General features: G+C 30.5%; 53 protein-coding genes (2 of these 53 running past the window's edge). 9 read left to right on the top strand and 44 right to left on the bottom strand.

Features of this window, described 5'->3' with window-relative positions; translation table 11 throughout:
- Window positions 1-1,608, top strand: the 3' portion of a protein-coding gene (gene glmS / locus HNP65_RS05305) for a glutamine--fructose-6-phosphate transaminase (isomerizing) (RefSeq protein WP_184619269.1). 198 nt of this gene lie to the left of the window's left edge; only the last 1,608 of its 1,806 coding nucleotides appear in the window; its start codon lies off the left edge, out of view; its stop codon occupies window positions 1,606-1,608.
- Between the two features lie 110 nt (window positions 1,609-1,718).
- Here the strand turns inward: glmS and flgG are convergent, their stop codons facing one another.
- The 13 genes from flgG to HNP65_RS05240 all read right to left on the bottom strand — a co-directional run bounded on the left by flgG (window position 1,719) and on the right by HNP65_RS05240 (window position 16,709).
- On the bottom strand, window positions 1,719-2,504 hold the full coding sequence (gene flgG, locus HNP65_RS05300) for a flagellar basal-body rod protein FlgG (RefSeq protein WP_012579812.1): 786 nt from the start codon (window positions 2,502-2,504) through the stop codon (window positions 1,719-1,721).
- A 12-nt stretch (window positions 2,505-2,516) separates the two neighbouring features.
- Window positions 2,517-3,224, bottom strand: coding sequence for a flagellar hook-basal body protein (locus HNP65_RS05295; protein ID WP_184619268.1), 708 nt, complete (start codon window positions 3,222-3,224; stop codon window positions 2,517-2,519).
- Window positions 3,225-3,243: 19 nt separating this feature from the next.
- Window positions 3,244-4,251, bottom strand: coding sequence for a rod shape-determining protein (gene mreB / locus HNP65_RS05290; RefSeq protein WP_184619267.1), 1,008 nt, complete (start codon window positions 4,249-4,251; stop codon window positions 3,244-3,246).
- Complete coding sequence (locus tag HNP65_RS05285) at window positions 4,238-5,107, bottom strand: DMT family transporter (RefSeq protein WP_184619266.1); 870 nt, start codon at window positions 5,105-5,107, stop codon at window positions 4,238-4,240. The genes mreB and HNP65_RS05285 overlap by 14 nt, the downstream gene beginning before the upstream one ends.
- Entirely contained in the window at window positions 5,107-5,616 is a 510-nt protein-coding gene (locus HNP65_RS05280; RefSeq protein WP_184619265.1) for a TIGR00725 family protein, read from the bottom strand. Before HNP65_RS05280 ends, HNP65_RS05285 begins: the two co-directional genes overlap by 1 nt.
- A 175-nt stretch (window positions 5,617-5,791) precedes the next feature.
- Window positions 5,792-8,524, bottom strand: coding sequence for an isoleucine--tRNA ligase (gene ileS / locus HNP65_RS05275; RefSeq protein ID WP_184619264.1), 2,733 nt, complete (start codon window positions 8,522-8,524; stop codon window positions 5,792-5,794).
- 95 nt (window positions 8,525-8,619) lie between these two features.
- Window positions 8,620-8,979 (bottom strand): response regulator, encoded by a 360-nt coding sequence (locus tag HNP65_RS05270; RefSeq protein WP_114702990.1) that lies wholly within the window; start codon window positions 8,977-8,979, stop codon window positions 8,620-8,622.
- A 48-nt stretch (window positions 8,980-9,027) separates the two neighbouring features.
- A complete protein-coding gene (pulA, locus tag HNP65_RS05265) occupies window positions 9,028-11,562 on the bottom strand; it encodes a type I pullulanase (RefSeq protein ID WP_184619263.1) in 2,535 nt (844 codons plus the stop codon).
- Window positions 11,563-11,578: 16 nt separating this feature from the next.
- Window positions 11,579-13,579 (bottom strand): alpha-amylase family protein, encoded by a 2,001-nt coding sequence (locus HNP65_RS05260; protein WP_184619262.1) that lies wholly within the window; start codon window positions 13,577-13,579, stop codon window positions 11,579-11,581.
- A gap of 71 nt (window positions 13,580-13,650) precedes the next feature.
- On the bottom strand, window positions 13,651-14,229 hold the full coding sequence (locus HNP65_RS05255; protein ID WP_184619261.1) for a TetR/AcrR family transcriptional regulator: 579 nt from the start codon (window positions 14,227-14,229) through the stop codon (window positions 13,651-13,653).
- On the bottom strand, window positions 14,230-15,027 hold the full coding sequence (locus HNP65_RS05250; protein ID WP_184619260.1) for an ABC transporter permease subunit: 798 nt from the start codon (window positions 15,025-15,027) through the stop codon (window positions 14,230-14,232).
- A gap of 15 nt (window positions 15,028-15,042) precedes the next feature.
- The gene (locus HNP65_RS05245) at window positions 15,043-15,840 is read right to left on the bottom strand and encodes an ABC transporter permease subunit (RefSeq protein ID WP_184619259.1); all 798 of its coding nucleotides are present in this window, start codon (window positions 15,838-15,840) and stop codon (window positions 15,043-15,045) included.
- A gap of 11 nt (window positions 15,841-15,851) precedes the next feature.
- Window positions 15,852-16,709, bottom strand: a complete 858-nt coding sequence (locus HNP65_RS05240; protein ID WP_184619258.1) for an ABC transporter ATP-binding protein — start codon at window positions 16,707-16,709, stop codon at window positions 15,852-15,854.
- A 124-nt stretch (window positions 16,710-16,833) separates the two neighbouring features.
- On the opposite strand from HNP65_RS05240, the gene HNP65_RS05235 reads away from it, so the two are divergent.
- Entirely contained in the window at window positions 16,834-18,816 is a 1,983-nt protein-coding gene (locus HNP65_RS05235; protein WP_184619257.1) for a methyl-accepting chemotaxis protein, read from the top strand.
- Between the two features lie 22 nt (window positions 18,817-18,838).
- Here HNP65_RS05235 and HNP65_RS05230 read toward each other — a convergent pair whose 3' ends face one another.
- Entirely contained in the window at window positions 18,839-19,960 is a 1,122-nt protein-coding gene (locus HNP65_RS05230) for an ROK family transcriptional regulator (RefSeq protein ID WP_184619256.1), read from the bottom strand.
- Window positions 19,957-21,171, bottom strand: coding sequence for a glycosyltransferase (locus tag HNP65_RS05225; protein ID WP_184619255.1), 1,215 nt, complete (start codon window positions 21,169-21,171; stop codon window positions 19,957-19,959). The genes HNP65_RS05230 and HNP65_RS05225 overlap by 4 nt, the downstream gene beginning before the upstream one ends.
- Window positions 21,172-21,513: 342 nt before the next feature.
- Between HNP65_RS05225 and HNP65_RS05220 the strand changes: the two genes are divergently transcribed.
- From HNP65_RS05220 to HNP65_RS05205, 4 genes are read left to right on the top strand one after another with little or no spacing between them, the layout of a single operon-like run.
- Window positions 21,514-22,758: an ABC transporter substrate-binding protein gene (locus HNP65_RS05220; protein WP_184619254.1), complete on the top strand. Its 1,245-nt coding sequence runs from the start codon at window positions 21,514-21,516 to the stop codon at window positions 22,756-22,758.
- A gap of 45 nt (window positions 22,759-22,803) precedes the next feature.
- A complete protein-coding gene (locus HNP65_RS05215) occupies window positions 22,804-23,685 on the top strand; it encodes a carbohydrate ABC transporter permease (RefSeq protein WP_004100474.1) in 882 nt (293 codons plus the stop codon).
- Between the two features lie 14 nt (window positions 23,686-23,699).
- On the top strand, window positions 23,700-24,539 hold the full coding sequence (locus HNP65_RS05210; RefSeq protein ID WP_126992839.1) for a carbohydrate ABC transporter permease: 840 nt from the start codon (window positions 23,700-23,702) through the stop codon (window positions 24,537-24,539).
- Window positions 24,540-24,543: 4 nt separating this feature from the next.
- Window positions 24,544-25,926 (top strand): amidase family protein, encoded by a 1,383-nt coding sequence (locus HNP65_RS05205; RefSeq protein WP_184619253.1) that lies wholly within the window; start codon window positions 24,544-24,546, stop codon window positions 25,924-25,926.
- Between the two features lie 86 nt (window positions 25,927-26,012).
- On the opposite strand, the gene HNP65_RS05200 is transcribed toward HNP65_RS05205, so the two are convergent.
- The 6 genes from HNP65_RS05200 to HNP65_RS05175 all read right to left on the bottom strand — a co-directional run bounded on the left by HNP65_RS05200 (window position 26,013) and on the right by HNP65_RS05175 (window position 34,107).
- Window positions 26,013-27,065: a VWA domain-containing protein gene (locus HNP65_RS05200; RefSeq protein WP_184619252.1), complete on the bottom strand. Its 1,053-nt coding sequence runs from the start codon at window positions 27,063-27,065 to the stop codon at window positions 26,013-26,015.
- 23 nt (window positions 27,066-27,088) lie between these two features.
- A complete protein-coding gene (locus HNP65_RS05195; RefSeq protein WP_184619251.1) occupies window positions 27,089-27,577 on the bottom strand; it encodes a hypothetical protein in 489 nt (162 codons plus the stop codon).
- A 180-nt stretch (window positions 27,578-27,757) separates the two neighbouring features.
- The gene (locus HNP65_RS05190; protein ID WP_184619250.1) at window positions 27,758-29,806 is read right to left on the bottom strand and encodes an LPP20 family lipoprotein; all 2,049 of its coding nucleotides are present in this window, start codon (window positions 29,804-29,806) and stop codon (window positions 27,758-27,760) included.
- 14 nt (window positions 29,807-29,820) lie between these two features.
- Entirely contained in the window at window positions 29,821-31,011 is a 1,191-nt protein-coding gene (locus HNP65_RS05185; protein ID WP_184619249.1) for a CsgG/HfaB family protein, read from the bottom strand.
- Window positions 31,012-31,063: 52 nt separating this feature from the next.
- Window positions 31,064-32,863 (bottom strand): hypothetical protein, encoded by a 1,800-nt coding sequence (locus HNP65_RS05180; protein ID WP_184619248.1) that lies wholly within the window; start codon window positions 32,861-32,863, stop codon window positions 31,064-31,066.
- Complete coding sequence (locus HNP65_RS05175) at window positions 32,857-34,107, bottom strand: hypothetical protein (protein WP_184619247.1); 1,251 nt, start codon at window positions 34,105-34,107, stop codon at window positions 32,857-32,859. The genes HNP65_RS05180 and HNP65_RS05175 overlap by 7 nt, the downstream gene beginning before the upstream one ends.
- An 87-nt stretch (window positions 34,108-34,194) precedes the next feature.
- Here HNP65_RS05175 and HNP65_RS05170 point away from each other — a divergent pair, with 87 nt between their 5' ends.
- Complete coding sequence (locus HNP65_RS05170) at window positions 34,195-37,434, top strand: O-antigen ligase family protein (protein WP_184619246.1); 3,240 nt, start codon at window positions 34,195-34,197, stop codon at window positions 37,432-37,434.
- Between the two features lie 125 nt (window positions 37,435-37,559).
- Entirely contained in the window at window positions 37,560-38,372 is an 813-nt protein-coding gene (locus HNP65_RS05165; protein WP_184619245.1) for a DUF4382 domain-containing protein, read from the top strand.
- Window positions 38,373-38,439: 67 nt separating this feature from the next.
- Here HNP65_RS05165 and HNP65_RS05160 read toward each other — a convergent pair whose 3' ends face one another.
- The 9 genes from HNP65_RS05160 to HNP65_RS05120 form a co-directional block, all read right to left on the bottom strand.
- Window positions 38,440-39,780, bottom strand: a complete 1,341-nt coding sequence (locus HNP65_RS05160; RefSeq protein WP_184619244.1) for an NCS2 family permease — start codon at window positions 39,778-39,780, stop codon at window positions 38,440-38,442.
- A 41-nt stretch (window positions 39,781-39,821) separates the two neighbouring features.
- Window positions 39,822-40,016, bottom strand: a complete 195-nt coding sequence (locus HNP65_RS05155) for a hypothetical protein (RefSeq protein ID WP_184619243.1) — start codon at window positions 40,014-40,016, stop codon at window positions 39,822-39,824.
- Window position 40,017: 1 nt separating this feature from the next.
- Window positions 40,018-41,160 (bottom strand): DegT/DnrJ/EryC1/StrS family aminotransferase, encoded by a 1,143-nt coding sequence (locus HNP65_RS05150; RefSeq protein ID WP_184619242.1) that lies wholly within the window; start codon window positions 41,158-41,160, stop codon window positions 40,018-40,020.
- A complete protein-coding gene (gene nth, locus HNP65_RS05145) occupies window positions 41,157-41,768 on the bottom strand; it encodes an endonuclease III (RefSeq protein ID WP_184619241.1) in 612 nt (203 codons plus the stop codon). Before nth ends, HNP65_RS05150 begins: the two co-directional genes overlap by 4 nt.
- The gene (locus HNP65_RS05140) at window positions 41,758-42,627 is read right to left on the bottom strand and encodes a bifunctional riboflavin kinase/FAD synthetase (RefSeq protein WP_184619240.1); all 870 of its coding nucleotides are present in this window, start codon (window positions 42,625-42,627) and stop codon (window positions 41,758-41,760) included. Before HNP65_RS05140 ends, nth begins: the two co-directional genes overlap by 11 nt.
- A gap of 67 nt (window positions 42,628-42,694) precedes the next feature.
- Window positions 42,695-43,231, bottom strand: coding sequence for a VanZ family protein (locus HNP65_RS05135; RefSeq protein WP_184619239.1), 537 nt, complete (start codon window positions 43,229-43,231; stop codon window positions 42,695-42,697).
- Complete coding sequence (locus tag HNP65_RS05130) at window positions 43,228-44,130, bottom strand: hypothetical protein (RefSeq protein WP_184619238.1); 903 nt, start codon at window positions 44,128-44,130, stop codon at window positions 43,228-43,230. Before HNP65_RS05130 ends, HNP65_RS05135 begins: the two co-directional genes overlap by 4 nt.
- A 9-nt stretch (window positions 44,131-44,139) precedes the next feature.
- Window positions 44,140-44,730 (bottom strand): hypothetical protein, encoded by a 591-nt coding sequence (locus HNP65_RS05125; protein ID WP_246348192.1) that lies wholly within the window; start codon window positions 44,728-44,730, stop codon window positions 44,140-44,142.
- A gap of 18 nt (window positions 44,731-44,748) precedes the next feature.
- Window positions 44,749-45,681: a glycosyltransferase family 4 protein gene (locus HNP65_RS05120; protein ID WP_184619237.1), complete on the bottom strand. Its 933-nt coding sequence runs from the start codon at window positions 45,679-45,681 to the stop codon at window positions 44,749-44,751.
- Window positions 45,682-45,862: 181 nt separating this feature from the next.
- On the opposite strand from HNP65_RS05120, the gene HNP65_RS05115 reads away from it, so the two are divergent.
- Window positions 45,863-46,078, top strand: coding sequence for an FmdB family zinc ribbon protein (locus HNP65_RS05115; RefSeq protein ID WP_184619236.1), 216 nt, complete (start codon window positions 45,863-45,865; stop codon window positions 46,076-46,078).
- Window positions 46,079-46,133: 55 nt separating this feature from the next.
- Here the strand turns inward: HNP65_RS05115 and HNP65_RS05110 are convergent, their stop codons facing one another.
- The 14 genes from HNP65_RS05110 to atpA all read right to left on the bottom strand — a co-directional run.
- Window positions 46,134-46,331 (bottom strand): cold shock domain-containing protein, encoded by a 198-nt coding sequence (locus tag HNP65_RS05110; protein ID WP_004100538.1) that lies wholly within the window; start codon window positions 46,329-46,331, stop codon window positions 46,134-46,136.
- Window positions 46,332-46,386: 55 nt separating this feature from the next.
- Window positions 46,387-47,085 carry a 16S rRNA (cytidine(1402)-2'-O)-methyltransferase gene (gene rsmI, locus HNP65_RS05105; protein WP_184619235.1) on the bottom strand — a complete coding sequence of 233 codons (699 nt, stop codon included), beginning with the start codon at window positions 47,083-47,085 and terminating at the stop codon, window positions 46,387-46,389.
- Window positions 47,073-47,789 (bottom strand): lipoate--protein ligase family protein, encoded by a 717-nt coding sequence (locus HNP65_RS05100; protein ID WP_184619234.1) that lies wholly within the window; start codon window positions 47,787-47,789, stop codon window positions 47,073-47,075. The genes rsmI and HNP65_RS05100 overlap by 13 nt, the downstream gene beginning before the upstream one ends.
- The gene (locus HNP65_RS05095; RefSeq protein ID WP_184619233.1) at window positions 47,790-48,389 is read right to left on the bottom strand and encodes a hypothetical protein; all 600 of its coding nucleotides are present in this window, start codon (window positions 48,387-48,389) and stop codon (window positions 47,790-47,792) included.
- A 3-nt stretch (window positions 48,390-48,392) separates the two neighbouring features.
- Window positions 48,393-49,187, bottom strand: coding sequence for a DUF4895 domain-containing protein (locus HNP65_RS05090; RefSeq protein ID WP_184619232.1), 795 nt, complete (start codon window positions 49,185-49,187; stop codon window positions 48,393-48,395).
- A 7-nt stretch (window positions 49,188-49,194) separates the two neighbouring features.
- Window positions 49,195-49,557 carry an aspartate 1-decarboxylase gene (panD, locus tag HNP65_RS05085; protein ID WP_184619231.1) on the bottom strand — a complete coding sequence of 121 codons (363 nt, stop codon included), beginning with the start codon at window positions 49,555-49,557 and terminating at the stop codon, window positions 49,195-49,197.
- A 1-nt stretch (window position 49,558) separates the two neighbouring features.
- Window positions 49,559-52,186 (bottom strand): GAF domain-containing sensor histidine kinase, encoded by a 2,628-nt coding sequence (locus HNP65_RS05080; protein WP_184619230.1) that lies wholly within the window; start codon window positions 52,184-52,186, stop codon window positions 49,559-49,561.
- Between the two features lie 104 nt (window positions 52,187-52,290).
- Window positions 52,291-52,821: a ribosome hibernation promotion factor gene (locus HNP65_RS05075; protein ID WP_184619229.1), complete on the bottom strand. Its 531-nt coding sequence runs from the start codon at window positions 52,819-52,821 to the stop codon at window positions 52,291-52,293.
- Between the two features lie 11 nt (window positions 52,822-52,832).
- On the bottom strand, window positions 52,833-53,303 hold the full coding sequence (locus HNP65_RS05070) for a hypothetical protein (RefSeq protein WP_184619228.1): 471 nt from the start codon (window positions 53,301-53,303) through the stop codon (window positions 52,833-52,835).
- Between the two features lie 39 nt (window positions 53,304-53,342).
- Window positions 53,343-54,161 (bottom strand): DegV family protein, encoded by an 819-nt coding sequence (locus HNP65_RS05065; RefSeq protein WP_184619227.1) that lies wholly within the window; start codon window positions 54,159-54,161, stop codon window positions 53,343-53,345.
- A gap of 4 nt (window positions 54,162-54,165) precedes the next feature.
- Window positions 54,166-54,441: a F0F1 ATP synthase subunit epsilon gene (locus tag HNP65_RS05060; protein ID WP_004100557.1), complete on the bottom strand. Its 276-nt coding sequence runs from the start codon at window positions 54,439-54,441 to the stop codon at window positions 54,166-54,168.
- Window positions 54,442-54,485: 44 nt separating this feature from the next.
- Window positions 54,486-55,898 (bottom strand): F0F1 ATP synthase subunit beta, encoded by a 1,413-nt coding sequence (gene atpD / locus HNP65_RS05055; RefSeq protein ID WP_184619226.1) that lies wholly within the window; start codon window positions 55,896-55,898, stop codon window positions 54,486-54,488.
- Between the two features lie 22 nt (window positions 55,899-55,920).
- On the bottom strand, window positions 55,921-56,742 hold the full coding sequence (gene atpG, locus HNP65_RS05050; RefSeq protein WP_184619225.1) for an ATP synthase F1 subunit gamma: 822 nt from the start codon (window positions 56,740-56,742) through the stop codon (window positions 55,921-55,923).
- 6 nt (window positions 56,743-56,748) lie between these two features.
- On the bottom strand, window positions 56,749-57,671 hold the 3' portion of the coding sequence (atpA, locus tag HNP65_RS05045; protein WP_004100563.1) for a F0F1 ATP synthase subunit alpha. Its footprint extends 601 nt past the window's final position; only the last 923 of its 1,524 coding nucleotides appear in the window; the start codon falls outside the window, past its right edge — the gene reads right to left on this strand; it ends in the stop codon at window positions 56,749-56,751.

The following is a 57,671-nucleotide window of genomic DNA, read 5'->3' as shown; positions in this document are numbered from 1 at the left end:
ATTGCTCATACAAGATGGGCGACTCATGGTGCTCCAACTGACGAAAATGCTCATCCTCATACGGATTGTACTGGTAAAATTGCAATTGTTCATAATGGAATAATAGAAAATTATGCAGAGATAAAAGAAGAGTTAAAGAGAAAGGGACATAAATTCAAATCAGAGACTGATACGGAAGTTATTTCACATTTGATCGAAGAAAATTTTGAAGGGGATCTCTATAAAGCAGTCTTAAAATCTGTGAAAATGCTTAAAGGTGCATATGCTATAGTTGTTATGCATTCTGACATGAAGGATACTTTAGTTGCGGCAAGAAAAGGCAGTCCACTAGTTTTGGGCAGGGCAGAAAATAAGGTTATTTTAGCCTCAGATGTTACACCAATTATAAAATATACAAAAGACGTAGTTTTTTTAGAAGATGGAGATATTGCACTATTGAAAAATGGAGAATATAAAATTACAGATGTGAATGGAAATATTGTTTTAAGAAAAGTTTATCATGTTGATTGGGATGAGGCTTCTGCAGAAAAAGGCGGATACAAGCATTTCATGTTAAAAGAGATAAATGAAGAACCTGAAGCAATAGAAAGTGCGTTTGTGGGGAGAATTACTAATGAAGGGCCAATACTTACGGAATTAAAAGAGTTTAATTTAGAAAAGGTTGAAAAAATAAAACTTGTTGCTTGTGGAACAAGTTATCATGCTGGGCTTGTTTTTAAGTATTTTTTAGAGAAACATTCAAATATTGATGTAGAAGTCGATGTAGCATCAGAATTTAGATACAGAAACATACATATAGATGATAAAACGTTGGTAATTGCAATTTCTCAATCTGGTGAAACTGCAGATACTCTTGAATCTGTTAGACTTGTAAAATCAAAAGGAGCAAGAGTTGTTGCAATTTCTAATGTAGTAGGTTCAACTATTACTAGAGAAAGTGATGTTACAATTTTGATGAATGCTGGCCCAGAAATTGGAGTTGCAGCTACTAAAACTTATGTAAATCAACTTGTTGTTTTATACATTCTTGGAATGTATATTTTAAAAGAAAAAAATATGTGGAATGAAGAACTTGAAAAAGATTTCGAATTTTTGAAAAAAGCACCAGAAATTTTTAGAAAATTATTGAGTGATATAAACTTAGAAGAATATGCAGCATATTACAAAAATTACCATCATTTTATGTACATAGGCCGTGGAATTAATTATCCATCTGCGTTAGAGGGCGCTTTGAAATTGAAAGAAATTAGTTATATTAATGCTACCGCATATCCAGCTGGAGAGTTAAAACATGGACCAATTGCTTTGCTAGATCCGACATTTCCTGTTTTTGCTATTGCACCAAAGGATAGATTATTTGAAAAAACAAAAAGTAATATTGAAGAGTCAAAGGCAAGAAAGTCAAGAATAATTTCTGTAACTAATGAATCAAATAAGGATTTGGAAGGTATTTCCGATGACATAATTTATGTTCCTGATAGCCCAGAAGACATGTATCCTCTTACGATTTCTCCTGTTATACAACTTTTTGCATATTTAATTGCTGATATGAGAGGTTATGATCCTGACAAACCAAGAAATCTTGCAAAGAGTGTTACTGTCGAATAAGATATTAATATACAAGAATTTGGAATTTTCAAATAAAATCAAAAGCAAACAGGGCTCTAGTGTTAATTAGAGCCCTGTTTTTATGATTTAAAAAATTATTTGTTTAAAAATTACCTTTTCATACTTGATGCAGTTCTCAACATTTCATCAGCAGTTTGGATTGTTCTTGAATTTAATTCGTAAGCTCTCATAGCACTAATCATGTCAACCATTTCTTTAACTATATCTACATTTGACTTTTCTACATAACCTTGTAATATAGAGCCAAAACCATCTTGTCCTGCGGTGCCTTCAACAGGAGTACCACTTGCTGGTGTTTCCAAGAAAAGGTTATCCCCAATTGCCTTTAAACCAGAAGGATTGATAAATCTTACCAATGTAATTGTTCCAAGATTTTGTAGAGTTCCGTCTTGAAGCTCTGCGGTAACTATACCATCTGGAGATATACTTAGCGATACAGCATTTTGTGGTACGACAATGTTTGGTGATAGTAAATTACCATTGCTGGTTATTATCCTACCATTGCCATCAATTTTAAATTGCCCATCTCTTGTATATGCTATTCTACCATCTTGAAGTTGGATTTGGAAAAAGCCATCACCGGAAATGGCTAGATCAAGAGAATTTCCCGTTCTTTCTAAATTTCCTTGAGTAAAAATTCTTGTGGTTGCTGATAATTTTGTTCCGTGTCCTACATATAAACCTGTTGGATGCAAAGAATTTTGTGCGGTTGCTGCTCCAGCATTTTTTGAATAATCATAAAGAAGATCTTGAAATTCTGATTTAACTTTTTTATACCCAGCGGTATCTACGTTTGCAATATTATTTGAAAGCGTGTCGAGTTTAAATTGTTGTGCCCACATTCCTGTTGCTGCTGTATAAAGTCCATTAATCATTTACTACACCTCCTACTTTAAATTACCCGCGGAATTAATAGATTTGTTAAGTAATTCATCGTGTACAGTTACAGCTTTTGATAAAACTTCGTAATGCCTATTTGCTTCTATCATTTTTACCATTTCCTTTACAATGTTCACATTTGATTTTTCTACATATCCTTGTAAAATCCTAAAATTTTCTTTTTCAATTTCTTGGCCTTTGTAGAAGGTGTAACCAATCTTTCTTGGATTATCAAGATCTACAACTTTGATATTATTAATAAGATCTGATTTATTGGATATTTTAATTCTTTGATCATTTTTATCTAATACATAATACCCTTCACTTGTAACTAAAAAACCGTCGCTACTAATTTTAAAATTTCCTGCTCTTGTGTATAGCTTTTCTCCGTTTTTTTCTACTACAAAGAAACCAGAACCATCAATTGCAAAATCTAACATATTTTCAGTATGTTCGATATTTCCCTGAGTGAAATCAGTTTTTACTTCATCTAAAATAACTGCTTGCTCGAACTTTCCAATATCCTTAATTTCGACCTTTTTTTCTTGAGGCATTGGTTTAAAAGAGTGTAATCTTTTTTCAAGATATGTCTTAAATGCCAAGTTATCAGCTTTATAGCCAATAGTTTCTGCATTAGATATATTATTTGAAAGCGTATCAAGTTTTGTAATATCAGCCAACATTCCCATAGAAGCAAGGTAAACACCTTTGTACATTTTTAATCACCTCAAATTTTTATTCGTAGGTTTCAGCTACTTCATTTAATAATTCTTCATCATCCAATAAAATTCCTGTACCTCTTGCTACACAAGTTAATGGATCTTCAGCTACCTTGCAGGGAACGCCTATTTCATCGTAAATTGCCTTATCTATTCCTCTTAGTAGTGCTCCACCGCCGGTGATTACTATTCCCTTTTCCATAATATCTGCAGAAAGTTCTGGTGGAGTCTTTTCAAGAACCACCTTGATCCTGGAAATAAGACTTTCAATAATCGGTTTTAGCATACTGTATACTTGTGATGAGTTTAATTTATCCGTTCGGGGAAGGCCAGTTACCGCATCACGCCCTTTTACTTCCATTTCAAAATCTTCTATATCTGGGTGTGCTTTCCCGATTCTTTTTTTAATTTCTTCTGCTGTTGAATCACCAATTATTAAACCAAGAAGTTTTCTTACACTTTTTACTATTGCATCATCCATGGCATCACCGGCAAGCTTTACAGAATCTCCTACCACAACTCCACCAAGGCTAATAACTGCGATATCTGTAGTTCCACCACCTATATCTATAATTATATTTCCTTCAGGTTTTGTAACATCAATGCCTGCACCTACTGCAGCTGCAAGCGGTTCAGAAACAACAAAAACTTTTTTGGCTCCTGCGCTTGATGCAGCGTCAAAAACAGCTCTTTTTTCCACGGTGGTTGTCTTTGCAGGTATTCCTATAACCATATTTGGCTTAAATAAAAATCCTTTAGTTACTTTTTTTATAAATATTTTTAAAACTTCAGAGATTATTGTATAATCTGCAATCACTCCATCTTTCATAGGTCTTACAGCAGTAATTGTATCTTCTGGAGTTTTCCCTAGCATTTCTTTTGCTTCTTCACCTATCGCAATTATTTTTCCATTTTTTTTAGAAATTGCTACAACAGATGGTTGATAAAGAACAATTCCTTTTCCTTTCTGATAAACCAGAAAATTTGCTGTTCCAAGGTCTATTCCTAGATCATTTTTTCCCATGATTTACTCCCCTTTCTTCAAATTTTTCAAATATTAAAAGTCCTATAATCACTAATATTATACCCGAAATAAGTAATATTGATGGAATCTTTTTGAATATTAAGCTTTCAAACACTGCTGTTACAACTGGAATTATATATACAGCATTTGTAGTGGTTCTATCTCCAAGTGTTTCAATTGCTTTATTCCAAAGAAGATATCCAATTGCAGAACATAAAATTCCTAGGTAAAGTAGCGAAAAAATAATATTAAGATTTAAATTGAAACTGGTTTTAAAGAAGATAGTTTCAATAATAGTAAATGGAATTAATGTTATTACACCCCAAAAAGTAATTTCAAATACAGCTGTGATTGAGGAATGATCATCAAGCTTAATAATATGATGTGTATATAACACCCAGGAAATTGCTCCAAAAAAAGCAAGTAAATCACCAATAGGGTTTAATTTTAAAATAATTCTTCCATTTAAAATTACAAGTCCCACGCCAAAAAGTGCAATTAGAGATCCAACGTATTGTAGAGAATGAGTTTTTCTTTTATGAGCAATTTGTGTAAACAAAACGTACCAAATTGGAGCTGTTGAAACTATTAAAGCAGCATTTGTTGGAGTAGTAAATTTAAGCGCAAAATTTTCTGAGACAAAATAGATTGTAATTCCCCAAAATCCTGCAAGGACTTTGTGAATATTAAACAAGTTAATTTTTCTATTTTTTGGAATGACAAGTAGTGTCAAAAGAGCTATAGAAAATCTAATAAAAGCAGCAAGTAAAGGTGAAATATTTTGAACCACAATACTTGTTGCAATAAATGAAAGTCCCCAAACTATTATTACTAAAATAAGTGATATATATTGCATCAGCTACCTCCTAAGATTTTTTCAAGAATTTTTAAAATTTTATCTATACTATCTGCTATGTATACCTCTGAATGTTTCCTATTATCAAGATATTTCCCATCAATTAAAACATTTTGTATCCTATCAGTCCAACCACCTGTACCTTTGAATAAAATTAGAGGTTTTTTGTATGCGTAAGCTCCAAATATTTCAATTGCTGTGCCACATTCTCCGGCAATTGAAATGACGGCATCAACATTTCTTAATATGATAAACGATCTTGTGGGAAAATCAAGACCTGTTAAAATTTCTATAGTGTTAAATTCATTTCCTTTTTCATCATATGGCAAAATGCCGATAGAAGTTCCTAAATTATTTTTAACTCCTTTTGAAACAGCCTCCATCACTCCATCTCTTCCACCTGTAATTACTATATAATTTTTTGACAGTTCTTTGCCAAGTTTTACACATAATTTTTCAAGATTTTCATCTATTTTTCCTGAAGAACCTATTACTGCTACTTTTTTCATTTTTTAATTCACTCCTTATTTGCTTTTGAACAATATATATTATATCATTTTAATCTTTTTTAATTGTTTTAAAAGGTTAGCTCTGAGTATAGACAAACCCCATCCTCGGTTATACCAGGATGGGGTTTTGTTACAACTAAGAATGAAGATTCTTGTTTCAAACATATTTGTTCTTTTATTTTCTTTCACCTTTTAAGACAGCAGCACATCTTGGACATGTATTTGGATATTCTTCATTTTTTCCTGTTTCCTCGCTATATTTCCAACATCTTTGACATTTTTCACCACTTGCCTTTTCTACACTTACATTTGCAAATTCACCTTTAACTTTTCCTTCTCCTATTTCAACTTGAGAGACAATGAAAATTTCTTCAAGGTAATCTTTATACTTTAGAAGAATATTGTTAATCTCTTCATTTACACCCTTTAAAGTTACTTTTGCATCCAAAGAATGACCTATTACATCATTTTTCCTTGCGTTTTCTAAAGCTTTTAGTACGTCATCTCTTACCATGAATAGTATTTTAAATTCATCCATTAGCTTTTCATCTACAAACTCTTTCCTAACTTGTGGCCAATACTCAAGATGTACTGTTTCAAATTCTTTAAGTGGACTTAATTGATAAGCTTCTTCTGTAGTAAATACAAGTACTGGAGCAAGCATTTTTATTAATGCTTCTAAGATGTAGAACATAACAGTTTGTGCTGAACGTCTATATATTGAATCTTTTGCTTCGACGTACAACCTATCTTTTAATATATCAAGGTAAGTTGCACTTAATTCCACGGTACAATATCTGTTTATAAGACTGTATACTTTTGAGAATTCGTATTTTTCGTAATGTTCTGTAACTTGAGATATTACTTCTTGTAGTCTTCCAAGAGCCCATTTATCAAGTGGTAAAAGTTTATCAAATTCAACTAAATCGTTCTTTGTAAAGTCGCTTAAATTACCGAGTAAGAATCTAAGCGTATTTCTAATCTTTTTGTATACTTCAACTTGTTGTTGAATGATATTTTTACCAACGCGGATGTTGTCAAAAAAGTCTATACTGGAAACCCAGAGTCTTAAAATATCAGCACCGTATTTATCAACAATTTCTTTTGGATCAATTACATTTCCTAGAGATTTACTCATTTTTCTACCATGTTCGTCTTTTATAAATCCATGTGTTACAACAGATTTGTATGGTGCTTGTCCTGTATGTGCAACGGACATAAAGATAGAACTCTGGAACCAACCTCTGTGTTGATCATCGCCTTCTAAGTATAAGTCAACTGGAAATTTTTCACCCTTTGATCTTATGACAGCTTCAAATGAACAACCTGAGTCAATCCAAACATCCAAAGTATCGTATGTTTTTTCAAATTCATTATGTCCGCATTTTGGACACTTAACATCTTCTGGAATAATCTCTTTTTCAGAAAGCTTAAACCATGCATCTGTTCCTTCTTTTTCAACGATTGTTATAAAGTTATCAATTACTTTTTCATCAATAAATACTTCACCACAATGTTTACATTTTATTGCAGGTATTGGAGTTCCCCATACTCTTTGTCTTGAAATTGTCCAGTCAGGTCTTTCTTTAACCATTGCTGTAATTCTATTTTCACCCCATTTTGGGTGCCATTCAACTTTTTTGATCTCTTCTAGAACTTTTTCACGCAAGTTATTTTTATCAACAGAAATAAACCATTGAGGAGTTGCTCTAAATATAATTGGATTTTTACATCTCCAGCAGTGTGGGTAGCTATGTTCGATTTTTTGTGTCTTTATAAGTGCACCTAATTTTTCTAAGTCTTCTATAATTACTTTATTTGCATCCCAAATTTTTAGTCCAGCATATTTTCCTGCTTCTTCAGTAAATACTCCTTCTTCATTTACTGGTGAAAGAACTGGTAGGTTATACTTTAAACCGGTTAAATAGTCTTCTGCACCGTGCCCTGGGGCGGTATGAACACAACCTGTACCATCTTCGAGTGTTACATAATCAGCAAGCACAATTAATGATTCCCTATCTATGAATGGATGTTTTGCCTTTTTATACTCTAAATCTTTACCTTTGAATTTTTCAACAACTTCATAATTAATTTCAGTTTCTGCTGCAAATTTATTTAATAATCCTTCAGCTACTATCCAGTATTCACCGTCAACTTTAATTTTTACATAATCATATTCTGGATGTACTGCAATAGCAACGTTTGCAGGTAGTGTCCAAGGTGTTGTTGTCCATATTACAACATATGTATTTTCTTCACCAATTAATTTAAATTTTACATAGATTGAAGGTGAAGAATGATCATGATATTCAACTTCAGCTTCTGCAAGAGCAGTTTTACAAGTTGGACACCAGTAAACAGGTTTGTTTCCTCTGTATACATTACCATTTTTAACAAGTGTTTTGAAAATATTTAATATGTGAGTTTCATATTTTGGATCTAGTGTTAAATATGGATTATCCCAATCACCTCTTACTCCTAATCTTTTGAATTGTTCACGTTGAATATTTACAAAGTTGAGTGCAAAATCTTTACATTTTTGCCTTATTTCGACAGGAGACATTTCTTTTATCTTTTCTCCCATTTCTACAGAAACTCTATGTTCTATTGGAAGACCGTGAGTGTCCCAACCTGGAACATATGGGGCATAATATCCCCTCATAGTTTTGTAGCGAATAACTATATCTTTTAATATTTTGTTTGTGGCAGTTCCAATATGAATGTTTCCATTTGCGTATGGAGGACCATCGTGAAGAACAAATTTTGGTTTTCCCTCCCTTGATTTTAAGACCAGGTTATAGTCATCCATTTCTTTCCATTTTTTAAGCATTTCTGGTTCTTTTTTTACAAGATTTGCCCTCATGGAAAATTCTGTTGAAGGCAGGTTTAACGTTTCTTTGTAATCCATATAAACACCTCCACTTGATCTATTTGCTTTTAGGTATTAAATTAACAAAAAAGGTGGCCCTCCCGCCACCTTTTTTTCTTGGGGAGGGCAATGCCTTACATATTAATTATTTTCGCAATTGTGTCTTTTAATTCAGTTAAATCCGAAGATTTTACGACATATGCATCAGCAGCCCATGAAGCAAGATCACTCTTATAATGAGAATAAGCAGTTAAAATTATTATCTTTGCATCTTTTTTTATTTCTCTGATTTTTCCCGCAACTTCCAAACCATTCATACCGGGCATTTCAATATCTACAGTAACAAGGTCATATTCTTTTTCTCTGAATTTTTTCAGTGCCTCCTCACCGTTTCTTGCTTCATCAACATCGTAACCACTTTCCTCTAATTCTTCAGTTATTAAAAGTCTCATGTTATCCTCGTCTTCAACGACAAGAATTTTTTTCTTTGACATATTATCACCCCTTAGAGTACAAAGTACACCATTCTAAATTATATCATATTATTCATTTTTGTACAAAACATATGCAGAAGTTCCTTCAAGTTTTATCTTACCAGAAACTTTTTCTATTATTTCAATGCCTGCTTTTTGCCCGTTTACTACAACGTTCCATATTCCTTCTGGAAGTTCATACTCAACTGGTCCAACGTTTCCATTGTATATAACTAAAATATCCTTCCAGGAATCTCCACCTGCATTATCAACAAGCATAAATGAAACTATCCTTCTAGTTCTACTTGTTAAAAGCTTGAGGTGCTTTTTGATTTCTTCTGCTGTTCTTAGTCTGAATGCTGGATGTTCTTTTCTTAGCTTAATTAATCCTTTATAGTATTCAAATACATCTAAATATTCATATTTTCTTTGATAGTCAAGACCATTAATTGAAATTGGAGCATTGTAAGAATTTTCGTTAAAGTTTTTAGTTCTTGCAAAATCTTGACCTGCATGAATGAAAGGAATTCCTTGAGAAGTAAGTAAGATTGCGCCAGCAAGTTTTTGAGCATTTCTCAACATTTTATCGGTCCATTTGTATTTTTTATCATATTTTGCAGCTAAATAGTTTTTATCCCAAAGGGTGTGGTTATCATGACATGCAACATAGTTGATTGTTTCTTCAGGATCACTGGCAAAACTTTTGATTCTTGAATCATAATAGATGCTTCCTACAACTCCTCTTTTAACGCGTGTTTCTTTTCCTATTGCTCCCATTAAGAATCCTTTAACCTTTTCATTGAAGACAGAGCCTCTCAAAGCATCTCTAAACTCATCGTTAAACGCGGCAATATGTGTTCCAGCTACATCTGATTTTCCAAATCTTATAGGTGCACCCCATCCACCCCAAGGTTCACCGTACAGTATTATCGTTGGATCTATTGAGTGAACAGCCTTTTCTATTTCAAGCATTGTTTTTTTATCAATAAGTCCCATTTGGTCAAATCTAAAACCATCAACGTGGTATTCGTTTATCCAGTAAAGTAAAGTATCAATTATGTATTTTCTCATCATTGGTCTTTCTGATGCAATTACATTTCCACAACCACTTTCATTGAGATATGCTCCTGTTTTGTCAATTCTATAGAAATAGTAAGGTACTGTTTGGTCAAATGGTGAAAGTTCTCCAATGCCAAAAGTGTGTGGAAATACCATGTCAAGAATAACTCTAATGCCTTTTTCATGGAATTTTTGAACCATTTTCTTTACTTCATTTATCCTAACATATGGATCTCTTGGATTTGTTGAATACCTTCCTTCTGGAACTGTAAATAAGTAAGGATCATATCCCCAGTTGTAACTTTTTTCAAAATCTTTATCTTCTTCATCCCCAGTGTAGAAATCAAATATTGGAAGTATGTGAACATGTGTTATTCCAAGCTCGACAAGGTGAGAAAGCCCTGTAGAAACTCCACCAGGTCCCTTTGTATTTTCTTCAGTTAATCCTATGTATGTTGCTTTGTTTTTTACTCCAGAGTTATCAAGTCCTGTCATATCGGCAATGTGTATTTCGTATATTATAGCGTCTTCTAGTGCTTCCATTGCTGGTCTAATATCATTGTTCCAACCTTCTGGGTCAGTCTTTTTTAGATCTACTACTGCACTTTTTGTTCCGTTTTTGTAGACTGCTTTTGAATAGTAGTCAACAGTTTCTCTAACTTTTCCATAACTTTCAAATCTGTATTTGTAAAATACTCCGTCAAGATCTCCTTCAACTTCTGCTTGCCAGACACCATTTCCAACGTATTTCATATTAACAACCTTGTAAGGCTTTTCATCTTCACCATTTTTGAAGAGTAAAACTTGGGCCTTTTTAGATACAGGAGACCATACTTTAAAGATAGTTTTTTCTTTGCTATATAAGTATCCAAGTTTTCCATCATAGTAAATGTTATCTAAAACATCTAACATATAAACAGTAGACGGAGAGAAGCCCTCGATAAATAATTTTACATCTTTATTTAAATCTTCTTCTGTTAGTGCATCTTTTAAAATTATTCTAATATAGTTTGTTTTTGAAAGATCTGTAGGATCTGCTTTTTCTATCTTTTCAACTTGTAATTCTTTTCCATCAACAGTTACTTTGATGTTTTTAAATGTCTTAGTGTCGATTTTGTTTGTAAGGTATGCTTCTATTACGTTGTAATCTTTTGCTGCAGCGAAAAACACTCTTGGGCTTGTGTCTGGCTTTGTTGTGTATATTTCCTCGACTCCCTGCAAGATCCACACCTCCGCTTTTCCATCTTTTATTTTGATAAATCTATCTTTTGCAACATCTTTTGCTTGCCATTCGTTTAATCTTACTATTATTCCAACTTCTTCTAAATCAATATCAAGTTCTATTTTTGCAACTACACCAAAATCATCAGTTTCAGTAAATTGGTAGGCCTTTCCTTCCATTGAAACAGGTTTTGAAGGCCATATCCAGAGATTCCATCCTGCATAATTATCATCAAATCTGTGATAATGGACGGTTATAACTGTTTTTGAAAATGCAACCAAAGAAATTAATACAAAAATTAAAAATAATACCTTTTTGTCCATACTATCCCTCCCAAATTTACTCATTTATGATAATTAAAGCAAAATCGCCCGCATTAAGTTTTAATCTTAAAATATTACTTTCCTCTAAGGAATATTCCTCAAAACCATTCCATAACTTTACACTTTTTATTTTGATTTGTTTTCCAACAGTTTTATCAAGGTGTATTTCAAACTCTCTTTCCCATGAAAGATCAAGGTTTCCAATAATTAGTATACCCTTATCATCTTTCCAATATGAATAGTTTGCCAAAAATCCGTCTTGATAGTTAAAATAAACATATTTAAATTCACCTGAAAGTATAAAATCTTCGTATTTTTTTCTATAAAGCAGAAGATTTTTCAAAAAAGAAAATACCTTTTCATCATAACTGTTCCAGTGAAGCACGTAATGATCAAAAAATGCAAGTTTTCCATAAAATTCATCATCGGGTGGAAGAACAGTTTTTCCCCAGATTGTATTGTCTAGTCCTAAATTCATTGGTTGGATTTCTCCTATTTCTTGCCCTGAGTTAATGTAGGGAAGTCCGTTAGGTATGAAATACATTAAAAATGGTGAAAGAAATTTTAATTTATCTCCAAATTCCCTTGCTTTTATTCTAGGAGTATCGGGTGTTTCAACTGAAGCAACAAATGGGATTTTTAAATTTACCGATGTTTCTTCTACCAATTTGTACATTTCTTCTCTTCTTGCAACGGAATACCAACTGTTACCTAGTATAACGTTGTAGCCTTCTTCCATTGCCTTTTTGTCATTTTTCATTTCAAGTTCTTCAGCTATAAACATAAATTCTGGATCATTATTTTTGGCTTTTGATATAATCATTTCTTGAAGTTTTTTAGGAAGTGCATGGCCCATATCAATTCTTGCACCGTCAATTCCAAATTTCTTTTGATAGTGAGGAATTATATCAGAAATATATTCCCATAGCGCTATGTTTTCATCTTCACCTGGGAATTTACTAGATTTGATTACGTCAAACAAAATGTAAGGTTTTTGATCAGGTGATATATATGGTTTTGCAAGTTTTGGGTTGTCTAGGTACAACCTTAGGAATGTAACATCATCCCATGTTGGCTGAGTATCATTTATCCAGTCTGAAAATCCTGGGGGTGTAACTATACCAAATTCTTTTATTATATTTACTAGAATATTTCCTTCCATTTTTTTTACCTTTTCCCATTTTTCTGGATCGATCTTATCTGGAGAATCGACAAATTTTTTTAGATGTTTTCGAACCTCTGCGTTTCTATAAATTACAGGTATATCTTCTGCATCTGGGATTTTAAACGGTAGGCTATCAATGATTGGAGGTTTATATTCAGAAAGATCATCTACCTTTATCCAGTAGAACCAATCTGGATGTTCCCTTATTAAATCAGAATCTCTTGAAGCGGTTCTTGGAATAAAGTCAAGGACAACTCTAATACCAAGGATATGAGCTGCTTCTACTAACGCTTGAAATTCTTCTTCTACGTTGAATCCTTCAAGTAGAGGATCATGATAATTTTCATCAAGTTTTAAAGGATTTTTAACTGCGTAAGGTGAACCAATACTGCCTTTTTTGAATAAATTGCTAGATTGGCTTATGGGAAGCATGTAAAGTGTATTTACATTAAAGTGTTTAAGATAAATGAGTAAAGCAATCATTTTTAAAAATGTGCCTGATTCTTTAAAACCTAATATATCTGTTTCTTCAAAATTTGCAAACCCCTTGTGATTGTATGCAACTGTCATTCTTGGCAAACTACCATATATTATTGCCTTTTTATGCCAATCTTTTTCACCAGTTATATTAGAAATTGATTTTGAATATTCTACTTTTTCTTTTCTTTGCGAGTTTATATATGAAACAACTTTATAGAAAAACTCGTATGGATCAGCAAAAATTGTATTTCCTTTTTCTTCAAATATATTTCCAAATATTTCTTTACTTGAGTGTATCCAAAGCTTTGGTATTGTATAATTTTTGTGCCCACTTATTTTGCTTTTTAAATATTTTTCTAAGTCCTTTAACATCATGTCACCTCCATAGAAACGGTTCCAATTTGACCTAAAATATTATATCACATTCGAAAAGAATATCTATACTATTTTAGTATTCCAAATTTGATTATATTTATAACTTTTTCTATTTCTTCCATTATTTTTTCAAAGTTACTTTCAAATTCGTAGTAGTATTTTTTTGATAAATATTCCAAAATTTCGAAAGTTATTTTAAAGGAAAAATTTCTATCCATGTTTTCCTTTAATTCAAGTTTTTCAAATTTTTCAAAAAAATAAGAAATATATTTTGAATAAATTTCTTGATTTAACTTGAAAATTTTTTCTTTTAGACTCTCAGGTATAGATTCAAGTGTTTTAAAAAATTGAAGGTACTCAGGTTTTTCTTTTGCTATTTCAATTTTTCTATAGCTCCATTTTATTAGAAATTCAAAAAAATCAAGATGAGTATTTTTAGAATAAAATTTCAAAAATTCTTTTTCATATTCACCTTGGATTTTTTTTAAACATTCTATGTATAGATTTTCTTTATTTTTAAAGTGGTAGAAAATTGCTCCTTTTGAAACTTTTGAAGCTTTTGAAATTGTATTTGTGGAGGCAGCAAGAAAACCTTTCTCTGCAAATTCTTTTAGGGCATATTTAATAATTTTTTCCTTTTTTGTCATTTAGATATTGACATCCTTTCTAGTAAAGATTTTGAGTCCAAAAAGGGAAATTACAAAACCTATAAGTATAAGTATTATTGAATTATTTATATACACTACCCTATTATTTATAGTATCACCAATTGAAATGTATTTGAAGATTGATAAATACCTTAAAAAAGAAAAATTTTCGTTTGCACTTCCTAGAATATCGATTATGTACATTAAAATAAAAGTTGAGAGTGATAATGATATAGAAAACATTGTTTTTTGAAATATTATAGATAGAAAAATTGTTAAACAGCCAAAGAAAATTTCTATGACATATAGATATAGGGAATATCCAAATAAGATGTAAGGGCTGTATTCATAACTTACATATACCTTAAAAAGTACTAACACACTTGCGCAGAATATTAAAAAAAAGAGTGTGTAGAAAATAAGAATAGCAATTAGTTTTTCAAGGTATATTTTTTTTCTACTAACTGGTTTAACAAGCAAATATTCTATTGTTTTATTTTCAAATTCATTGGCAAAAAAATTTGATGCAAGTATTGTGGAAAAAACCCCTGCAAATATTTGAGCCATCATCATTATTTTCATTCCAAAAAATCCTTCTGGAGTTATTGAATTTTCAGAAATGTTAAAAATTTTAACCATAAATTTTGGAAGTGATTTAATAAAATTTATCATTTCCTCTGAATCTTTCATTACGGTATCTATAAAAGGGGCGATCATGTAAGAAAATAAAAATAATACGAATGCCCAAATTATAAATAACTTTATATTAGATCTCAATTCTTTTTTTAAAATTAACATTTTCTGCACCTCCCCTTAGATTGAAATATCATTATTTTTGAATATGTAATGTGATAAAATAAATAAAATTGTTGAAATAAAGATAATTGAAGCTACTGCACTGTAATTTATAGTTAGTTCTTTAAGTATATTTATTGTTGAAAAATAATAGAAAATGCTTATTTTTCTAAGAAATTCAAAGTTTTCTACACCTTCGGTAACAGAATTTAGAAAAAACATTAAAAAGACAAACGATATAGATATAGTATTTAGAAGCTTTCTTTTTCTAAATATCATAGATAAAAATGTAGAAAATGATGCAAAGAAAATGGAAGAAATAAATATGTAAATAAAAAAATAATTCATAACCTGTTTGCTAAAATTTTTAATATAAAGTGGGAAGAATATATGCTCTGAAAGCAAGAAATTAAATGAAAGTATTGTTATAAGTAAAATTGTAGCTGCTATTTTCGATAAAAAAGTTTTAGTTCTACTAACTGGTTTAACAAGCAAATATTCTATTGTTTTGTTATCAAATTCACCTGCAAAAATTTTACTTGCGATTATTGAGGAAAATATTCCAAAGAAGATATACATAAATGTCATACCTTCGGTTCCAAAGATACCTTCCGGTTTGGATAAAACGTCAATTTCAATATTAAATGTTTTTAATAATTTTTCTGGCATATTTTGGATTATTTTTAAAGCAGGTGTATTTTCGTCTAAAAAGAATGTTGTTGCAGCTGAAAACATCCAAATAAAAAGCGATATAACTATCATCCATATTAAGATGACTATTATATTTTGATTTATTTCTTTTTTTAGTATATTCATATTTTCACCACCTATTTATAAAGTTTTAAAAAGACATCTTCGAGTGCAGGATTTTTGATCTCAATATCTTTGAACTCACAATTTAAAAGATCATTTAAAAATGTTTTTAATTCTATTGATCTTATTTCGAATGTGTAACTTTTTGAGTCTTTTTTGAAGCTGTATTTTTTTATCAAATCGCATTCCTTTAAGCCGTATACATTAACTAGCTTTATGGAAAAATCTTTTAAACTTTCTATATTTCCAAATTTTACAATATTTCCCTCTTTTATCATTGCAAATTTATCACATAATTTTTCAACTTCTGATAATATATGAGATGAGAACAATATTGCTGCACCATTTTTTTTATGTTCTTCTAAAAGATCGTAAAATTTTTGCTGGACTAGTGGATCAAGACCACTTGTAGGTTCGTCTAATATTAAATATTTTGGTTTGTGTACTAGTGCTTGAAGAATTGCTATTTTCTTTTTGTTTCCAAGAGAAAGTTCTTTAAATTTTTTATTTAAATCTATTCCTAATGTTTTGATAATATATTTTTCATAATCTTGATCTATGTTTTGATAAAATGCCCTGTTAAATTTTAGAAAGTCTTTTATTTTCATATCGCCATAGAAATTTACTTCACCTGGAATATATCCAATATTTTTTTTGACTTTGTCAATTTCAAATGGCATCTTTTTATTATCAATATATGCTTCACCATTATTGGGAGTTAGAAAACCCGTTAAAATTCTAATGGTTGTTGTTTTTCCAGCACCATTAGGACCTATTAATCCAACTATTTCACCTTCTTTTACTTCAAAACTTACATCTTCAATACCGACATTTTTTCCATAATATTTTTTCAAATTTTTAACCTTAATCATTTAAAAATCACCCCCTAACTATTTGACCACATGGTCAGTTAAGATTATATCATGTATTTATGGTTAAAGTCAAGGTATGGTAAAATAATCAAAAGATTAATAAAAGATTGAAGGGAGGTTTGTTATGTTTAAGAATTTATTGTACTTTTTACTTGGAGGAATTGTAATTCTTTTAGTTATTTTTTCAATTAATTCGTATTTAAAAGAGGATGGACTACAAGAATTTTTGCCAAAACTTAAAGTTGATGGGGCACTTTTAGATGAAAGTTTTTTAACATTTGATGATGAAAACCTGCATGAATTTGAAGTTGTTTTAGATCAAAAAAATAAGTATGTAGCATTTACGGTTACTGCAAATCAAGAAGTGAAAGTTTATCAAGATAGAAAATTAATATTTTCTTTAACTGGACCAGATCTAAATTCATGGCATAGGTATTATTATCTTCCATTAAATGGGACAACAAAATTTTTATTTTATTCAAAAAATGTCGGTGGTGTTGAATCAAGCTGGTATATAGGTAATTTAAAAGCTATTCAGAGTGTGGTTGAAAAACATAATTTTGCTAACGAAATGCTTCATTATTTTACATCTGGTTTTGCAGTCGCTATATTTATATTAATGCTCCTTATGTATTTTGGAATAAGAGATAAAAGTTTATTGTTTGGAGCAATAACAGTTTTAAGTCCTGTTTTATTGTCTTTGGATGAGATGAATTTATTAATGCCTCCCTTATTATTTTGGAAGAAGATCGTAATTTTAGGAGCTGCCTTATCAATGTATTTTGCTTTAGAATTTGCATATAGTTTGTTTAAAATAAAGAAAAATCTATTATTCAAAATCTATGTAATAATGTATTGGATTTTGTATATAAGAGTTTTATTTGCTGCAAATCTTTCAACTGTTAGAGAATATTATTCCCAATTCTATCTATTTGCAATTTTGGCTTTATTCTATATCTCATATATTTTTGTAAAGAATTCTAAGAATTTTTCTGAAAGAATTGTAACACTAGGATTGGGAAGCGTAGTATTTGGAATATTATTGTCTATTTTCTCAATCTTAGGAATAGTTGAGATAAACTATATGTTTTTTAATCTTGCTCAAACAGGCTTTGGAATCACCATTGGTATGTATGCTTTTGTAAAAATAATTGAAATTAACAATGAAACAAAAATTGCAAATGAAAAGATTAACAATTTGCTAGAAAAGGAAAGAGAGAACATGAAAATTCTTGAAAAATGGTCTCAGAAAGCAAGAGAACTTTCTCATGTTGTTTTTGATACAACTAAAAAAGTTCAGGAAATAGATTTGAGTTTATATGAGAATGCAAAAATTGTTGATAGTGATATAAATAATCTTTTATTTGTGCTTGAAAAATTTAACGGATTTTTAAATGAAGTAGAGGAAAAGACAAATGAAATTTCAGAAAAGATCAATAAAGTAAGTAAAATAGGTGAAAAGATTGAGGAATCTTCCAGAGAAAATTTAGCAAATCTTTCAAGTGTACTGAAGATGACTAAAGATCTTATAAAAGTAAATGAATCTCTTAATGCATCATTTGTTGAATTTTCAAAGGGAATTGATATGATCGAAGATGTTACAACAAAGATTCAAGATATTGCAGAACAAACTAATTTGTTGTCTTTAAATGCTGCAATTGAAGCAGCAAGGGCAGGAGAAGCTGGAAAAGGATTTGCTGTGGTTGCAGAAGAGATTAGAAAATTGTCCCAAGATACAGGAAGGTTGGTAGAATCTATAAATGAAACAGTGGGTAGTACAAGAAGAACTTTTTCAAAAGTTAATTCAGTAATTGTGGAATTGTCAAATAATCTTTCAACTGTAATTGATAAAAATCAGAGTGTTTTAAATTCGATTGATGAAAATACAAATGATATGTCCGATATGTTTGAAGAATTTAAGATAATTGTAGAAATGACGGAAATGCAAAATCAGCTTTCTCAAAATGTTCAAGAAGAAGTTCAAAAAATAGAAACTATAGCAAGAGATGTTGAGGAAAAATTCAAGGAATTAAGAAGAAAGCAGGAAGAAATTTCACAAATGATTAAGCAAATATCTCAAAAATCAGATGAATTAAATAATTTATAGGGGGATGTTTCCCCCTATTTTTTTAAAGATTAGATTTTAAGATATATTCTCTTAAAGCATCTACCGCTGCACCAAATTCTATATTGTTTTTAAGCCCTCTGTACGTTATAGATACTGGAAAAGTAGAAATGGAATTAATTTTTCTTTCTAGCTCATTTGAAAACCATTTTGTTACACCTTCACCAGAAAGAATTATTTTTTCAGGGTTGAAAAGCTTAAAAATATTAGTAAGAAAAATAGCAAGGTATTTGAAAGATTCGTTGTAGATTTCTTGGGCTTTTTTTTCATATCTCTTGTGCAAATTTCTAAGTACGTCTAAGTCATTGTTGTATAACTCCTCATTTAGTATGAAATCTTCAATTTTTAAGTTTGAAAATTTATATCTTTTAAGATTTGCATAATCTGAAGCTATGGTTTCAAGGCAGCCAGTTGCTCCACAGTAGCACTTTTCATTTGTTCCTGCATAGAAATGCCCAAGTTCGATTATTTTTCTTTCACTTTTTTCGTATATTCCATGTGATTCATAAAAGCATGCTCCTATACCAGTTCCATAATTTATTACCAGAATTTTCTTTCCTCCATGTTTTAAAAATTCTTCAGTTGCAATTGCTTCAACATCGTTAAGTAGGCTTACAGTGGCATTAGGAAGTAATTTTTTAATTATATAGTGTGGATTAAAGTTTTCGAGTTTTAAGATCTTAGAGTTTGCTTTGTCTTTATCTATATTTCCTGAAAGAGCAATTCCGATAGCTTTTATTTTATCTAAAGATGATACTTTTTTGATAATTTTCTCTATAATTTTTGATATATTTTCATTTCCAATATCATTTTTAGTTAACTTTATTGATATTTTCTCTTCTTCCTCAAAGTATCCATTAAAAACAGTCAAATTTACACTTTCTCTACCGATTCTAATTCCAATGCTTTTCCAAAAATCCTTATCCATTTTGATTATATGTTTAGGTCTTCCTACAGTTTCACTTTCGCTTTTTAATACAGTAATATACCCTTTCTTTTTTAGATTATCTAATATATACGAAAGGGTGGAAGGAGTAACTTTTAAAGATTTTTGCAGTTGATTTCTGTAGGCTTCGTTTTTAAAGAGTAGGTTTAAAAGTATTTTTTTTGAATTATTTAATTTCAACTGATAACCTCCTTTATAACTTTTAAATACCTTTTTAGATGTGAAGTAGTTAAAAATTTCTCTTTAACTACTTTTCTAGCGTTTTTGCCTAATTGTCTCCTTAGACTTTCATTTGTTATTATTTCATATATTGCATCAGCAAGTTCTTTTATATCATTTCTTAAAAAACCATTAAATCCATCTATTACTTGTACTTTTACGCCGCCTACTGGTCTTGCTACCACAGGATTTTGTTTCCAGAGCATTTCAGATATTACAAGCCCAAACCCTTCTTTTGTTGCTGTGTGCAATCCAACTGTTGATATAGTCTGGAAAGCATTAACTTCTATATGTCCAACACCCTTTAGATCAGTTAAAAAGTGAATGTCTGGATCAGTGCCAGCATATCTTAATATATCTTCGAATAATATCCATCCTTCGGGATCGTCTTTAGCCATGGCTGAAACAATAAGTAATTGTATGTCAACTTTTTCTTTTAAAATCCTATATACATCAATAGCACTTTTTAAATCTTTCCATGGATCAAACCTTGCAACCACTGTAATAATAGGTCTATTTAGGTCAATATTGTACTTTAAAGCAATTTCTTCAATTACTTTTTTTGAAAGTTGCTTGTTTTTATCACTTAAAGGATCTATACTTGGTGGAAATTCAACAGCTATTTGTTTAAACGGTTCTTGAACATATTCATTTAAGTGAAATAAAGCTTTTGAGTATTTATCTGCTGCTTTGAAAGTAATTTTATTCCAAACATTAAAATTTGGATTTGAAGTATCAATATGACATCTCCATATGTACTTTCCATCTTTAAATAAAGGCATAAAGAACGGTTGAGGATCATGAATTATAACAATGTCGGCATCCAAATTTAACTTTTCAGCATTATCTTTATTAACCTTTTCAAAGAGTTTAAATTCATTATCTGAGATATCAATGTCGGCTCCTTGAAAAGCATTATGAAATTTTTTTGTAACATTAAAAAATTCATTTGGTGCTTCTAAAACTTCCCAAGATGCATTTAAACCTAGATCATTCATTAATGGAACTAAAGTATAGAGTAATTCTGCAACTCCGCCTCCATATGAAGTGGCATTTACGTGGACAACTTTAAGACCTTTTAATTCTTTTGAAAGTTCTATCAACTCTTCAACCTCTTCTTTTGCCACTGTATTGTAATCATTGATTTTCCTTATGGGAAGTTTTACTCTCATACTTTCCCTCCTCTTTTAATTCGAATTTCGAAAAAATTATATCACACTACAAAAAAATACAAAAATGATTAATCATAGAAAATAAGTAGAATATTTCAGTTGTTTAGGTTATATCGAGAATAAAAATATATTTTGCTTTCTTTTGAAAAAAATATGTGGGTTAAAATGTAAACTTTTTCATTTTTCGTTTTGGTAAAATAATTTAAATTAGAGACGATTATTTGATGTTATTTGCAAATATTTTGTTTTATTGATGGTTTAGAAAGATGTATGTAATATGATATTATAAATTCGAAAATCGAAAAAATATTTCTGATTTATTTCTAATAAGGAGGTGTAAGTATGAAAAGGTTGTTTGTTTTATTTTCTTTGCTTTTAGTTTTTGCTTTATCATTTTCAATTACCACTATTACTATGACTTCTGGAGGTGTGGGAAAGGAACTAGAAGTTTTGTATGCACAATTAAAAGAATTTATGAAGCAAAATCCTGACATTGTTGTTACGGTAATTCCAATGCCTGATTCTTCTACAGAAAGGCATGATTTGTACGTTACTTATTTGGCTGCTGGTGAAAGTGATCCAGATGTTTTAATGTTAGATGTAATTTGGCCACCAGAATTTGCTCCATTTTTAGAAGACCTAACAGATGACTATAATTATTTTGAACTTGATAAATTTTTACCAGGAACTGTAAAATCTGTTACCGTTGATGGAAAAATTGTTGCCGTTCCTTGGTTTACTGATGCAGGACTATTGTATTACAGAAAGGATTTATTAGAAAAGTATGGATATGATCATCCACCTCAAACATGGGATGAACTTGTAGAAATGGCTCAAAAGATTTCAAAGGCAGAAGGTATTGAAGGATTTGTCTGGCAAGGTGCAAGATATGAAGGACTTGTTTGTGATTTTATGGAATATGTCTGGTCATTTGGAACAGATGTTTTGGATGAAAATGGTAATGTAATTATTAATAACCCAAAAGCTATTGACGCATTAAAATTCATGGTTGATTTAATCTACAAGTATAAGATTTCACCCGAAGGTGTTACAACGTATATGGAAGAAGATGCAAGGAGAATATTCCAGACAGGAAATGCGGTATTTATGAGAAACTGGCCATATGCATGGTCACTTGCTAATAGTGATGATTCACCAATTAAAGGTAAGGTTGGAATTGCACCACTTCCAAAGGGACCTGGTCCAGATGGAAAACATGCAGCAACATTAGGTGGATGGAATCTTGGAATAAATGTATATTCTTCTCCAAAAGAAAAGGAAGCTGCTAAAAAACTTATAAAGTTCTTAACAAGTTCAGAACAACAACTTTATAAGGCAGTAAATGCAGGTCAAAATCCAACTAGAAAAGAAGTTTATGACAAACCAGAATTAAAAGAAGCTAATCCATTTATGGTTGAATTGTTTGATGTATTTATTAATGCACTTCCAAGACCAAGAACAGCAAGTTATGCAGAAGTTTCTGATGCTATCCAAAGATATGTACATGCTGCATTAACCAGGGAACTAACACCTGAGCAAGCAATTTCAAGATTGGAAAAAGAGCTAAAAATGTTGCTTGGAAAATAAATTTGTGGGGGGCTTTCCCCCCACAATTTATAAAGAGGTGAGTATATGCAGAGGAAGGAGCCTTTAATTGCTTTTTGGATGATTTTGCCGGCTATATTAGTCATCTCAGTGATTGCGTTTTTTCCACTTTTTAAAACATTCTATGATAGTTTTTATTCATTTAGTTTAAATCCAAGATTTCCAAGACAATTTGTTGGATTTGGTAATTATATAAGGCTTTTCAATGATTATAGATTTTGGGATGCACTAAAAACTACAATAATTTTTACTCTCGTTTCGGTTGCACTAGAAACAATTTTGGGTTTAATGATTGCCTTGATTGTTAATCAGGATTTTAAATTTCGCGGAGCTGTAAGGGCTGCTATGCTTATTCCATGGGCAATTCCTACAGCAATATCTTCTCAGATGTGGAGATGGATGTTTAATGATCAATTTGGGATTATGTCAAGATTTTATGAAGCACTTCATATAATAGAACCTGGAACACCGATTCTTGGAAGACCTAATTTAGCACTTTGGGCTATTATACAAGTAGATGTTTGGAAAACAACACCTTTTATGGCTCTTTTAATATTGGCTGGTTTGCAATTGATCCCAGAGCAGTTGTATGAAGCAGCAAAAATTGATGGAGCCAATATGATTCAAAGATTTTTTAAAATTACATTGCCACAGCTAGCTCCTACCATAGCTGTTGCTCTAATTTTTAGAACATTGGATGCGTTAAGGGTGTTTGATGTTGTTTATGTTATGACTCGAGGAAGTGTAGGTACGGAAACTTTGTCGGTTTACAATAGAGTATTGTTAATGGATAGAGCATTTACAAGTGCTTCATTTGGATATGGTTCTTCATTGTCGGTTATAATTTTTCTATTAATCTCAATTTTTGCAATTATTTATATTAAGTCTTTAAAGCTCCAGTTTGATTAAGGAGTGTGAAAAAAATGCAGGCAAAAAAGATAATTTATAGATTTATATTGTATTTCTTGGTTGCTATCATTTTGATATGGTGTATTTTTCCTTTTTATTGGGCAATAATATCATCTTTAAAGCCTGATAAGGATTTGTTTGAAGTTTATCCTTCTTTGTTTCCTAAGAGAATAACCTTTGAAAATTATATTAAAGTATTTACTGAAAGACCTTTTCATATTAATATTTTAAACAGTGTAATTGTTGCGGGTGTTACAACACTTGCCTCACTTTTGATAGGTTCTCTTGCAGCATACGCTATTGCAAGGTTAAGATTTAAAGGTAAAGTAATAGTGATGTCTTTGATATTGGCTGTTAGCATGTTTCCTCAGGTTTCTATATTGGGTTCCCTATTTGTCCTTTTGAGAAAAATGCATTTAATAAATACATATCCTGGTTTGATATTACCGTATATAGCTATTACTTTGCCATTAACAACATGGATTTTGCAAAATTTCTTTAGAGAGTTACCAAAAGAAGTTGAAGAATCAGCAGCTATTGATGGATGTTCAAGATTAAGGACACTATGGTCAATAGTTCTTCCTATGGCGGCTCCTGGACTTGTTGCAACTGGATTGTTGACCTTTATTTCAGCATGGAATGAGTTTTTATTTGCTTTAACGTTTATGCAACGTCCTGAAAAGTACACTGTCCCTGTAGCGATTGCACTTTTTAAGGGAGCCTCGCAATATGAGATTCCTTGGGGGCAAATAATGGCTGCTGCTGTAATTGTAACTACTCCGCTGGTTATTCTAGTTTTGATTTTCCAAAAAAAGATTATTGCCGGTCTTTCGGCAGGTTCTGTGAAAGGATGATATTTTGAAAAATTTAACTGTTAAGAAATTTAATGATTTATACGATGAGGGCAAAATAACTTCTGAAAGACTGGTGGAGTTTTATCTTGAACGTATTTCAAAAATTAATTTGAACGCAATTCTTGAAATTAATCCTGATGCACTTTTTATTGCAAGAGCTTTAGATAGAGAGCGAAGAAACGGAAAAAAAAGGAGTAATTTACATGGAATTCCTATTGTCATCAAAGGAAATATTGATACTAAAGATAAAATGCAAACTACAGCTGGTGCTAAAGCTTTGGAAGGAAATTTTGCAAATTCCGATGCTTTTGTAGTTAAAAAGTTAAGGGAAGCAGGCTGTGTAATCATAGGTAAGGCAAATTTGACCGAATTTGCAAATTTTGTATCTTTTAAAATGCCCAATGGGTATAGTAGGTTGGGAGGACAGACTAGAAATCCGTATGGAGATTTTGATACAGGTGGTTCAAGTTCTGGGTCAGCAGTTGCAATAGCTGCAGATTTAGCGCTTCTTTCGATAGGAACTGAAACTTCGGGCTCTATTCTTTCGCCTTCTAGTATGAATTCTTGTGTGGGTTTAAAACCAACGGTAGGTACAGTAAGTAGGACAGGTATTATACCAATTTCATTCACACAGGATACGGCAGGACCAATAACAAGAACGGTAGAAGATACTTTTGAATTATTTAAGGTTATTTTTGGATATGACCATCAAGATCCTGCAACATACTCAATTGAAAATTCTTCTTTTGATAGTAAAATAGAAATTATTCACGATTTATATGGTATGAAATTTGGCTATACAGATCAAATATTTGGATGGCTCGATAAAGAGATGGTAGATATATTTTTAGAAAATTTAAAAAGAATTGAAAAATTGGGTGGAAAGATAAAAAAAGTAGAATTTAAAAATCTTGATAAAATAAATAACATAGAAGTTTTATATTATGAGTTTAAATTGGGGATTAACAATTATCTAAAAGATAAAAATTTAAAGGTTAAAACGTTGAGTGATATTATAAAGTATAATTTTGAAAATAGAGATGCTATACCATTTGGGCAGAATATCTTGCTTCATTCAGATGCAACTGATATTAAAGAAGGAAGATACATAGAATATCTTTTAAATGATAAAAAGTATGCAAAAGGTGAGATAGATAGATTATTCAATGAAAATGATCTTGATGCATTATTGTTTCCAGCAAATTATGGAGCACATATTACAGCAAAAGCGCAGTATCCATCAATTGTTGTCCCAGCAGGTTTTACTGAAAAAGGACCTTTTGGCCTTACTTTTTCAGCAAGGGCATTCGAAGAAAGTAAATTATTTTCCATTGCTTTACTATTTGAAAAAAGTTTCCAAGAAAGAAAACTTCCAGATATTGATTAGATTTTAAAAATAGATCTTTAGATGAATTAGTAAAAAAGGAATGGCAAAAGCCACTCCTTTTTTTTTGATTATATAGATCTCTTAATTTAATAAGAAATGTCTTCTAATTTACTGTAACCCTTTCTTCCATCCTTTTCAATGAATACTTCAATTGTGTGGGTTGCACTTGGTGAGTCACTTTCAAATGCAATTATCCAACTTGATTGAACATATTCTAATATTCCAAGAGTTGTTAAATCAACATTTCCAGAAGAATCAGTATATTTTATTATACCACCTGTTTTTTGAACAATTTCTCTAGGATCATCTGGAGATGTATAGTCTGTTGTTGATTCATTATACCAACCAGGTACAAATGCCCCATGGACGGTAACGTATCCTTGAATTGCTGAGATTACTTCATCTTTATCGTATAATGTCTCACCTGCCGCATCTCCTGGATATTCCTCAGATTTATAGTGAGCTGATGCGTCAGTAATTAAAATAATAATTTTTTGTGAAGAAGGTCTCCAAGAAGCATTATTCCATGCATACATTATTCCGGCATATGGATTTTCGGGGAAATCACCTCCACCATATGCAGATAGTTCGTCTACAAAATTTTTTGCAGTATTAAGATCAGTTAAATCTTGCCATGGTTTTGTAAGAGTTATATCTTTTGCAGGTGCTGCATCATCGTATGGTACTATTCCAACTCTAACATCAAGGCCGCTAGCTTCCAATGTATCAATAAAGTTTTTTATACTACTTTTTACTCCTTCGATAGCATTATCCATACTACCAGTTGTATCCAGTACAATCATTATATCTATATTGCTTCTTGTTTCTGATTCTTTAAAAACTAAAAATCCTTGTGCTTTGTCATCTTCAAAAACTTTCAAATTTTCTTCAGTTAAGTTCGATATTTCAGGAACACTAATTTTAACTCTTACATAGTCAGGAATTGATATTGGAACCAAAAATGGTGTTTTATCGCTAGAAATATAAACCTGTAAATCATTGTATAAACTTGGATCAGGTTTGACTACACCTTCTGGATCGGCAGGTATAATTTGTGGAAGTGTTGGAATATTTGTACAACTAAACAAAATAACCAAAAGTGAAACTGAAATGGATATTATTAATAAAATTTTTCTCATTTTACTCACCTCCTTCTAAATTTTTAAAATGAAAGTCCTATTCCAAAGTTTACTGTGTATATTCCAGTGCTTAAAAATTGCGTGTTAAAAGTAGTTATTGCCTCTAAAGAAAATGCAATGCCTGTTCCAGATTTTATTCCCACTTTTGCATGGAATACTTCTTGAGAGTAAAGACCAATTTCACCACTTTGAACATTTGCAATCAATATAGGCGCTGCTCCAGCATAAACTTTTGTACCAAGCAAGTTCAAAACAAGTAATAGATATGGATCAATTTCAACAAGTTGAATTTCAGAAAGATTAACATTTTCAAATGTATCGATTTCTGAACCAGAAAGAGGATAAAATACGTTTACTGAAATTCCTAGTAAATTTTGGTAAGATCCTAATTCTGCACCTAGAATGTATCTATTTTTACCACCTAGCTCTTTTCCACCACTTACTCCTAAAAAGAATGGAAAAACTGATACTGTTAAACTAATAAGTAAAGCGATAAACAAAAGTTTTTTCATACTACTCACCTCCTTTAAATTAATAAATAAAATTAATTATGTAATGGTAAAAAATAAATAAAAAAATTAAAAAACAATTTTTTCAAGTTCTGGGGAAACACTTTGGTAGATGGATTAATGTGTGGGCATTTGGATGAAACCCCACCTTACCTTACTTTGTTGGTAAGGTGGGAATAACTTTTAATTAATTTTGAATTCTATTTGGTTGGAGGATACTTTTAGAACTTTAATATTTAAATTTCTAAATGAGGTTACTATACTTATAATTTCTTCATTTTTTAAATTTGTATTTAGTGATAATATTCCATAATTTTCTTCTTTTTCGATTAATTCTACTTTTCCAAATTTTTCTGATAAGTAATCTTTCATAATTAATATGTAAGTTGATTTTTCAAAATAAAATTTTAGATTTATTTTTCTTACTACATTAGATTTTTCTGCAGATGAGTAAGGCTTTTTTAGCTCCTCAATTAACTTGTTTATAAAATCAGAAAATTTTTCAGAATTTAGGATTTTTGATAAAGCAGCTTCTTTCGTAGCCCCCGCTGCGACATCTTCAAAGTTTTCACTTTTTACAATTTGTCCCGTTAAAGTATTTATTATTTGAACGTTTAAGAATAATCTCATTGACCATATTTTGTATTCACTGGAGTACGCTTCTCCATAATTTACTTTAATATTTATTACATATTTTGCAGCACTAAGGATTGCAAGTTTTGAGAGAATATTTGGGTCTGAATATTGCGCAAGTTTTCTTGAATATTCCTTTGAAACTAAGTTAATGCCAGATTCTAAGAGTTTATTTTCGAAAATTGGTTCGATATATCCATATTGGTCATTATTTACAACAATTACTGCATATCCAACTGGCTTTTGACTTATAATCTTGGTAACTAAATCTTTAAATTCATCTCTGTTGAAACTTACATTGATAACTATATTATATGTTCCGTTTTCGTATTTTTCATTTACAAGTTCGTATTTTAAGACACCAAAAAGTGCATTAATTAAATCTTTATCGACTGGAATAGATAGTAATAAGTTAACATCTTGCGAAAAGACAATTCCGATTGCTTTTTTTACAGCCAATATTAGCGCTTCTTCAATTGCTTCGTTTCTTTGGGTTGCTACACCTTGTGATGAGATTCTAATTATCTCTCCTACTTTTTGTGAAGAAATGCCAGCACCTTCGCTGGTTCCTGGAGAGTATCTTTCAAAAATGAGATTTCCAAGTGATACCTCTACTAAGATATCTTTATCTTTTACTATACCACTTAAAGTACCTTTTCCGTCTTTAATTGTTACAAATTCAGGGAATTCTGCATTTTTAGATTTTACACTGAAAGTGTGATTTCCTTTTATTTTTGGAGAAAGCTCCACAAAGATATCTATTCTTTGACCAACTGAAACTGATTTTGGACCATTTAAAGTAATTTTTATATCTTTGACAAATGTTTTAGCCTTTTCTTTTAAAGGTTCTATTTTATCTTGTGGAAAATCAACGCATTGAGAATTTAATTTATCAATTGCTTCTAGCAACTTTAATGCATTTTCTACCGTATTAATTTCTTTATTTTCTAAATCATTATAAAGTGCAAGTATATTATTCCAGCTTTTTTTGATTTTAGAAACGGTTGAAATAAGCTCTGAAACCATGTTAGCAGGAAGTTTATCCTTATTTTCGGAAATGAGTTTTTCATATTCAGAAACAATTTTTTGAGCTGAATATATCATTTTTCCTTCAAGTAATGATTGCCCTATCTTGATGGCAAAGTATGTTCTATATGCAAATAATGCAGTTTCTTTGTCAAGAAGACCTAACACTTTTGTATAGTATTGACCATTGATTAATCTTTTATCGATCAAAGTAAAATCAACACCAACTATTTCTATATCAGTTGTTGTGTTAACTATATTTTCAAGCTTTGTTTCAGCTTTTTCTTTTACTTGTTTATTTTCAATAATTTGTGTTAGGTTTTCTTTGAGAGTAGAATCGCTTTTTATTTCCACGTAAATTTGTTCTGCAATTTTTCTCAGAGCATCTTTTTTTGCAATTTCTTCTGATTCAACATCGGTTTTTCCATATCCTTCTCCTACTGCTCCAATGAAGCCGTACGGAATAACAACATTGTTTGTTGATGTTTTTGATTCACTACTTGAAGAGTTATTATCGCATGAAAATAGGAAAAATAGTAAGATAGAGATAAATACAATAAGTATTTTCTTCATTCGTTCACCCCTACTCAAAATGACATAAAGTATCCTGCTCCAATTTGCAAGAATGAAGTTGTATCCATTCCAAATAATATATCATAAATGCTTTGACTGACACTATCTGGGAATAGAGCAGATGCACCAACAGATACAAAAATTCCAGATTTAGGTTCAAATTCATATTTAATTCTTGTTCCAATATTTATACCAAATATAGGTAAAAATGAACTTTCACTAGTAGTTTCTGTATCATATATAGCTAAGATTTGTAATCCTCCATAAATTGCTTCGGTAAGTTGCCCAACTTCAATCAGATCAAAACTTCCCCCCAAAGTTACATAGCCTGGTATATAACCTGCAAAAGATGAAAGAATTATACCGCTTTCAAAGTATAAATTATTTTGCCATCCCGCAATTCCAAGTGCAATTTTTCCAGAGTATAACCCAACACTTATTCCGCCAAACATTGAAGATACAGGATATTCTATTGCAGGGTCATAAACTGAAGGCATTGCACCATACTTAAATTTTGTAATTACAAGATTATTATTTCTGTCAATTCCTATTACCTCAGCGTACCCAACTTCTCCAGTAGAAGTTTCTAATTTGAATATAAAACCTTTTTTTGCAATTTTTGGATCGAGTCCTGCAAGGTAAATTTTGTTTCCCTCAATTTTTGAAACATATGCTTCTAATTTGAAATATTCCCTTAGTGATAACCAGATATCGTCGGCAGCAGACATAAGTACAGAATTAATAGCTTTCTGGGGAGTTTCTTCTTCAACGTAAGTTTCTTTTGCAAATGGAGTTGAAGCAAGAAGCTCTCCGTTTTTAAGATCGTATAATTTTAAAGAAAGTCTTAAACTTGCAGTATAACCGTTTTTTTCATAATTTGATGTAAGTTCTGTGAGTGTTAGTAAAATTGCATATCTTGCCCCCAAAATTTTTCCAGCTTCAAATGTTTGCTCAACAAGTCCTAGATCTCCAAGGTTTCTTTCTTTAACTATCATGTCTAAATCATTACGGGAGAATACTCTAAATCTTCCAAGTTCTAAGGCTTTTTGTTCTAGAATTGATATGAGAAAATCTGCTTCATCCATATTCCAACCATTTCCAACTTTTGCAGGAAGTATTACTATTCCAATTTTTTCTGATATTGTAACAGCAAGTAATGATGAAAACAAACTAACAATCGCTAAAAATATTACCAATTTTTTCATTTTTCCCACCCCCAAGAAATATTATAACATAAATTAATTCTTAAAAAAAATATTAAAATCCAAATACAATACCTGATGAAAATCCTTTTTGAGAAACATCTAGGAAAAATCCAAAAATTTCATTTAAAAACAAAGAAAATTTTTTTGCAGTATTTATTCTTAAAGCTGGCAAAAATTCGAATGATTCTTCTTTAAAATATAAACGTAAAATGGCATCGAAAATCCAAAGCTTCTTTGAAATTTCAAATGTGTAATAGTCACTAAAAATTCCAAATCCAACTGAAAAATTGTCGTTTCCTTTAATATCAAGGTTTCTAATATTAAAAAGAAGGTAATATTCTTCAAAATTTGATAAACCTATCATTGTGCTGATTCCAACTCTTAAGGGGTATTTAAATGCTTCAGAAGCAAGAGAAAATTTTTCAATTTTTTCATCAAGAAGATAGAAAATATCTCCACTTGAACTTGTAGCAAAAACATTAGTTATTTTTAAATATCCTTCGGTCCAGTGGTCATCTGAAATCCTAAATACTTGTCCACTTTTTATACCAATGTTTTCTCCATCGTAGAGTTCAACGTTTAATTTTTCTACTTTTTTTACCATTGAAGAAAGCGGAAAAGCTTTTTTTAGAAGATTTTTAATGTCAGAAGAGAAGCTTTTGTATAAATTAAGTAAGTTGTCTATTTTGCTTTCTGTTTCATAACTTTTAAATCTATCAAGTATTCTTATTTCAGGAAAGTACAAACTTTTTTCTAGATATTTAGAATAAATTACTCTTGCTGTTTTTGTTTCTATAACGTTCAAAAGTGTTGAAAAATACATATTTGTATATTTTAAATTATCGATAGATACAACGTCGTAAAAATTGGAAAATGTAGTGTATCTGTCCTTTTTCCATATAAAGTTTAAGATCTTTACATAATTTCCATTTTCTCTGTCCGGTATGTAATTTTTACCGTCGAAAGAATAATATTTACCAACTTCTACCTTGTAACCGTTTGACAAGTATTGCCCATTCATATCGTTTCTAAAGAATAGTATTTCATCTTGAGTTGTAGTTTCCTGTTGACTACTAATAGATTCAACTGAAATTATGTATTCAGGAACTCTAAATTTTATTTCAGCATTTTTACCTATAAGATCTCTTAGTCTTAGTTCATCAAATATGTAATATAGATATTTTCTATCGTATATATTGTATCTATTATCTTCTTGAAGTTTTCCTAAAATAAATGCTTTTAGTTTGTCAGGAATTTTTTCGTCAAAATCTACTACAATATCTATTTTGTCTGGGTAAAATTTGTTTAGGTTTTTGTTTAGATTTGTTATTTGCTGGTTTATATCATTTAATGATCTTACTTTGAAAACAAAAGGGGTAAATGATTTTAAAAATAAATTTTGGTAACTTATTTCTACTATATAACCTGAAATATAGTAATATTCTTCTTTTATTATTTTTTCTCTCTTTTTATAAAAATTACTTTTTATATATTTTTGCTTTTCGTTCCTAGCCCAGTAGAAACGGCTTGCATATACGTATTGTCCATATTTATTATCTACTATAAATCTATCGTATTTAGGGTTATATGTATATCTTTGATGGTTGCTGGTGTAATAATAATCTCCATTGTAATAAATGTAATTTCCGTATCTATCAGGATAAAATTCTACTTTTTTTCTTTGTACCAATTCTTTTTCAACTGAAAAGATATTTATTACAACAAAATCGTTACTTTTGTCGAATAAATCACTATTTATGTCTAGCTTGAATCCACTTTTGTTAATAATTATAACTTTTGAAAATAGTGATATTGAAAATATTAAAATTAAGATTATTACTTTTTTTACCATGAAAAACCACCACCAAAATTAAATGTCTTGTTTTGTAATGAATAATTAAACATCAGATCAAATAAATCGTACTTTATCATACCTCCTATTGAAAAATCATTTGATAGTAGAAGGTAAGTTTTTAGTTCATAAAAATCGAATATGTTATATCCAAGTGTAATTATGTAATTTCGAGTATTTGGAAAGTAATCTACAACTAAAAATGCCTTTTTATCATTGTAAACATCTCTTTGTCTTAGGCCAAAAGAAAATAGCAAGCCGTTATTTGTGTAGTATATTCCTAGTGATATAGGAATGAATATTTTTTTACTATCTTCAACTACTTGATCTCCAATTTCTATTTTTGAATGTTTTTTTAGGTAGTAAAATTCTGCTTCTGAATAATTGTTTTCAACATTTCTTATAACTATTTGGCCTTTATTTTCTGCTATTGTAAATACTGTTCCAGGTAACACCCCATCTTTTTTGCCTATGTTCAATATTACTCTGTCTTTTTTTAAGTTGTAAATTATTCCTTCTAATTTATAAGCATTTTTAATATTTTCAAGTATGTTTGATTTTATTACTGATGCAATATATTTTAAAATTTCTATTTGACTATTTTCTTTTTTTAAGGGCTTTAAAATCGTTTCATCCCATTTATACCATCTTTTTTTAATTTCTTTTGAAAAGCTAAAAGAACCGTTTGCATATCCAAAAAGATTGTAATATACTTTTCCAATAACTTTATATACTATCTCTTCATGGGAAAATTTTGTGTAAAAATTATTTGAGTTATAAAATTTTCCGTCGTATCCTTTTATGTAATACCCCTCTTTTGAAGGAATATATCTTGAGGTGTTTACGTCATATGAATAATAGATTCCCTTTTGAACTTTAATGTATTTTTCACCTACTCGTACATAATCTCCAGATTCATTGTTTATAAGATAATCTTTTTTTATTTTTTTTTCTTTTATTTGCAAATTTTTTACTACAACATTGAAATTTATGATTGGTTGTTTGCTTTCTTTTAATATAGAATTTTTGTTTGATAGTAAATCTTGAAGTCTGAGCTCTTGATACAATTTTTTAAGTTCTTCTTGCAAATAAAGTTTGAATTTCCCACTTTCTATTATGGAATCATAAATAGTTGCATTAATAATTTCTATATAACTTGGAGCTGTAATATTTATTTTAACGATTGGAACATTAGAAAATAATGTAAGACCAACTCCAAGAAATAATAAAATTAACTTTTTCATTAATCCACCTCCTTGTATTAATGAAATTATATCAAATTAGTGATATAATTTGATATGAAAATTAAAATGATAAAGGGAGGGGTATCTTTGTTATTCAAGGACATGTTATTTCAAATAGCGATAGTGTTAGTAGCATTGTTTGCAAGTCCAAAATACACATATGAATTCAGTGTTCCAAAGTATGCAATATTAACACTTTTTATGTCAATAATGTTTACTTATCTTGCATTTAAATGGATTAAAGAAAAAAAGATAAGTTTTTATATTACACCTGCACATATTGTATGGTTTTTATTTTCTATATCTTCTGTGATTTCATCATTTAATGTTTTAAGAGATAATCCATTTTATTTTAGAAGATCTGTTGATATAGCATTGTATGTTGTTTTTAATGCGTTACTTGCAATTTTTATAAGCAGTGAGTATAAAGAAAAAAAGAGGATTCACATGTTTTTGATAACATTTATGATTACAGGCTTTGTCATTTCAATTGATGCACTTTTAAATTTTTATGGCGGATATTCTATGTTTTTAGGTAATGTTGGTCAAGCATTTTCAAGGGCAGCAATAAAATCAACAGTTGGTAATGTTATATTTACTGCAAATTACATTGATATGCTTCTTCCAATTGCTTTGTATTTTATTCTTTCAAATGAATTATCTTTTAAGAAATTTTGGCAAGTAGCTTTGATGAAAATTTTTGCGTTTATTTCATTTGCAATAGGATTTGTAGCAGTTATAGTATCACAGACAAGGTCTGAGTATCTTGCAATAATAATAATGACATCACTTTATATTTTAATGTATTTTATATGGAGAAAGGGCAAAAAGATCAATAAAGAAATTCCAAAGAAGGTAAGAGCTATTACAAGATATCTATTTGTAAGTTTAATTGTCCTTTCTACTATTATAGTGATTGTTTTTAATACTGATAATCCTTTAACAAATGGTGGTAAAGTAAGTATGACAAGCAGATTTTCTGCTATGAGCTCAATTTCAAGTAAAGATGAAAGATTTTTGTCGTGGTTTACATCTCTAGAACTTTGGGAAGATCACAAAATTTTTGGAAGCGGAATAGCAACTTATCAACTTTTATCAATATCAAAAATGGGAGAATACCTTGAAAAGCATCCAGAACTTTATTATGGCTGGAATAACTTTAAAAGAGCCCACAATGATTATTTTCAAGTGTTGGGTGAAACTGGGATAGTTGGTTTTTCATTGTTAATAGCTCTTTTGATTATACTAGCCTATTACTTTTTTACAATACCAAAGAAAATAGAAGACAGGGATGATTTACTACTATTTTTATCACTTTCAATATCTATAGTTGGATTTGCAATTCAAAGTTTCTTTAGTTTTCCAGGGCATCTTTTACCGAATGCTCTTGCGGCCACTTTCTTTGCAAGTGTTGCTATTGGCCCATACTTTACCAAAAAGGAGTATAAGCAAATAAAAGGTATCTTAGCTATTGTTACAGCAATACTTGTTGTTTTGTTAGTTTATACAACAACTTATTTAAGATGGAACAGATTTATTTCTGAAGTCAATTTTAAAAATGGTAATACAGCATACCTTACATATGCAAAAATAATGGAGGAGTATCCTAAAATTGATGCATATATCAATCAACTTGAAGGTAGGCTTGATGATTTAAACAATTTTAGAGGAGAATTTTCACAATTAAAACCTGAAGTTTGGAAAGAGCTTAAGAAAAAAGAGTATGAAAGCAAGAATTTACCGTACAATGAAATTGAAATTGAAAACCAAAGAATAGCAGCAATAAATAATGTAAGAAGTCAGATACTTTCACAGATTAGGCAGTTAAAAGAGCAAAAAGTAAGACTTCCAAAAATGGCAAAACAATATTATGATACTGCAAAAGAGAAGTTATTGAAAAGTGTAAGTGTAGAACATACATATGGTAAATCATATTTTTATCTTGCAACTCTTTGTGTTCAAGATTTTAGAGTGCAAAAGATGAAAAATAATATAAAGACTAGTTACGAGAAGATATTTAATCAAGAATACGATGATTATCAAAAGATAATTGCAGAGCAATATAAGTACAAATGGCTTTCAAAACTTACTCCGTTTATTAAACAAAACATTGAAATTTTAGATAAATTTGATTTTGCTACGACTCAAGCATTAATAGATTCTATTGGTATTTATGAAACGTCACTTCTTGCATTTAATGAAAGAAATACCTACAAGGCAATTGCAATGAGATATCATAGTTTACACAATCTCTTTAAGGAATTACTTTCATATTTGCCAAAAGATTCAGAGTATTATGAATATGTTAAAGATCTAGTTATAAAGACTTTTGATGGATATGTTAACTACTCTAAAAAAACGATAGTTAATATGCCAGGTGGATGGAATAGATTTCCAGATTGGAAAAATCCTAATATTTCAAAGGCATCGAGAGGTCAGGATATATATAGATTTTTTGCAGGCATGGTATTTAAATTGCAACCACCTACAATTCCATCAGTAGTGAAGTTTTTAGATTGGCTTTCAAACATGGAAATAAAAGCAGCAAAGTATATGTCTTTAAAAGGCATTTGGGGCGTTCCAAATGGTGTTATGGATTTTGTTCATGCAACTGCATTTGAATATTACAAAAATGGACAATTTCAAGAATCTATATATACGCTTGAGAAAATAAAGAATGAGTATAAAGAATCGTATGAAATAGCAAGAAAAGATGTTGCAAAATATGTTAAAGGTTTTGAAAATCAAATGGAAAGTTTAAAGGAATCTTATAGCAGGCAAATAGAAAATGTACTTTTGTCTAAGAATGTTCATCCACAAGCAATAAAGGTTATAGTAAATAAGTTTAAAGATACAGTTGATAAAATAAAAGAAGGATTTTTGAACTATAACTATCTATCACTTGAGGCAACGTATATGAAAACGTTGATTGGAAAGAATTATATAAGTTGGTATGATACGGCAAAAGATACTATTTGGCCTTCCATATCCGTAAAGTATTTAAATGAATTTTTATCAGAACTTCAAAAATTGGGCTTAAATACGGATTCGATAATTAGTATTAAAGGAAAAATTGAAGGAATAATAAATAATCCACCTAGTTATGCAATGGTGTATGAAAGTTATGCAAGATTTATTGCACATTATAAATTAGTTGAAAATGATCTTAAATATAATGCAAAACAACTACTAAATAATTATAAAGAAATGACTGATAATATGTGGGAAGCAGTAATTTCGGATTGGTCAAATACATTGTTTGAGGCTACACCACTGAATACGAAAGAAGAAATTATTGAATATCTTGAAAATATAGTAAAAGAATAAAAGCCAAAAATTAAGACTCCGAAGCTAGATAGCTTCGGAGTTTTTTATCAGAATATAATCAAAAAATGAATAAAATCGTGGTAAAACATTATTCGAAATGAATTACTCAAAAGGAGGTGAAGATTATGAAGAAGGTATTGGTTATTTCAAGTTTATTTGTTATTTTATTTGCATTTTTTGGTTGTTTGAATTTGTTTGAAGATACAACAACAGTTTCGGTGCTTTTAACAGATAGACCAGTTTCAGATATTGATAAATTAACAGTTGATATTTCTTCCTTTACATATCATTACGCAATAGGTGATAAAGAAGGGGAATGGGCAGCGCCTACTAATGTTGCAACTACTATAGATATATTAAGTCTTGCAGGGACAGAAGTTTCATGGCTTAATATTGAACTTCCTGAAAATGCGTCATTAACTCAGTTAAGACTAACAATTGAAGAAGCTACTGTAACAGTTGGAGGAGAAGAATACCCTGTAGAAGTTAAAAATAAAGATGTTAAAGTAATTAAATCTGCATTAAACATTCTAAGTGGTGGGGAATTAGTACTTGATTTTGATTTAGCACGTTCTCTACATCAGAAAGGATTATCAAATGTATATATTTTAAATCCAGTGTTAAAACCAACATTTAGAAGAGGAAAGTTGTATTTTATAAAGGGTGAAGTTCTTGAATCAGGAAATCCTTTAAAATTGTCTATAGTAGCTTTAATGCCAACTGATGAATCAACTGTATTAAGAATTACGATGACTAACAAGTATGGAGAATTTAATCTTGGAAAGTGGAAAGATGGTGAATATCTAATAAAAGTGTATAAGAATGTAGAATTACCAGACGAAACTGAAGATTTGGATTTGTTGTCGCTTACTGAAGATGCTTCTGAAGTTGTAACTGTAAGTGGAGAAGATGTGTTCAGATCCATAAATGTCAAATGATTGGTATTAAAAATTACAACAAAAGCAGCCGCATGTGCGGCTGCTTTTTATTTTGCTATAGATATATTTATCCTCTTAAATAAATTAAGTATAGTACAAACAAGAATGCAAGAATCCAATTGAGCCAGTGAACATCTTTTGTTTTACCGCTGAATGTTTTTACGATTGGATAGACAATTAAACCGAGTGCAATACCATTTGCAATTGAATATGTAAGAGGCATTATTATCATTGTGATGAAGGCAGGTAGTGCTTCTGTTATATCATCCCAGTTAACACCTTTGAGACCTTTAAGCATTAACGCGCCAACAAATATAAGAGCAGGTGCGGTAGCTGCAGCTGGAATGCTCATTCCAAGAGGTGCAAAAAACAGCATTAAAAGCATTAAAATTGCAACAACTACTGCAGTGAGTCCAGTTCTTCCGCCTTCTGCTATACCTGTACTACTTTCGATATATGTAGTAACTGTAGAAGTTCCAAATAATGCACCTACAGTTGTTCCAACCGCGTCAGAAAGATAAGCTCTGTTAGCCCTTGGGAATTCGCCATTTTTAATAAATCCTGCACTTTCGGCAAGTCCTGTTAATGTTCCAAGAGTATCGAAAAAGTCAACAAAGAAGAAAGTAAATACGACTATCCAGAATGTTCCACTTGCAAGATCGGCCCATGAGAATTTTTCAAATAATTTGAAAAATGTAGGAGAGATATCTGGTATTTTTCCTACTATTCCTTGGAAGTTTGTTACATTAAAAGCAGGTATCATCCCTATAAATGTTGATGCTAGAATACCTATTAAAATTGAACCAGGGACTCTAAGTGCAAATAAAATAGCAATAATGAAAAATCCGATTATTGTTACTAAAGCAGTTGGGGAAGTTAAATCACCTAGTGTTACGTAAGTTGCACCATCAGCAATTACGATACCAGCACTTTTGAGTCCTATAAATGCAATGAAAAGTCCTATACCGGCACTTGTTGCAAGTTTAATTGAATTTGGAATTGCTTTAACTACAAATCCTCTAACACCGCTAACTGCAAGTAGAATGAATAATATACCCTCTACAAATACTGCAGCAAGTGCAACTCTCCAATCAATTCCAAGTTTTCCACAAACAGTAAATGCAAAATATGCGTTAAGTCCCATTCCAGGTGCAAGTGCAAATGGATAATTTGCCCAAAGTCCCATAATTAAAGTTGCAGTTGCGGCACCTAATATAGTTGCAACCATGAATGCACCAAAAAACTGTGCATAAAGAGGACTATCAGGAGTTGCACCGGGAATTACGTTGATCAAGATGTTTGGGTTCACAAATATGATGTAAGCCATAGTTAAAAATGTAGTTATACCTGCAATAATCTCAGTTTTGACAGAGCTGCCACTTTCTTTCAACTTAAAAAATTTTTCCATACTCTCTCCTCCCCCTTGAGAAATAAAGATAGAAAAAAGCTTTATTTTATTTGGATTTTTGTTTTTCTAGTAAATTCTACCATAACCCCATCCACTATGATGTTATCTATGTCCATATGCTCAACAAATTCTACGATCATTTCTTCTAATTCCTTTTTTTCTCTGTTTAATTCCTTTATTGTTTCTTTTACCTTTAAATATCTCCTGACTAATTCTTCGAGTGTGTTGTTTTCCATTTTATTCTACCTCCTCTATAGCCTCTTTTATTTTTTGAACAATTATTCCAATTTCTTTTTCTTCTAATTCTGGGAATATTGGTAGAGCAAGAGTTGTTTTGGAAAGTTCTTCTGAAACAGGGAGACTTCCTTCTTTATATCCTAAATAAGTGAAACATTTTTGAAGATGAAGTGGAACCGGATAATAAAGGCTTGTTCCTATTTTATTTTCAGATATATATTCTCTAACCTTTTCTCTTATTTTATTACTTTTGAATTTTACTACATATTGGTGGAATACGTGGTATTTGTAAGGTTTATTAAGAATTTTCGGATATATTACTTCTAATTTGTGTTTTTCAAATTCTTCTTTGTATTTTTTCGCAATTTTAATTCTATTTTCAGTCCATGAATTTAGATATTTAAATTTAACATTTAAAATTGCAGCCTGAATTTCATCTAATCTTGAATTAAAACCTATTTCTTCATGAAAATATTTCTTTTTTGCACCATGTACTCTAAGCATTTTTGACTTTTCATATATTGTTTCATCATTTGTTACGATCATTCCACCATCACCGTATGCACCTAAATTTTTGGTTGGAAAAAATGAAAAAATAGCAGCATCTCCTATGCTTCCACTTTTCTTGACTTGACCGTTTAAAATCCCTTCTGAGCCTATTGATTGAGCACAATCCTCAAGAATTTTTATGCCATACTTTTCTTTTAGATAATATAGCCCTTCAAGATCAACGGTTTGGCCAAAAAGATGAACAGGGATTATACCAAATACCTTTTCCTTTTTTAGTATGTCTTCAACCTGATTTAGATCAATGTTATAGGTTTTGCTGTCAACATCTACAAATATAGGGATACCACCATTTCTAACTATTGCCGAAGCTGTAGCAAAAAATGTATATGGAGTTGTTATTACTTTTTCACCTTCTTTAATTCCCATTGCCTTTAGTGCGATAACAAGCGCATCACTCCCATTTGCAACACCTATTCCAAATTTAACACCAATAAAATTTGCAATATTTTGTTCTAATTTTTCGACTTCTTGTCCTAGAATGACCCTTCCTTTTGAAATAACATTATCAATTGCTTCAATTATTTCTGATTTTATTTTTGAGTATTGTCTTGTAATATCAAATAAAGGTATCATCTTTTCCCCTCCCACTTGCAGTATTTTGAAATCGGGCATATTTTACAATTTGGAGATACAGGTTTGCACACTTTTTTTCCAAACTCCACCATAGACCCATTGATAGGCCCCCAAAGATTTTTAGGAAGTATTTCCATGAGTTTGAATTCAGTTTCTTCTGGAGTTTTTGTATTTACCCACCCAAGTCTGTTTGAGATCCTATGAACGTGAGTGTCAACTGCTAATGCCGGTTTTGAAAAAGAAACGTATAAAACTATATTTGCTGTTTTTCTACCAACACCTGGAAGTTTTAAGAGTTCTTCTAAACTATCTGGTACTATTCCAGAGTATTTTTCAACTATTATTTTTGAAATTTCTATGATTCTTTTTGCTTTTTGCCTGTATAAGCCTGCAGGTTTTATTAATTCATATATATCTTTTTCTTTTGCTTTTGAAAGTTCAAACGGTGTTTTATATTTATTAAAAAGATTTTCAGCGGCAATTTCGGTGTTTTCATCTTTGCTTCTTTGACTTAGAACTGTTGTAATTAAAACCTTAAAGGGATCTTTTTCTTTATGATCCCTTGGAAAATTCTTAATTATTAACTTTGCAACTTTTTCAATTTCCATATTTTTCCTCCAACAACTTTCTTGCCGTTTTTTCATCATTTTTCATTTGCTCAATTAAAGCATCGATACTATCAAATGTTGTTTCATCTCTTAAATATTCAAGAAGTTCAACTCTAATTTCTTTTCCATATAATTCTTCATTAAAATCAAGAATGTAAACTTCGTATTTAACGCTTTTTGTTTTTTCAACAGTTGGCCTTAGTCCGATATTCATTAATCCAAAATGTAATTTTGGTGTGTAGACTTTACAAAGATAAACTCCAAATTTTGGAGTAATTAACTCTTTAGATCTTCTAATATTTGCTGTTGGAAAGCCTAATTTGCGTCCAAGTTGTTTGTCTTTGTATACTTTTCCATAAATAGGATAATTTCTTCCAAGAAGATAATTTACCTTTTTAATATTGCCTTCTTTCAATAGCTTTCTTATTAAAGTACTACTTACTCTCTTACCATCTATGATTAGATCATTGACTACATTGAGATTAATATTTTTTTCTTTTGAAAGTTTTTCAAGTAATTTAATATTTCCTGCAGCATTTTTTCCAAATCTAAAATCTTGACCAACTACTATTGCTTTGGTGTCTTTTGAAATAAAATCAAAAAAATCGTAAGGCGAAAGATCTTTTATTTCATGGAGATTTAACGTATAAACGTTGCCGTACATTTCAAGTAGGGTAATTCTATCTTCAAGTGAAATTAAGAGACCATCAAAATTTCCTGTATAATATTCCATTGGAAAAACTATTGTATATATTTCAGGTGATGCATTATATTCCTTTGAAAGATTTTTTAGAGAGTTTAGAATTTCTTGATGACCTCTATGTACTCCATCAAATACACCTACCGTTACTACGCGCATATAACCACCTCAAATTGATTATATCATTCTCATTTTACACGATAATATAGTAATTATTACACTTTCTTTAGTTTTGTAAATTTTCAGAATTTCCTTTTTTCTTAAAAATTTTCCTTATTAATTTAAAAGTATAATATACAATAACTGCAAAAGTAACACCAAATATAATGCCTGATAGGTCAATAATTACATCGTTTAATGAGGAACCACGATTGTAATACTGCTGGGTATATTCATCTAAAACTGCTATAAGATTTGGGAAGGTTATAGCAAGTAGAATCGAAAAAAATTTTTTAATAAGCAAATGAAAACCAAAAAAGCTAAAAAAGCCTAGTATAAAATATAGGCCAAAATGTGCGGTTTTTCTTACTAACATTTCCGCAGGAACGTATTGGGTTTTAAACCATAGCTTCTTTAAAAATATTTCCATCTTTTTAAACAACGTGGTATCTGAAAAGTCTATTATCTGGTCTATTTTTCTTAATACCCTAGTGACAAAAGATGATTGTTGTGATGAATAAAGAGGATTACGTGAGGAAAAATAAAATATTAGTAAGATCCAAAGTATGATTATTATGAAAATAAAGATTGCTTTTTTCTTCATTTATTATCACCGTCATATTTAAAAAGTTCTAATTTGTATATTATAAAAATTGAAAATAAAACAGAAATAACTAAAGAAATATATGGATAATAGAGGAAATAAAATCCATTTAGTGAAAAGATCAAATATATTATTAGAAAAAGAAATTCAGCTTTTCTCCTATCTTTTACCTTTTTAAACACTTTATCAAAGATATTGTTTTTGTCATCTTCTACCAAGTGCTTTTTGTAGATTATTTTTCTAAACATAACCACAGTTGTATCTAATAAATATGGTAAAAGAACTATGATAGAAGCAAAAAAGTATATATATCCTTTTGAAAGGGAAGAAATTACTGAAATTCCAAAAATACTTCCAATAGCATACTTCCCAGTATTTCCTAGGAAAACTTTCCTTATTGAGAAATTATAAACTACATACGCGATTAAAGAGCCAGAAATGGAAAGTAGAAAGTATTTATTGAATGGAACTGAGATAGTTAAAACTAAAAAAAGTGAGGAGATTAAAAATACAATAGAAAGAGGCTTTCTTTTTTCCTCTTTATTTTGTATTGAGTTAACTATAAATATAAAGAACAAAATAGCTATTATTAAATCAACTGGATTTGATAAATATTGACTTGTTGCAAGGTACCCTAATAATGCTTCTATTAAAAGCTTTATTAAATAATTTATTGTTTTTAAGTCAAGGTAAATACCTAAAAATCCAAATATAATAATATAAAATTTTTGAAAAATATTAAACGGTGTACAAAGTAATAGTGAAAAAATAATAGATAATCCATCAAAATATGGTATGGAACTTTTTTTATCAATAATATTGTATTTAATAGATATTTTTCTTATTATAGGAAGTGATATAAGTGATAATAAAAACGAAAGAATAAAAGACCAGAGCATTTTTTCCTCCTATACTTCGTTTTTTTCTAATTTTTCCGTATTCTTTAAAATTTGGTTGAAAATTTCCGATTTTTCTGATGCTTTTTCAACGTGTTTTCCTTCAAGTAAATCGTATCTGATAGCATTGGAAAGCGATGATAATATTTCAAGCAAATCATCAATGTCGTCACCTAAAATCTTTTTATCTTTGGTAGCGAGGTTAAATTCTTCAATAAATTTTTCAAATATTTTTAAAACATCAATAGATGCTATTGTTGAAAGCTTTTGGTTTATGAGTTTGAGCTTTATAATATCACTTTTTGTCACCTCTTGCTTTAAAAACACTTTTTCTAAATAGCTAAATAACTCATTATAAATGCTTGCTTTTAATTCAAGAATTTTTAAATTTTCTTCTTTAAGCATTTCTACTTCAGTTTGTTTGTTTAAAAGAAGTGATGTAATTAGTATAGTTATGACGGTTCCTATAAGAGCGGCAAGAATTTCTTGGGAATAGGGAAAGTCGGAATTAGAATAATACATTTCTCTGAATAAGAAATATGTAATTATTGATAGAGCAACTGCCAATACCATTATCAAAAGATTTTTATTTTTTAATGACAAATAGAACACCCTTTCTTTTTAGTTTTCAAACTCTTTATTATCATATTTTAAAAGAGACAGTTTAATTGTTAAAATAGTCAGCATAAATCCTGTAAGAAAAAGTGAAAGTTTATCGTATTTTATGTATAAAATACCTAGTAGACAAAAAATAGAACTTATCAAAGCCATTGTGAAAAACGTTTTTCTTTTATCTTTTAATCTTTTGTAAAGTTTATCATAAATGTGATCTCTGTCACCTTCAAAAGGTGATTTTCCAGCAAGAACTCTTCTAGTCATACTTGTAAATGTGTCCAGGAAAAAAGGACTTAAAATTATTAAAGCTGCTATAGTGTGTGATAAACTCTTGGAAAAAGATGAAATAACGGAAACTCCTAAAATTGCTCCGATTGTGTAACTTCCCATATCACCCATGAAAATTTTTGCAGGTGGAAAGTTGAATAAAAGGTAAGCAAGTAATGATCCAATAAGTGATATTAAATAATATTTATCATTTGGAAATGTGACGGTCCATATAAGTCCAAATGCAGCTATGGTTGAAGTTATTGCACAAACTCCATCCATTCCATCCATCATATTTACAGAGTTAATCAAAAAAGCGTAAAAAATTGTGGCAATAATTAATTCAATAGGATTTGTTAAAAATCTTGTAGATACAAGAAATCCTATTATAAATTCTATAGTTAATCTTAACCAAGGGTTTATTGATTTTAGATCGTCATAAAGTCCCATTAAACTAAGAACTACAATATACAGTTTTCTAAATAGGCTAAATGGCGTAAAAATCAGAAATGAGAAAACAAACGCTGCACCACCTAAATAAGGAGTTGATTTCTCGTGGTTTTTAAGTTTGTTATCTGGTTTGTCAACTATACCAAATTTAAAAGCTATTTTTCTCAAAAAAGGTATTAAAATAAGTGTCAGAATAAAAGAACCAACGAATACATAGAGCATATAAAACCTCCTTAAAATTTAAGATATAAAGGATGTATTTACATATGATATTTTATCATAACTAAGATAAGAAAACTATTTTCCTTAAAATTTAACATTTATACTTGACGAATGATAAATGATATTAGATAATATAAAATGAAAATATAAAGTTACTGAAAATAAGACAGGAGGTGAGAATATGCCAATGTATAGGTATGTATGTAAGAGTTGTGGTCACGAAAAAGTAGAACTTCATTCTATTAACGATAATCCTGATATCACCTGTGATGTTTGTGGTTCAAAAATGGAAAGAGCAATTGGAAGAGTTGGTATAGTTTTTAAAGGCAGTGGTTTTTATATTACAGATAGTAGAAAATCTTCTTCAACTTCTTCAAGTGATAGTTCTTCAAAATAAATTAAAAGCCCCCATTAAATGGGGGCTGATTATTATCCTACTTTAACTTTACAAATTAAAGAGGTTTTACATTTGCTGCTTGTGGACCTTTTTGTCCATCTTGAACGTCAAATTCAACTTCTTGACCTTCTTTTAATGTTTTGAAACCATCTGTTTGGATTGCACTCCAGTGTACGAAGATATCTTCTCCGTCCTCCTTAGTAATGAATCCATAACCTTTTTTTGCATCAAACCACTTTACTGTACCTTTCATAAAAAAACGCCTCCTCGTAAATCTTTTTACATTCCCCGTTTCCTTCCGGGGTTGATTAGAGTATACACCCATTATTATTTTTTGTCAACAACTTGTTTTTAAAAACAACAGTAATTTCTCCTTTTACACCTGATGAAAAGTGTTCAATAGCCTCTGAAATTGCTCCTTTAAAGTATTCTTGATATATTTTTGTAAGTTCTCTTGCAATAAATATTTCAACATCTCCAATTATTTCAAAAATATCTTTTAGAGTTTTTAATAACCTTTCTGGACTTTCAAAAAACACGAAAACTTCTGCAAGATTTTCTTCTTTAATCATTCTTAAAAGTCTTCTTCTTTTTTTATCACGAGGCATAAACCCCAGGAATAAAAATCTATTTCCATAGAATCCGCTCGCACTTAATGCTGTAATGGGTGCACTGGGGCCAGGGATAACATCCCAGGGAATATTATTTTCAAGGCATATATTTACTAGTTCTGTACCTGGATCAGATATAACAGGCATTCCAGCGTCAGAGATATATGCTACGTTTTTATTATCTTTTAGTAATTCTAAAATTTTGTTTTTCTTTTTTATTGATGAATGTTCATTAAATGAATCCACAGGCTTTTTTATATCAAAAAAATTTAAGAGCTTTAAAGCTCTTCTTGTATCTTCAGCAAAAATATAATCTATCTCTTCTCGGAGTATTCTCAGCGCTCTCAATGTAATATCTTCCAAATTTCCAATGGGTGTTCCAATTAAATATAGCATTTAAACTTCATCCTTTCATTTTCAGCTAGGGAAATTATTTCATTTATTTTTTCGAATCTTTTAAGTTGAAATCTTTTACTAAACGATTTGTAGAGAGAATTCTTTAATTCTTCTATATCAATTTCTTTTGCAAGATCCAATCCATATTGGGTTATAGGCTCATTTCCATCTTTAAAACATTTTTCAATTCCTGTAGTTGTTTTAAGTACTATTGAACCATGCTGCAATACAAAACTTTTTGTTCTCATTTGTGCACTTCCTATAATTTTTTTCTCATTAAGTACTATTTCATACCATGATGGAGCATCAAAGCATAACTGAGTATTTCCCCTACTAGAGTGAGAAACAATCTCAGCGGGGATACCTATATTATTTAATGCCTCAACAATAATAGTAGAAATTTCTTTATAAAGCTTTAAAACAGAGAGTCTATACAATGGGTCGGTATTTGGAATAATAAAGCTGTATGTTAACTCTTCACTATGTAAAACAGCTCTTCCACCTGTAGGTCTTTTAACACAATCGATCCCATTTTCTTTCAAATATGTAGTATTTACTACTTCAACTGATTGATTTTTACCAAGGGATAAAGTAGGATTTTTCCAAGTATATAGTCTAAAGTAAGAGCTTTGGCTTTTGCCCAAAACATAATCAATTGCCATATTCAAATCTCCAGGTATTTTCCAAGTCTCTATGTAAAACATTTACAACCTCCTAAATGCATCTAAGACACTTTCAGCAATTGCTGTATTTTTATCCTTTTCTATTGGAGCAGCTCCTATAATACTTTCTTCTACATTTTTATATTCTTTGGTAAGGTGAGTTATTAAAAAGTTTTTTCCGGCTAAAGAAACTTCAGCTATATCATCAACGGATATTACAAAATCGTGTATGTTTTCAAGAGCATTTAAAACAGCATTTCCAATTACAATAGGTATATTTCTACTTGTTTTAGGACCGGAAAATTCACCGGACATTTTTTCCTGCCCATGTACGATTTCAACAGAAACTTTAATATTTTTACCTTCGTTTTTTACGTCTAATTTTTCAAGTCTGTAAGGTAAGACTTTAGAAGTTTCAATTTTGGAATTTAGTTGTGCTATACTTATAACTTTTCTGTCAATTTTAATACCAAGGCTTGCAAATAAAACTGTCTCTATATCTCGGACAATTTGCTTTGGAAGTTTTTCATCATCTGCAACTACATGAAGTTCAACAATTTCTTCATCTTCAACAACAGCTTTTGCAGCCTGAATTCCAGGAATCTTAGTTAATACTTCCTCGATGTTTGAAACATTAATCATAAGCTATCCCCCCATTTGAGCAACGAACCTCCTAAATTTTTCAAAATCGTCTATAAATTTTTCCAAAATTTTCCACTTTTCTTCGGAAAAAATTTCTTCTAATTCAAGCTTAAACGTTCCAACAACTTTGTCTTTAATTTCCATAACAGGATAGTATTTCCCAGAAGGCAGTTTATATTTTTCCTTTAAAAATCTGAAGAATTCGGCATATAGATTTTTATGTGGATCATTAATGATTCCGAAGAAATATATACCATCATCAGTTAATGACATTTTTAGAAATCCTATTTTTTTACCATTTATATTCATAATTTTTTCATAAGCTTCATTGTCAATTATTTTTGCAAAATTAAGCCAAGGCTTTCCGGTAATTTCTTCTGAAAACATTTCTTTTGATACCAGTGATTTTTCACCACCAACAGCAAGAAAATGAGTTTGAAGTGGAAACCTTATAATTCCAGCTTGAACCTTAGAAATTGTGCTTTTATTAAAAATAGCGTTGTATAATGCTTCAAATTCTTCGTTGACATAATCTTTTATTTTGTACAACGATGGAGATTTTAAAAACGGACTTGTGATTGAAATACCATAAAAAAACTTACCATCAGGGGTAAAGCCAGCACTTAATGCAAAATCATTATCGCTTGAAACAGAAACCAATATTAGATGTTTGTGAAAAACATCCAATTTTTCTTTATAACTATTTAGAAAATCTAAGAGTTTTTCTTTGTCGCTGGATAGTATATTTTCCAACTTTTTACCAATATAACTTAACTTTTCGGGGCCGAAATATACCATTTTTCTTTTAAACTCCCTCTTGCTTAATTTCAACTATTTCGTTTTTTTCATTCATTATAATCACTTTTGGGCCTTTATATTCATTGCTATCATACATAGCAAACGCCATTATAATTACTCTGTCTCCTTGCTCTACTAATCTTGCTGCAGCACCATTTACCACTATCTTTTTACTTCCCTTTTCTTCGGGAATAATGTAAGTTGCAAATCTTTGACCATTATTTACATCGGCAACTAAAACTAATTCATAAGGTTTCAAGCCGGCCTTTTCTAACAACTCCGTATCAATTCCTATACTTCCCATGTAATTAATGCTTTTGTCTGTTACTTTGGCCATATGAATTTTAGATTTTAACATTATCTCTTGCATACTAATCCTCCTTGTTTTCTAAAGGTAATTCGAATATAAATCCATTCCCATTTTCATCGGGTTCAACCCAAATTTTTCCATTATGTTCATCTTCAATTATTTTCTTACAGATCGGTAAACCTAAACCTGTACCGTGTACCTTTGTAGTAAAAAATGGGGTAAATAATTTTTCAAGAATATCTCTTGATATAGGTTTTCCTTCATTCCATATTTTTACTTGTACAGTTTTTAATAACTTTTTAACCTCTATTATTATTTTACCACCAATAGGTGTCTCATCAATAGCATTTTGAATTAAGTTTATTAAAACTTGCTTGATTCTAGATTTATCCGCATAAATTTCTATATTTTCCTGATCTGTCTTAAATTCAAAGAGTATGTTTTTTTCCTTAATCCTATCTTCGTGTAGAATGTAGACTTCAGAAATCAATTCGTTTAAATTGAATTCTGAAAATTCTATAATTTTTTTATCTCTACTAAACTCAAGAATTTCTGAAACAATACTTTCAAGCCTTACAATTTCGTCGGATATTATTTTTAAATATTTTGATCTTTTATTTTCATCATTTGCGTATTTTTCAAGTCGCTTTACAAATCCTCCGAGAACAGAAATTGGATTTCTTAATTCATGAACAACTCTTGCAGCCATTTCACCAAGTGCAGCTAATTTTTCTTGCTTCTTTCTTTCTTTTTCTAAAATAACTCTTTCCGAGACATCTTCAAAAGTTACAATTACACCTTTAAGAATTATTCTTTCAGAGTCCCATAGTGGAGAAAAAGATACATCAAAGTATTTTTCCTGTCCCATTACTGGTATTAGGTAATTTGAAAGTTTAATCTCTTCTTTTAATTTTAACACTTCAAGAGCCATACTTTCTATATCTTCAAATTCCCCACCTAAAAAGGCTAATCTTTTTTCTAACATTTGTTCTTTTGTTCTACCAAAGTAATATTCTGCTCTTTCATTCCATTCGGTTATTTTACCATCTTTTCCTAAGACAACAACAGCTGCTGAAAGATTTTGTAAAATAAGATCCGAAAATTCCTTTAAATACTCTACAAGATTTTTTTGTTTTTCAAGATTCAATGTTTTTTCTTTTAACTCTTGGTAATTTATTGAATTTTCAATTGCAAGCCCTGCACTATCCGAGATAAGTCTTAAGATTTCTATATCTACACTATCAATTTCATGCTTTGAAAATTTATTGTCTAATATTACAACCCCGATTGTGTCATTCTTACCTATTAAAGGTACAATTACAAATTCATCTACTCCAAGAAGCGGTACTAGAAAATCTACTTCTTCTAATCCGTCTAAAATTTTTTTGTTAACATGAACAATTTTTCTTCTTAGAACAGCCCTTTCAAGAAATCTACTAGCACCATATGGAATAATCTTATCTTTAATTTGCTTAGTTAATTCTCCCTCGAGATCTAAGCCCAATGATTCTTCACGGAGGTATTGAACCACATCTGCATATCTCATAGCACGTTGATTTGCTTTTTTCCATATTGTTTCTACTTCCTCTTCATTTGCAGGTCCAATCCATGCTTTACCGATAAGAGAATTTTTTTCAAAATCTTTTAAAAGTAAAAGTGCTCGATTAAATCCAAGGGTTCTTCCGGATGTAAGACCTATTAATAATATCTTCAAGACATTTTTTGGATCACTACTACTTCGCATTGCCTGACTGATATAGTGAACTATGCTCATTTTTCGCAGTTGCTCTTTTTGCTCTTCTATTAACCTTTCGTGTTCTTTTTTTAGTTCATTTAGTTTGTCAATTTCATTTTGGAGCTTTTTATAATACACAAGTCTTGAGATTGCAAGTTGGAATCTTTTTACTGAGGCAACCACAAGTTCTAGATCAAAATCTTCATAACTTTTTTCCGGGATGTATCCTTCACCGTGTAGTTTGTTTATGAAAATCAACCACCCATCTTCTGTGCCGTTTAAAGGTATACTCATTACCGACTTTATTTTTACATTAAAATTTTTAAAATCTATATTGATGCTTCTCAAAATTTGCGGTTCACTTTTAAATACATTTATTGAAAAATCAGAAAAACCTGGTATTAAACTTTCAGAAGGTTCAACTGGATAGGAATATTCAATAAAATAATCTTCTCCTGCTTTTTTGGCTAAAAACACAAATTCACTTGGAATGTACTTATAAAGTTTTCCTACAAAATTTTTTTTGAGCTCTCCTAGACTATCACTTTTTTCAAATATGTCTGTAAGTTGTAGTATCTTTTCTAATTTTTCTTTTCTTCTATTAATTAAGAAAAGATCATAAACTAACGCAAAAAACTTTGAAAATTCATCTATAAAAATTTGATCTTTTTCAAATTTTCCTCCTACTATTATTGCGCCTATTTTTCTACCTTCAAATTCTAAAGGTATAATCTGTTTGTTGAAATTTTCATCATTAGCTTTTATTTTTTTTCCAGCATTGATACCAGCAACTATCCTGAAAATATTTTTTCTTTCTTCAAAGATTGCTAAACTTAATTCATTGACTTTAAGATGTTTTTTTAATGAATCAACTAACTTTTCCAAACTTTCATTTGGATATCCTTTTTCAAACAAGTTATTTACAGCCTCATATATTAATGAATATTCTATCATTAAAATCACCCCAATCTAATTTTAACATAAAATATAACCTATTAAAAAAATAAAATGGCTTCGGAAGAGTCCGAAGCCATTAGAAATTTTGTATTAGATTTTAATTATTCCTGAAATTCATATAAAACGAAATTACCATCTTTTCCCTTAATTAACATATTGATTTCATCTGTTTCCATATTTCTAAAAACGAAGAATTCATGATTCATAACTTCCATTTGCGCGATTGCTTCTTCAACACTTGTTATCATTAGATTTACTCTTTTAACTGATGATATCTTTTCTTTAGACTCTTCTACAGGCATTTCGTCTGTAAAGACCTCACCAAGACCCTTCAAATTTGATTTATTTCTAGTTCTTGCATATTCTCTTTCCCTTTTTAATTTTTTTTCGAATGCATCTGATAGGATATCAATTAAGTTGTAAATATCATCGGAAGTTTCTGTAACTACAAGATCTTTGCCGAGATAATGCATCATTGCTTTTCCAATAAAACTAGTAGCATCTTTTTCTAATTTAATATCAAGATGGACTTCGTCTTCTAAAACCCTATCAACCTTTTGAAATCTTTTTTCAATATAATTTTTTACAGCATTTGTTAAATCAAATCCTTTTGCAGATACTCTGTAATCCATAAAACCACCTCCTAAAGTTCTTCTTTCAGATTTCTAAGTCTAAAGTTTACATCTGGTGCTAATTCTAGCAAATAAAAAGTTAACGTTAATAATATGAACATAATTTTTAAAAATATATTACTTTGATGTATCTTTTTATCTATCGCTATTATTAATGATATCACAAGTGAGCCGGAAATAAGAAATAACAAGGGAAAGAAATATGATAAAAAACAAAACAAAATAGATAAAATAACGTAGTTATAGAAAATTAAAACATTATTTTTAAGAAATTCTGGTAAACTTGAGCACCATTTATATGCTATTAAAAGATAGCCAAGGATCCCTACCAAGAATATCGTATTAGATATATAAATACTTTTATTTGTGAAACTGAAAAAGAAATTTGCAGCAAAGCCTAGTGAGAAAAATACAGATACAAAAGCTACGAGGTCATCACCAGGAAGGCTGGCTGAAAATAACTTAGAAAGGTTTTTTTCCATAATGTGGAGGCTAATTCCTCCATTCCCCCCTTTCAAATATTAACTACTGACAACAAATCCAAAGACTTCTGGACCAGTATGGATTCCGACTGCTGCGCTTATTTGAGTAATATCCTTTATATTGAAATGTTGCACTAATCTATCTATATATTTCTTATATTCTTTACTACCATAGGCTGCTAAAAAATACGGATCGCTTATTTGATGTTCTTTTAAGAAGCTTTCACCAAGCTCAATAAGCTTATTTACAAGTGAAGAAAGTTTTCTTTCCATTGCAATTGATTCTACGGCACCCGTTTCATCAACACTCAAAATTGGTTTTATTTTTAACATCTTTCCAAGTAAAGCCTTTGCTTTTCCAATTCGTCCGCCTTTTTCAAGGTATTTTAAATCCATAACGGCAAAGTACATTTTTAAATTTTTTCTTATCTTATCAACTATATCTTGTGTGATTTCTATATCTTTTTCTGCATATTCAACTAGTTTTCTAAAAATTGCGTATGATTCTATACTTGTGGTTTTTAAGTCTAATACCTTTACTTTGTCTTTAAAATTCTGACTTATCATTTGGAACATATTAAATGTTCCACTTAATTTACTTGATAATGAAAGCATGTATATTTTGTCATATTCATCGTACAACTTTTTAATTAGTTCTTCAGTTTCTTTAGGGTTAGGCAAAGAAGTTGAAAAATTTTCTGCATCTTTAAGCATCTCGTAAAATTGATCAACTGTTAAATTAACTTTGTCTACAAACTCTTTACCGTCAATTATAACCCTTAGTGGGGCAAAGAGTATTGGATATTTTGTTTTAACATTTGGCATATCAAAGGAAGAATCAGCTATAAATGCAATCATATAACTATCCTCCCAAATACTTATGTGGATCTATTTCTTTTTTTATATCCTCTGTTACTATTATAACATTTTCGCCATCACAATGTAAAAAACCGTCATCAATAACGTATTCGTATGTTTGTGTGTTATCTTTTGCAACAACTTTGTCAACTTTTAGTTTAGCAATTATTGGAGCACGCCTTTCAAGTAATCCCATTTCCCCTTCAACAGTTCTAACAGTTACCACGGTAACATCCTTTTCAAACATTAAACCGTTTGGTGAATAAATTTTTAGCTTCAAAATGATCCCTCCCAGATAAAATGCGTGAGCAACTTGCCCACGCATTATTTTTTCTGTAATTGCTTTGCTTTTTCAACAGCCTCATCAATTGTTCCAACCATATAGAAGGCCATTTCTGGTAAGTCATCATATTTTCCTTCTAATATTTCTTTAAATCCTCTAATTGTTTCATTTATAGGAACATATTTTCCAGGAATGTTACTGAACTTTTCAGCAACGTGAACTGGTTGACTTAAGAATCTTTCTATTTTTCTAGCTCTTTGAACTATTAATTTATCTTCCTCAGAAAGTTCTTCCATACCAAGAATAGCAATAATATCTTGGAGATCTTTATATCTCTGCAATATTTCTTGGACACCTCTTGCTACTTCATAGTGTTCTTGGCCAATAATGTTAGGATCGAGCATTTTTGATGTTGAATCAAGAGGATCAACTGCAGGATATAGACCAAGTGCAGCCCTTCTTCTTGACAAAACAACCGTTGCATCAAGGTGAGTGAATGTAGTTGCTGGTGCAGGGTCAGTAATATCGTCTGCAGGAACGTAAATTGCTTGAACTGAAGTAATAGACCCTTTTTTGGTTGAAGTAATTCTTTCCTGTAATTCACCCATATCGGTTGCTAATGTTGGCTGGTAACCAACAGCAGATGGCATTCTTCCGAGTAACGCCGACACCTCACTACCTGCTTGAACGAATCTGAAGATATTGTCAATAAATAATAATACATCTCTTCCTTCTACATCTCTAAAATATTCAGCCATTGTTAATGCAGTTAATGCTACCCTAAACCTTGCTCCTGGTGGCTCATTCATTTGCCCGAAAACAAGGACAGTGTTATCTAAAACTTCTGCTTCTTGCATATCAAGATACAATTCATTTCCTTCCCTAGTTCTTTCACCAACTCCTGCAAACATAGAAAATCCGTGGTGCTCAATTGCTATATTTCTAATAAGCTCCATAACCAAAACTGTTTTTCCAACACCAGCACCGCCGAAAAATCCTATTTTTCCACCTTTTGGGAATGGAGCAAGAAGGTCAATAACTTTTATACCAGTCTCTAAAATTTCAACTGATGTTGATTGTTCAGTGATTGAAGGTGGAGCTTTGTGGATTGGCCAATATTCAACGTCTTTGATTTCATTTTCTTTACCATCTATAGGCTCTCCAATAACATTAAACATTCTACCAAGAGCACCTTTTCCAACAGGTACTTTAATAGGTTCTCCTGTGTTTTCAACCTCTAATCCTCTCATCAAACCATCTGTTGTATCAAGTGCAACAGTTCTAACAGCGTTATCACCAATTAGTTGTTCAACTTCAAGTACTAATTTTTTTCCTGTTTGTGGATTTATGACAACAAGAGCATCGTATATATCAGGTAGATCTCCTTCTTCAAATTGCACGTCAACAACTGGACCAATTACTCTTAGGATCTTTCCTTTAGACTTTTTTGACACTTTATATCACGCTCCTTTAAAATTATTCCTCTTGCAGTGCTTGAGCGCCAGAAACTATTTCAATAAGCTCCTGGGTTATTGAAGCTTGTCTTTCTTTATTAAACTCAAGAGTAAGTTCTCTAATCACTTCATCAGCGTTTTCTGTAGCATTTCTCATAGCATTTTGTCGTGAGTATAATTCACTAACTTTTGTTTCATATGCGTAAGAGTATATACTTGTTGCTACATAAAATACCAGAGCTGAATCTACTAGATTTTCTAGTTCAGGTTCGTATTCATATCTTGAAGATTTGGTGTTTTCAATTTCAATTGGGGTAAGTTGTACAATTTCAGGTTTTTGCATAAGTCTATTTTTAAATTTTCCGTATACTACAAAAATTTTTCCAACCCCATCATTTACTAAATCATTTGTTAATGTTTTGGCAAAATCAAATGTAGGAACATCATAAATTCTTTCATAAATTCTCCTGGTACTTTTATGCTTTTTAAAGAAGGGAATTGTTTTATTTCCTATCGCATAAACGTAATCAATACCTTCTTTTTCAACAAAATTCAATGCGGCTCTTCCTATCTCAGTTGGAAAAGCACCACACAAACCCATATCGGTTGAAATAACGACTAGAGCTTTTTTCCCTTCACCGGTTATAAATGGATGATTACCTACAAACTCTATATTTTCAAGAATTCGCTTTGTTTCATTTAAAAATTCTCTAACACCTTCCAAATTTTTTTCTACTTTCTTTACTCTGGCAGTAGCAACCATTTCCATTGCCTTGGTGATTTTTTTTAGTGATTCGGTTGATTGAACTCTCTTTTTAATTGAAAGTAACTTTCCTCTACTCATTTAGCATCACTTCCCATATACTTTGACAAATTCACTTTTGAATTCTTCAATTGCTTCTTTTAGCATTTTTTCAGTTTCTTCTGAAAGATCTTTCTCCTCTCTAATTTTGTTTAAAATTTCTGACTTTTTATCTTTTAGAAATTCTATTAATTTTTTTTCAAAGAGTCTTACTTTTTCCACTTCAAGATCATCCAGATAGCCGTTTATACCTGCATATAGAACAGCAACTTGTTCTTCAACTTCCATAGGAGCGTATTGTTCTTGTTTCATTAGTTCCATTAATCTTTGACCTCTAGTAATTTGTGCTTGAGTTGCTGGATCAAGTTCTGTAGCAAACTGAGCAAATGTTTCAAGTTCTTGGTATTGTGCAAGGTCGAGTTTTAATGAACCTGCAACCTTTTTCATGGCTTTGATTTGTGCAGCTCCACCAACACGGGAAACAGAAAGTCCTATATTTACAGCAGGTCTTTGCCCTGCATAGAATAGAGATGGTTCAAGATAAATTTGTCCATCAGTTATTGAAATAACATTTGTTGGAATATATGCGGATATGTCATTTGCTTGAGTTTCAATAATTGGTAGAGCGGTTAAAGAGCCTCCACCGTATTTTTCATCTAATCTTGCTGCTCTTTCAAGAAGTCTAGAGTGTAAATAGAAAACATCTCCTGGATAAGCTTCACGTCCAGGTGGCCTTCTAAGTAAAAGAGAAAGTTGTCTGTATGCAACAGCATGCTTTGAAAGGTCATCATAAATAACTAATGCATCTTTTCCATTATAGAGGAAGTATTCCCCCATTGCACAGCCTGCGTATGGAGCAATGTATTGCAATGCGGCATTATCTGCAGCACTTGCAACAACAACTGTGGTGTATTCCATTGCTCCTGCTTCTTTTAGTTTACTAACTAATCTTGCAACAGCAGATGCTTTTT

It is taken from the genome of Thermosipho japonicus, from assembly GCF_014201655.1.
Classification (GTDB): Bacteria; Thermotogota; Thermotogae; order Thermotogales; family Fervidobacteriaceae; genus Thermosipho; species Thermosipho japonicus.
This window is presented reverse-complemented; position numbering and strand designations above follow the sequence as displayed.

Excerpts from the sequence above, each read along its gene's own strand:
- flgG (WP_012579812.1), bottom strand. The coding sequence starts at position 2,504 with ATGATTAATGGACTTTATACAGCAGCAACAGGAATGTGGGCACAACAA.
- HNP65_RS05295 (WP_184619268.1), bottom strand. The coding sequence starts at position 3,224 with ATGTACAAAGGTGTTTACCTTGCTTCTATGGGAATGTTGGCTGATATT.
- mreB (WP_184619267.1), bottom strand. The coding sequence starts at position 4,251 with ATGGGAAAAAATGATCTAGGAATAGACCTTGGAACAGCAAATTTTCTG.
- HNP65_RS05285 (WP_184619266.1), bottom strand. The coding sequence starts at position 5,107 with ATGCAATATATATCACTTATTTTAGTAATAATAGTTTGGGGACTTTCA.
- HNP65_RS05280 (WP_184619265.1), bottom strand. The coding sequence starts at position 5,616 with ATGAAAAAAGTAGCAGTAATAGGTTCTTCAGGAAAAATAGATGAAAAT.
- ileS (WP_184619264.1), bottom strand. The coding sequence starts at position 8,524 with ATGGATTACAAAGAAACGTTAAACCTGCCTTCAACAGAATTTTCCATG.
- HNP65_RS05270 (WP_114702990.1), bottom strand. The coding sequence starts at position 8,979 with ATGTCAAAGAAAAAAATTCTTGTCGTTGAAGACGAGGATAACATGAGA.
- pulA (WP_184619263.1), bottom strand. The coding sequence starts at position 11,562 with ATGGACAAAAAGGTATTATTTTTAATTTTTGTATTAATTTCTTTGGTT.
- HNP65_RS05260 (WP_184619262.1), bottom strand. The coding sequence starts at position 13,579 with ATGTTAAAGGACTTAGAAAAATATTTAAAAAGCAAAATAAGTGGGCAC.
- HNP65_RS05255 (WP_184619261.1), bottom strand. The coding sequence starts at position 14,229 with ATGACAAAAAAGGAAAAAATTATTAAATATGCCCTAAAAGAATTTGCA.
- HNP65_RS05250 (WP_184619260.1), bottom strand. The coding sequence starts at position 15,027 with ATGTTAATTTTAAAAAAAGAATTGAGATCTAATATAAAGTTATTTATA.
- HNP65_RS05245 (WP_184619259.1), bottom strand. The coding sequence starts at position 15,840 with ATGAATATACTAAAAAAAGAAATAAATCAAAATATAATAGTCATCTTA.
- HNP65_RS05240 (WP_184619258.1), bottom strand. The coding sequence starts at position 16,709 with ATGATTAAGGTTAAAAATTTGAAAAAATATTATGGAAAAAATGTCGGT.
- HNP65_RS05235 (WP_184619257.1), top strand. The coding sequence starts at position 16,834 with ATGTTTAAGAATTTATTGTACTTTTTACTTGGAGGAATTGTAATTCTT.
- HNP65_RS05225 (WP_184619255.1), bottom strand. The coding sequence starts at position 21,171 with ATGAGAGTAAAACTTCCCATAAGGAAAATCAATGATTACAATACAGTG.
- HNP65_RS05220 (WP_184619254.1), top strand. The coding sequence starts at position 21,514 with ATGAAAAGGTTGTTTGTTTTATTTTCTTTGCTTTTAGTTTTTGCTTTA.
- HNP65_RS05215 (WP_004100474.1), top strand. The coding sequence starts at position 22,804 with ATGCAGAGGAAGGAGCCTTTAATTGCTTTTTGGATGATTTTGCCGGCT.
- HNP65_RS05210 (WP_126992839.1), top strand. The coding sequence starts at position 23,700 with ATGCAGGCAAAAAAGATAATTTATAGATTTATATTGTATTTCTTGGTT.
- HNP65_RS05200 (WP_184619252.1), bottom strand. The coding sequence starts at position 27,065 with ATGAGAAAAATTTTATTAATAATATCCATTTCAGTTTCACTTTTGGTT.
- HNP65_RS05195 (WP_184619251.1), bottom strand. The coding sequence starts at position 27,577 with ATGAAAAAACTTTTGTTTATCGCTTTACTTATTAGTTTAACAGTATCA.
- HNP65_RS05190 (WP_184619250.1), bottom strand. The coding sequence starts at position 29,806 with ATGAAGAAAATACTTATTGTATTTATCTCTATCTTACTATTTTTCCTA.
- HNP65_RS05185 (WP_184619249.1), bottom strand. The coding sequence starts at position 31,011 with ATGAAAAAATTGGTAATATTTTTAGCGATTGTTAGTTTGTTTTCATCA.
- HNP65_RS05180 (WP_184619248.1), bottom strand. The coding sequence starts at position 32,863 with ATGGTAAAAAAAGTAATAATCTTAATTTTAATATTTTCAATATCACTA.
- HNP65_RS05175 (WP_184619247.1), bottom strand. The coding sequence starts at position 34,107 with ATGAAAAAGTTAATTTTATTATTTCTTGGAGTTGGTCTTACATTATTT.
- HNP65_RS05165 (WP_184619245.1), top strand. The coding sequence starts at position 37,560 with ATGAAGAAGGTATTGGTTATTTCAAGTTTATTTGTTATTTTATTTGCA.
- HNP65_RS05160 (WP_184619244.1), bottom strand. The coding sequence starts at position 39,780 with ATGGAAAAATTTTTTAAGTTGAAAGAAAGTGGCAGCTCTGTCAAAACT.
- HNP65_RS05155 (WP_184619243.1), bottom strand. The coding sequence starts at position 40,016 with ATGGAAAACAACACACTCGAAGAATTAGTCAGGAGATATTTAAAGGTA.
- HNP65_RS05150 (WP_184619242.1), bottom strand. The coding sequence starts at position 41,160 with ATGATACCTTTATTTGATATTACAAGACAATACTCAAAAATAAAATCA.
- nth (WP_184619241.1), bottom strand. The coding sequence starts at position 41,768 with ATGGAAATTGAAAAAGTTGCAAAGTTAATAATTAAGAATTTTCCAAGG.
- HNP65_RS05140 (WP_184619240.1), bottom strand. The coding sequence starts at position 42,627 with ATGCGCGTAGTAACGGTAGGTGTATTTGATGGAGTACATAGAGGTCAT.
- HNP65_RS05135 (WP_184619239.1), bottom strand. The coding sequence starts at position 43,231 with ATGAAGAAAAAAGCAATCTTTATTTTCATAATAATCATACTTTGGATC.
- HNP65_RS05130 (WP_184619238.1), bottom strand. The coding sequence starts at position 44,130 with ATGCTCTGGTCTTTTATTCTTTCGTTTTTATTATCACTTATATCACTT.
- HNP65_RS05120 (WP_184619237.1), bottom strand. The coding sequence starts at position 45,681 with ATGCTCTATGTATTCGTTGGTTCTTTTATTCTGACACTTATTTTAATA.
- HNP65_RS05115 (WP_184619236.1), top strand. The coding sequence starts at position 45,863 with ATGCCAATGTATAGGTATGTATGTAAGAGTTGTGGTCACGAAAAAGTA.
- HNP65_RS05110 (WP_004100538.1), bottom strand. The coding sequence starts at position 46,331 with ATGAAAGGTACAGTAAAGTGGTTTGATGCAAAAAAAGGTTATGGATTC.
- rsmI (WP_184619235.1), bottom strand. The coding sequence starts at position 47,085 with ATGCTATATTTAATTGGAACACCCATTGGAAATTTGGAAGATATTACA.
- HNP65_RS05100 (WP_184619234.1), bottom strand. The coding sequence starts at position 47,789 with ATGTTTTACATAGAGACTTGGAAAATACCTGGAGATTTGAATATGGCA.
- HNP65_RS05095 (WP_184619233.1), bottom strand. The coding sequence starts at position 48,389 with ATGATTAATGTTTCAAACATCGAGGAAGTATTAACTAAGATTCCTGGA.
- HNP65_RS05090 (WP_184619232.1), bottom strand. The coding sequence starts at position 49,187 with ATGGTATATTTCGGCCCCGAAAAGTTAAGTTATATTGGTAAAAAGTTG.
- panD (WP_184619231.1), bottom strand. The coding sequence starts at position 49,557 with ATGCAAGAGATAATGTTAAAATCTAAAATTCATATGGCCAAAGTAACA.
- HNP65_RS05080 (WP_184619230.1), bottom strand. The coding sequence starts at position 52,186 with ATGATAGAATATTCATTAATATATGAGGCTGTAAATAACTTGTTTGAA.
- HNP65_RS05075 (WP_184619229.1), bottom strand. The coding sequence starts at position 52,821 with ATGGATTACAGAGTATCTGCAAAAGGATTTGATTTAACAAATGCTGTA.
- HNP65_RS05070 (WP_184619228.1), bottom strand. The coding sequence starts at position 53,303 with ATGGAAAAAAACCTTTCTAAGTTATTTTCAGCCAGCCTTCCTGGTGAT.
- HNP65_RS05065 (WP_184619227.1), bottom strand. The coding sequence starts at position 54,161 with ATGATTGCATTTATAGCTGATTCTTCCTTTGATATGCCAAATGTTAAA.
- atpG (WP_184619225.1), bottom strand. The coding sequence starts at position 56,742 with ATGAGTAGAGGAAAGTTACTTTCAATTAAAAAGAGAGTTCAATCAACC.